General features: G+C 68.0%; 44 protein-coding genes and 1 tRNA gene (1 of these 45 only partly in view). 6 read left to right on the top strand and 39 right to left on the bottom strand.

The window, feature by feature from the left end:
* Positions 1-725: 725 nt before the first annotated feature.
* Positions 726-1,556 carry a mycofactocin oligosaccharide methyltransferase MftM gene (gene mftM / locus QSJ19_RS10810; protein ID WP_286320298.1) on the top strand — a complete coding sequence of 277 codons (831 nt, stop codon included), beginning with the start codon at positions 726-728 and terminating at the stop codon, positions 1,554-1,556.
* Between the two features lie 18 nt (positions 1,557-1,574).
* On the opposite strand, the gene QSJ19_RS10805 is transcribed toward mftM, so the two are convergent.
* The 29 genes from QSJ19_RS10805 to rpmE all read right to left on the bottom strand — a co-directional run bounded on the left by QSJ19_RS10805 (position 1,575) and on the right by rpmE (position 28,765).
* Complete coding sequence (locus tag QSJ19_RS10805) at positions 1,575-2,228, bottom strand: MadR family response regulator transcription factor (RefSeq protein ID WP_286320296.1); 654 nt, start codon at positions 2,226-2,228, stop codon at positions 1,575-1,577.
* Positions 2,225-3,682 (bottom strand): MadS family sensor histidine kinase, encoded by a 1,458-nt coding sequence (locus tag QSJ19_RS10800; RefSeq protein WP_286320295.1) that lies wholly within the window; start codon positions 3,680-3,682, stop codon positions 2,225-2,227. The genes QSJ19_RS10805 and QSJ19_RS10800 overlap by 4 nt, the downstream gene beginning before the upstream one ends.
* Positions 3,682-4,842 (bottom strand): iron-containing alcohol dehydrogenase, encoded by a 1,161-nt coding sequence (locus QSJ19_RS10795; RefSeq protein WP_286320316.1) that lies wholly within the window; start codon positions 4,840-4,842, stop codon positions 3,682-3,684. The genes QSJ19_RS10800 and QSJ19_RS10795 overlap by 1 nt, the downstream gene beginning before the upstream one ends.
* Before the next feature lie 82 nt (positions 4,843-4,924).
* A complete protein-coding gene (locus QSJ19_RS10790) occupies positions 4,925-6,448 on the bottom strand; it encodes a VWA domain-containing protein (protein WP_286320293.1) in 1,524 nt (507 codons plus the stop codon).
* A 10-nt stretch (positions 6,449-6,458) separates the two neighbouring features.
* Entirely contained in the window at positions 6,459-7,703 is a 1,245-nt protein-coding gene (locus tag QSJ19_RS10785) for an AAA family ATPase (protein WP_286320292.1), read from the bottom strand.
* A 170-nt stretch (positions 7,704-7,873) separates the two neighbouring features.
* Complete coding sequence (gene mdo, locus QSJ19_RS10780; RefSeq protein ID WP_286320315.1) at positions 7,874-9,166, bottom strand: NDMA-dependent methanol dehydrogenase; 1,293 nt, start codon at positions 9,164-9,166, stop codon at positions 7,874-7,876.
* A 125-nt stretch (positions 9,167-9,291) separates the two neighbouring features.
* Positions 9,292-10,143, bottom strand: a complete 852-nt coding sequence (locus tag QSJ19_RS10775) for an energy-coupling factor ABC transporter ATP-binding protein (RefSeq protein ID WP_286320291.1) — start codon at positions 10,141-10,143, stop codon at positions 9,292-9,294.
* On the bottom strand, positions 10,140-10,916 hold the full coding sequence (gene cbiQ / locus QSJ19_RS10770; protein WP_286320290.1) for a cobalt ECF transporter T component CbiQ: 777 nt from the start codon (positions 10,914-10,916) through the stop codon (positions 10,140-10,142). The genes QSJ19_RS10775 and cbiQ overlap by 4 nt, the downstream gene beginning before the upstream one ends.
* Before the next feature lie 5 nt (positions 10,917-10,921).
* A complete protein-coding gene (locus QSJ19_RS10765; protein WP_286320288.1) occupies positions 10,922-11,314 on the bottom strand; it encodes a PDGLE domain-containing protein in 393 nt (130 codons plus the stop codon).
* On the bottom strand, positions 11,311-12,039 hold the full coding sequence (locus QSJ19_RS10760) for an energy-coupling factor ABC transporter permease (RefSeq protein WP_286320286.1): 729 nt from the start codon (positions 12,037-12,039) through the stop codon (positions 11,311-11,313). The genes QSJ19_RS10765 and QSJ19_RS10760 overlap by 4 nt, the downstream gene beginning before the upstream one ends.
* 73 nt (positions 12,040-12,112) lie before the next feature.
* Positions 12,113-12,463: an ArsR/SmtB family transcription factor gene (locus QSJ19_RS10755; protein WP_286320284.1), complete on the bottom strand. Its 351-nt coding sequence runs from the start codon at positions 12,461-12,463 to the stop codon at positions 12,113-12,115.
* A 3-nt stretch (positions 12,464-12,466) separates the two neighbouring features.
* The gene (murA, locus tag QSJ19_RS10750) at positions 12,467-13,723 is read right to left on the bottom strand and encodes a UDP-N-acetylglucosamine 1-carboxyvinyltransferase (protein WP_286320283.1); all 1,257 of its coding nucleotides are present in this window, start codon (positions 13,721-13,723) and stop codon (positions 12,467-12,469) included.
* Between the two features lie 9 nt (positions 13,724-13,732).
* Positions 13,733-14,380, bottom strand: coding sequence for a cob(I)yrinic acid a,c-diamide adenosyltransferase (locus QSJ19_RS10745; RefSeq protein ID WP_286320282.1), 648 nt, complete (start codon positions 14,378-14,380; stop codon positions 13,733-13,735).
* A gap of 50 nt (positions 14,381-14,430) precedes the next feature.
* On the bottom strand, positions 14,431-14,874 hold the full coding sequence (locus QSJ19_RS10740; RefSeq protein ID WP_286320279.1) for a DUF2550 domain-containing protein: 444 nt from the start codon (positions 14,872-14,874) through the stop codon (positions 14,431-14,433).
* A 128-nt stretch (positions 14,875-15,002) separates the two neighbouring features.
* Entirely contained in the window at positions 15,003-15,383 is a 381-nt protein-coding gene (locus QSJ19_RS10735; RefSeq protein WP_286320277.1) for a F0F1 ATP synthase subunit epsilon, read from the bottom strand.
* A gap of 9 nt (positions 15,384-15,392) precedes the next feature.
* Positions 15,393-16,841 carry a F0F1 ATP synthase subunit beta gene (atpD, locus tag QSJ19_RS10730; RefSeq protein ID WP_286320276.1) on the bottom strand — a complete coding sequence of 483 codons (1,449 nt, stop codon included), beginning with the start codon at positions 16,839-16,841 and terminating at the stop codon, positions 15,393-15,395.
* A 34-nt stretch (positions 16,842-16,875) separates the two neighbouring features.
* Positions 16,876-17,808: a F0F1 ATP synthase subunit gamma gene (locus tag QSJ19_RS10725; RefSeq protein ID WP_286320275.1), complete on the bottom strand. Its 933-nt coding sequence runs from the start codon at positions 17,806-17,808 to the stop codon at positions 16,876-16,878.
* Between the two features lie 42 nt (positions 17,809-17,850).
* Entirely contained in the window at positions 17,851-19,482 is a 1,632-nt protein-coding gene (gene atpA, locus QSJ19_RS10720; protein ID WP_187589205.1) for a F0F1 ATP synthase subunit alpha, read from the bottom strand.
* 67 nt (positions 19,483-19,549) lie between these two features.
* Positions 19,550-20,902, bottom strand: coding sequence for a F0F1 ATP synthase subunit B/delta (locus QSJ19_RS10715; RefSeq protein WP_286320273.1), 1,353 nt, complete (start codon positions 20,900-20,902; stop codon positions 19,550-19,552).
* A complete protein-coding gene (locus QSJ19_RS10710; RefSeq protein ID WP_187589203.1) occupies positions 20,903-21,394 on the bottom strand; it encodes a F0F1 ATP synthase subunit B in 492 nt (163 codons plus the stop codon). It lies immediately after the preceding gene.
* A gap of 46 nt (positions 21,395-21,440) precedes the next feature.
* Positions 21,441-21,701 (bottom strand): F0F1 ATP synthase subunit C, encoded by a 261-nt coding sequence (locus QSJ19_RS10705; RefSeq protein WP_187589202.1) that lies wholly within the window; start codon positions 21,699-21,701, stop codon positions 21,441-21,443.
* 81 nt (positions 21,702-21,782) lie between these two features.
* A complete protein-coding gene (gene atpB / locus QSJ19_RS10700) occupies positions 21,783-22,544 on the bottom strand; it encodes a F0F1 ATP synthase subunit A (protein WP_187589201.1) in 762 nt (253 codons plus the stop codon).
* Positions 22,541-22,954: a hypothetical protein gene (locus QSJ19_RS10695; RefSeq protein ID WP_286320271.1), complete on the bottom strand. Its 414-nt coding sequence runs from the start codon at positions 22,952-22,954 to the stop codon at positions 22,541-22,543. Before QSJ19_RS10695 ends, atpB begins: the two co-directional genes overlap by 4 nt.
* Before the next feature lie 263 nt (positions 22,955-23,217).
* Entirely contained in the window at positions 23,218-24,411 is a 1,194-nt protein-coding gene (locus tag QSJ19_RS10690) for a glycosyltransferase family 4 protein (RefSeq protein WP_286320314.1), read from the bottom strand.
* A gap of 88 nt (positions 24,412-24,499) precedes the next feature.
* The gene (gene glyA, locus QSJ19_RS10685; protein WP_286320269.1) at positions 24,500-25,732 is read right to left on the bottom strand and encodes a serine hydroxymethyltransferase; all 1,233 of its coding nucleotides are present in this window, start codon (positions 25,730-25,732) and stop codon (positions 24,500-24,502) included.
* 3 nt (positions 25,733-25,735) lie between these two features.
* The gene (locus tag QSJ19_RS10680; protein ID WP_286320267.1) at positions 25,736-26,392 is read right to left on the bottom strand and encodes an L-threonylcarbamoyladenylate synthase; all 657 of its coding nucleotides are present in this window, start codon (positions 26,390-26,392) and stop codon (positions 25,736-25,738) included.
* Between the two features lie 47 nt (positions 26,393-26,439).
* Positions 26,440-27,324: a peptide chain release factor N(5)-glutamine methyltransferase gene (gene prmC / locus QSJ19_RS10675; RefSeq protein WP_286320264.1), complete on the bottom strand. Its 885-nt coding sequence runs from the start codon at positions 27,322-27,324 to the stop codon at positions 26,440-26,442.
* 4 nt (positions 27,325-27,328) lie between these two features.
* Entirely contained in the window at positions 27,329-28,420 is a 1,092-nt protein-coding gene (prfA, locus tag QSJ19_RS10670) for a peptide chain release factor 1 (RefSeq protein ID WP_286320261.1), read from the bottom strand.
* 114 nt (positions 28,421-28,534) lie between these two features.
* On the bottom strand, positions 28,535-28,765 hold the full coding sequence (gene rpmE / locus QSJ19_RS10665; protein WP_187589196.1) for a 50S ribosomal protein L31: 231 nt from the start codon (positions 28,763-28,765) through the stop codon (positions 28,535-28,537).
* 336 nt (positions 28,766-29,101) lie between these two features.
* Here rpmE and QSJ19_RS10660 point away from each other — a divergent pair, with 336 nt between their 5' ends.
* From QSJ19_RS10660 to QSJ19_RS10650, 3 genes are all read left to right on the top strand, one after another.
* Positions 29,102-34,750, top strand: a complete 5,649-nt coding sequence (locus QSJ19_RS10660; protein WP_286320259.1) for a glutamate synthase-related protein — start codon at positions 29,102-29,104, stop codon at positions 34,748-34,750.
* Between the two features lies 1 nt (position 34,751).
* Positions 34,752-36,602 (top strand): sulfite reductase subunit alpha, encoded by a 1,851-nt coding sequence (locus tag QSJ19_RS10655; protein WP_286320257.1) that lies wholly within the window; start codon positions 34,752-34,754, stop codon positions 36,600-36,602.
* Positions 36,603-36,670: 68 nt separating this feature from the next.
* Positions 36,671-37,690, top strand: a complete 1,020-nt coding sequence (locus tag QSJ19_RS10650) for a ChuX/HutX family heme-like substrate-binding protein (RefSeq protein WP_286320255.1) — start codon at positions 36,671-36,673, stop codon at positions 37,688-37,690.
* Between the two features lie 94 nt (positions 37,691-37,784).
* Here QSJ19_RS10650 and rho read toward each other — a convergent pair whose 3' ends face one another.
* From rho to argS, 6 genes are all read right to left on the bottom strand, one after another.
* Entirely contained in the window at positions 37,785-39,857 is a 2,073-nt protein-coding gene (gene rho / locus QSJ19_RS10645) for a transcription termination factor Rho (protein WP_286320254.1), read from the bottom strand.
* A gap of 335 nt (positions 39,858-40,192) precedes the next feature.
* Complete coding sequence (gene thrB, locus QSJ19_RS10640) at positions 40,193-41,194, bottom strand: homoserine kinase (RefSeq protein WP_502876132.1); 1,002 nt, start codon at positions 41,192-41,194, stop codon at positions 40,193-40,195.
* Entirely contained in the window at positions 41,175-42,257 is a 1,083-nt protein-coding gene (gene thrC, locus QSJ19_RS10635) for a threonine synthase (protein WP_286320251.1), read from the bottom strand. Before thrC ends, thrB begins: the two co-directional genes overlap by 20 nt.
* Positions 42,250-43,560: a homoserine dehydrogenase gene (locus tag QSJ19_RS10630; RefSeq protein ID WP_286320250.1), complete on the bottom strand. Its 1,311-nt coding sequence runs from the start codon at positions 43,558-43,560 to the stop codon at positions 42,250-42,252. The genes thrC and QSJ19_RS10630 overlap by 8 nt, the downstream gene beginning before the upstream one ends.
* A complete protein-coding gene (lysA, locus tag QSJ19_RS10625) occupies positions 43,557-44,975 on the bottom strand; it encodes a diaminopimelate decarboxylase (RefSeq protein ID WP_286320249.1) in 1,419 nt (472 codons plus the stop codon). Before lysA ends, QSJ19_RS10630 begins: the two co-directional genes overlap by 4 nt.
* On the bottom strand, positions 44,972-46,624 hold the full coding sequence (gene argS, locus QSJ19_RS10620) for an arginine--tRNA ligase (protein WP_286320248.1): 1,653 nt from the start codon (positions 46,622-46,624) through the stop codon (positions 44,972-44,974). The genes lysA and argS overlap by 4 nt, the downstream gene beginning before the upstream one ends.
* A 161-nt stretch (positions 46,625-46,785) precedes the next feature.
* Here argS and QSJ19_RS10615 point away from each other — a divergent pair, with 161 nt between their 5' ends.
* The gene (locus QSJ19_RS10615; RefSeq protein ID WP_286320247.1) at positions 46,786-47,649 is read left to right on the top strand and encodes a thioredoxin-like domain-containing protein; all 864 of its coding nucleotides are present in this window, start codon (positions 46,786-46,788) and stop codon (positions 47,647-47,649) included.
* An 11-nt stretch (positions 47,650-47,660) separates the two neighbouring features.
* The gene (locus tag QSJ19_RS10610) at positions 47,661-48,539 is read left to right on the top strand and encodes a DUF305 domain-containing protein (RefSeq protein ID WP_286320246.1); all 879 of its coding nucleotides are present in this window, start codon (positions 47,661-47,663) and stop codon (positions 48,537-48,539) included.
* 10 nt (positions 48,540-48,549) lie between these two features.
* On the opposite strand, the gene QSJ19_RS10605 is transcribed toward QSJ19_RS10610, so the two are convergent.
* From QSJ19_RS10605 to QSJ19_RS10590, 4 genes are all read right to left on the bottom strand, one after another.
* Positions 48,550-49,236 carry a hypothetical protein gene (locus tag QSJ19_RS10605; RefSeq protein ID WP_286320243.1) on the bottom strand — a complete coding sequence of 229 codons (687 nt, stop codon included), beginning with the start codon at positions 49,234-49,236 and terminating at the stop codon, positions 48,550-48,552.
* 81 nt (positions 49,237-49,317) lie between these two features.
* Complete coding sequence (locus QSJ19_RS10600; RefSeq protein WP_286320242.1) at positions 49,318-50,193, bottom strand: class II glutamine amidotransferase; 876 nt, start codon at positions 50,191-50,193, stop codon at positions 49,318-49,320.
* An 83-nt stretch (positions 50,194-50,276) separates the two neighbouring features.
* Positions 50,277-50,349, bottom strand: a tRNA-Arg gene (locus QSJ19_RS10595).
* Positions 50,350-50,404: 55 nt separating this feature from the next.
* A protein-coding gene (locus QSJ19_RS10590; protein WP_286320241.1) for an ATP-binding protein crosses the window boundary here: on the bottom strand, positions 50,405-51,861 show its 3' portion. 1,219 nt of this gene lie beyond the right edge of the window; 1,457 of the gene's 2,676 nt are visible here — the last part of the coding sequence; the start codon falls outside the window, past its right edge; the stop codon is at positions 50,405-50,407.

The raw sequence follows: 51,861 nt of genomic DNA, 5'->3' as shown, positions 1-51,861 counted from the left end.
TCTAGCGAAAACCGCCGGCCGAGCCGACACCTTTCAACACAATCTCAGTCAGAGAGATAAAGACCTGACCAAACAAAAACTAGCAACACCCGCTCAAGGAGCGAGTGCCACAAAAATAATTCATCTCATATCCAAAGTACTTGGACACACGATGCCAATCATGGCATCAGACAATTCATCAACACACTATCGAGTTCTCAAAGAACACACACCCACCGGCACTACCCCTGTAACAGGGCGCTCACCTGCGAGCTTTCGTTCTGTTTGGATGTGTTGGCCGTCTCCGGCGCAACTCTTCCAGCCTACCAGACGCTCGTCGCGGCCCGCAACTCTCGGTCGTGGTCCGATCGGGAGTGTCTGGCAGTCCGAGATTTCCTACCTGGCGCATGAAGCGTCCCGGTCGACTTCTCGGGGGCGGTCAGTGCAGAACCCGGTTTCCCTTCCCCGTTTTCCCCTCTCGGGGCTGTCCGGGGCGGCGCCGTGGCGCGCTGACTTGAAGAAAGTTACGCAGGTTCGTTCGCAGGGTCAAATCGCCTGGTCAACGCTTACGTGGTGTCGCGTCTACGCAGGTCAGCACGTCACGCCACCCGCACGAGTCGTCGAAAATGCTCGTTTGGGACGTTCGTACCCAAGTGTGATCTGCGCCATGACGCCCGTCCTTTTGGACAGGGCAGGCGCCCAACTGGACAGTTACCGCAGGCCACAGCCACTTCTACGGTGAAGGGATGACGCTTCTCGATGACGCACCCGCGCGCGGACCCCGAGTGGCGGTGCGTCGGACGATGACCGTGCCCACGGGTTTCGACGTCTGTGGCGACTTCGCGTGGCGTCGCACTCCCGACCGCATCGAGATCGTCCACGGGCTCGACGAGTCCACCATCTGCGACTCGGCGATGATCGCCGGCCTGCTGCCCCTGATCGAGCAGGGCGTCGTCGTCGGACAGGCGGGATTCGAAGAGGCCGCGACGGCCGTCATCCGCACCTCCGCGGGTACCGAGGCGAGATCATGGGCCGCGTTCTACGACAACTCGCTCGACGAACTCCGGAGCGGCCGGTCTCCGTTCAGCCCCATCCATCGTCGGGCGCGATCACTGGTCGCCGGCGATTCCGTCCTGGAGGTGGGATCGTGCTTCGGCTTCTTCGCACTGCAGTGCGCCGACGACGGCCGACGTGTCGCCGCCTGCGACATCTCCCCCGGCGCGGTCGCACTGCTGTCGGCGAACGCGCGACGACTGTGCACTCCGGTGGAGGCGGTCCTCGGCGATGCCACCGCCCTGCCGTTCCCGACGTCGTCGGTTGACACCGTGACCCTGATCCACCTGCTCGAACATCTCGACGAGACGGCGGCCACGAGCGCAGTCTCCGAAGCGCTGCGCGTCGCCCGCCTGCGTGTGGTCATCGCGGTCCCGTACGAGGAGGACCCCAGCGAGCACTTCGGTCACCGGGTCCGGCTCACCGAGTCCCACCTGCGCCGATGGGCCGATGCGGTCGACCATGCCGGCGCGCAGTACCTCGAGGACCACGGTGGCTGGCTCGTGTTGCGGCCGGTTCCCTGATGTCGCCGGTCAGCTCGGTCAGATCAGCCCTCGCTTGCTGGCGATGTAGACGGCATCCGTGCGCTTGGACACGCCGAGCTTGCGGATGATGTTGCGGATGTGGAACTTGACGGTCGACTCGGAGATGTAGAGCGTCTGTCCGATCCTCTTGTTGGACAAGCCATCTGCAAGCAGACGCAGGACCTCGCGCTCGCGTTCGGTCAGCGCCTCGGGTGCGTCGCCCTCGCCGGACACCGTGCGCAGGACGATCGCCGCGCTGCGCGGATCGAACGCACTCCCCCCACCCGAGACCGCCTGGATTGCACGGACCAGTTCCGTCGTGTCCACGTCTTTGACCACGTACCCACGTGCACCGGCCTTCACCGCGCGAACCACCAGGTCGTCGTCGAGGAAGGTGGTCAGGACCAGCGCCGCGACGCCGACGTGGCGCGACGTGATCTCGCGGATGAGCCGAAGGCCCTCGTACTCGGTGCCGGCGGTCAACTTCAGGTCGACCACCACGACGTCCGGTGTGCAGCGGGCGACCTCGGCGAGCGCCGCGTCGTAGGAATCGGCCTCGCCGACGACGGAGATGGAGGTCTCGCGGTCGAGCAGGGAGCGGATGCCCTCGCGGAGCAGTGCGTGGTCGTCGACCAGCATGGTCCGCACGGCCGTCGTCTCGGGTGCGGTCATCTCACATCTCCTGTGTTTCGGGCCGTCGACACCCGGTCGAGCACCGGAATCTCGACGGCGATACGCACTCCGCTCAACCGCGACCGTCGGATTCGCAACGTCCCGCCGAGCTCCTCGGTTCGTGTGGCCATGTTCACCAGCCCACGGTGGCGGCCGGCGAGGTCACCGAGCATCGCGGCCCGCATCACCCTGCGCATGTGGCCCGGATCCCCCCGCCCGTCGTCGTCGACGCTCAGCGCGATGGAGTCCTCCCCGTAGGCGAGCGCGACGCGGGCCGTCGAGGCGTCGGCATGGACGGCGGTGTTGAACAGCGCCTCCCCCGCGATACGGAGGATCGCGTGCTGGACGTCGTCGGGGAGGTCACGCGCCCGGCCGGTCACCCGCACCTCGGTCTCCAGATCGGCCGGCATGTGCATCGAACACAATCCGTCGAGCACCTCGCCCAGACTCAGCTCACTGACCGACGGCGACTGGTTGAGCGCGTAGATCACCGAACGCAGCTGATCGACCGCATCACGGGTCAACCGGCCGGCCACCGCCAACCTCTCGGCCGTACCGGGATCGGATTCCATCCGGCAGACCTCGATCTGCATCCCGGCCGACAGCACGGACTGCGTGACCGAGTCATGGAGTTCACGAGCGATCCGCTCTCGCTCCTCGGTGACCAGCCGCTGGCGCATGGCGGCCGACAGTTCGCGCTGGGTCCGTTCGAGTTCGGCATTGCGGGCGGCGAGATCGGCCGCCTGCTCGGTGGCCTGGGCGTAGGCGGCCTCGGCTCGCTCGAGCTGATGGCGGCTCTCCTGGAGCAGCGCGGCGTTGAGCAGTGCGACCGCGGCCTGACGGGCGAGGATCCGCATCACGACGAGGTCGGCGGAGTCGACGACCTTGTGCGCCGGTGTCCAGGCCGACAGGCCGCCGACCACCTCGCCGTCGAGATGGACCGGCACGTGCAGGTGGTGGTCGTCGACGACCGGGCGGATGAGCTGCCCCATCTGGTTGCGCAGGATGTCGTTGAGACGATTCAGCACCTCGTCAGGCAGGTGGCTGGGTGTGCGCGCCATCTGCACACCCTCGAAGGCGAGAATGGTGCCGTCACGCGTCATCATCAGGTGGCGCGGGCCCGTCCGTTCGAGTTCCCCGTCACACAGCGCGAAGACGACCCACTCGGCGTCGAGGTGCTCGTGCACCGCGCGCACGACGGACAGCACCAGGGTCTCGGGTCCCTCGGCCGTCTGCACCAGGGCCCTCGAGATGCGGTCCAGGGCGCCGACCACGCGCGTCAGCCGCTGTTCGACACCCCGATACTGGGCGTAGTGGGTGCCCTTGACCGAGTGCAGGCCGAGCAGTGAGTCCAGGTGATCGGCACCCGCGATCACATCGCCCGGAGAACGGCCGATTCCCCACTCCGCGGCGTCGTCGTCGACGTCGTCCGCACCGGTTGTCCGACTGGCCATCACAGGGCCTCGCCATAGATCCGCTCGACGTCGGCGGCGGCCGGCCGACGCGGATTCGTGGTCATGCACGCATCGTTCATGGCATTGACCGTCAGGACGCCCACGTGCTCGGAACGGACGCCCAGCGGTGTCAGTGAACCCGGGAGCCCGACTCGGCGGGCGAGGCCGGCGACCTCGTCCGCGAATCGGTCGGCGGTCGCGTACGCCGAGCCGGCGCCGGTCATCCCGACCGCATGCGCGAGTGCGACATAGGGTTCCGGATCGGCCTCGGCATTGAACCGGATCACGTGCGGCAACAGGACCGCGTTGATCGCACCATGCGGGGCGTCGCACAGCCCTCCGACGGGATGGCTCATCGCGTGCGTGGCGCCCAGGATCGCGTTGGTGAAGGCCATCCCCGCCTCGAGCGCGGCGTAGGCCATGTCCAGTCCGGCATCCGGATCCGCGGGATCATCGACGAGACGCTCCACGCTGCGCCACGCGGTCCCGATGGCGGAGAGCGCCGCGGTGTCGGTCAGTCGGCTGTGGGCCACCGACGTGAACGCCTCGATGCAGTGGGTGATGGCGTCCAGTCCCGACTGCGCCACCACCTCGGGCGGCAGCGTGCCCAGCACACGGGGATCGATCACCGACACGTCGGGAACGAGTCCACGACCGATGATCGTCACCTTGGTTCGCCGATCAACATCGTTGACGATGCAGAACTGCGACACATCCGAGCCGCTCCCGGCCGTGGTCGGCGCGGCGACCAGCGGTGGCAACGGCCGCCGCGCCCGGTCGATCCCCTCGTATTGCAGGATGTGGCCGCCGTTGGCCGCGAGGATCGCGACACCCTTCGCCGCGTCGATCACCGATCCGCCACCGAGTGCCACGATCCCCTCACACCGCGCACCCTGATAGTGCTCGAGCGCAGCCGCGATCTCCGGGGCCCGCGGGTTCGGCGAGATCCCCGTGAACGAGTACACCTGCAGGCCGGCGGATCTCAACCGATCGGCGAGTTCCGGATACCACGGAGTGGCCATCAGCTGACGATCCGAGACGATCATGAGCCGACGGACGCCGAGCCCGGACGCCGCACGTGGGACCTCGGCCAGAGACCCGGACCCGATGATGATCTCGGGCGTGTGGAACTTCGCCAGGCGCACGCCGCCACGGGTCATCGTCTCGCCAGTTCCGGTCTGCACGTCACCTCACCTGCCCCACAACCTGCGTCTGCCGCGATCCTACGCGGAGTGACGCCTCTCACGCGCCATACGCGGCGACCGATACCTGCTCCAGCGCGGACAGGTCGTGGACCACGTGCACGCGGTCACACAGGGCCGCATAGCCGGGCAGATCGCACGAACCCAGACCCCACGAATAGCTGGGTTCCGGCGTGATCCAGATGGTCTCGCGTGCGCGGCGGCTGATCTCCTCGAACGCCTCGAGATTCGGATCCCGTCCGTTCGTACGGCCGTCACCGAGGACGATGACCGTCGTCCGCCGGTTGATCGCGCCGCCGAACTCCTCCAGGAACGTCCCCATCGCGGTGCCGTAGTCCGAGTCGGCGTCGACGTCGAGCACCCCGCCGGCGGGAAGTCCCGACACCACCAGTGAGAGGGCGTCTTCCGGCGGGTGCTCGGCGAACAGGTCGGTGATCTCGACCAGGTCCGAGACGAAGGCGAACGACCGGACGTGCGACACCATGCTCTGCAGACCGTGGACCAGCTGCAGGGTGAAGCGAGCGGCCGTCCGGACCGACAACGACACGTCGGCCAGCAGCAGCAGGCTCGGCCGGTCGGTGACCTTCGCAACGGTGATCGGACGGAACGGCACACCGTCGTAGCGGAGGTTGGCCCGCATGGTGCGTGCGGCATCCACCGTGCCGCGCGCGGCCAGCTTCCTCCGGGCGCGGGGCGCGCCGTGCAGACTGCGGATGAGCCGTCGGATCGAGTCCTCGAGGCTCGCCCTCTCCTGCTCGTGGATGACGTCGCGGACGGATGCCTTGATCTCGCGGCTCTCGAGTTCGTGGTCGGTCGCCATCAGCTGTTCGAGGTGATCACGCAGCTTCTCGGGCAGTCCGTCGAGCAGCCCCGCGAGCGCGGCACGCAACGCGGCGAGTTCCTCGGCGTCCGGCTGGGGCCCGCTCGGGTCGTCGGACTCCAGCCAGTCGAGCAATGCCATCTCCTGCGCCACCGACAACTCGGCGTCGAGCTGAGTCGGAGTGCCCGACACCAGTTCACCCGGCCGACCCGGGTTGTGCAGTCGGGACACGGTCAGCTGGACACGTGCCGCCGCCTCCGAGTTGGGTACCTCGTCGGACGACAACACGATCTCGTCGGTGAGCGAGGCCATGTCCAGCTTGTTCGCCTCCTGATGGAGGTTGTACTGCTCGGCCAGATCCTCCGGGTCGAAGTACTGGCGGATGTTCGACGGCGGACCGTGGCTGTGTCCCTGCTGCGGGGTCTGCCCGACCTCGTCGGAGAGCATGTACTCCTCGAGCTCGCCGCCGTCGCTCAGATCGTCGTGGGTGTGCGAATGCCCATGTCCGTCATCGGAATCCACCACCGCCCGCAAGCCGAAGAAGCGGTCGAAGACCTCGTTGAACGTCGTCTCGTCCCGGCGGTCCTTGATCAGACACACCTCGAGGGCCGATCGGAGCAGTTCCCGGTCACCGAGGATCTCCGATGTCCCGGCGGCCCGCATGGCGTCCATCGCCTCGGACACCCCGATGCGGATTCCGTGCAGTCGGAGCAACCGGACGAACCGGTGCACAGCGCCTTCCATGGCCGCCGCCCTAGAACGGACGCTTGCGCGAGCTGCTGCGGGGCGCGAACGACCGACTGCCCTGACCGGGGCTCACCCCGCCCCTGGTGCCCGCGTCGGTATGGCTGCCCGGGGACCCGTAGTAGTCCTCGGTGTGCCTGCCCGGTTGATCCTTGGATGCGCGCCTGGCGGGTCCCGAGCGCTCGTCGTGATCGTGGTCGTGCGCATGGCCATGGTCGTGCGCATGGTCATGGCCATGCGAGTGCCCGTGCGCGTGGAGATGTTCGGGCACTTCGGCATTCGGGTCGACGAGGCGAGGTATCGCGTCGATCGCCCGGGTGAGGTCACGGTCGTACTTGACCACGACGTTCGCGGTGTCGGCGAGGATCTCCGCAGTGAGGTCGTCGGCACCCAGGACGGCGAGCGTGCGGGCCCAGTCGATGGCCTCGGAGATGCTCGGCGCCTTGCGCAGATCCAGCTCCCGCAGACCGCGGACGATCTGAACCAGCTCGGCCGCCAGTTTCTCCGACAATCCGGTGTCCTTGGATTTGATGATCTCGAGTTCCCGAACAGCATCCGGGTAGTCCAGGGACAGGTGCAGGCAGCGACGTTTGAGGGCCGCCGACAGATCGCGGGTGTTGTTGGACGTCAGGACGATCATCGGCGGATGAATGGCCACGAACGTGCCGATCTCGGGCACCGACACCTGATACTCGGCGAGCAACTCCAGCAGCACGGCCTCGAGAGCCTCGTCGGCGCGGTCGACCTCATCGACGAGCAGGACGACGGGTCGCTCGGAGCGCACCGCCTCAAGCAGCGGACGCGGGGCGAGGAAGCGCTCGGAGAAGAACACGCTCTCCTCTGCGCCTATCCGGTCGACCGCCTCCGACAGGGTCGACGCGTCGGCCACCACCTGACTGATCTTCTCCCGCAGCACCTGCGTATACAGCAGCTGTTTGCCGTAGTCCCACTCGTACAGCGCGGTGGTCTCGTCCTGCCCCTCGTAGCACTGCAACCGCAGCAGGTCTCGGCCGGTGACTTCGGCCAGCGTCTTGGCCAGCTGCGTCTTGCCGACGCCGGCCGGTCCCTCCAAGAGGATCGGCTTGCCCAGCCGACTCTGCAGGAAGACCGTCGTGGCCAGGCGTCGGTCGGCCAGATAGCCTGCGGCGGAGAACTTCTCGATCACGTTGGCGACGTCGGCGAACTCCTCCGCCGAATCCGTCGTGGCGCTCGTGGGCTCGCTCAGGTCGGTGTCGTCGGCGAAATGCACGGACATCGGTCTCTCCGGTTCTCTGCGGTGCGGTGTCATTCGGCTGGGGCTCATTCGGCTGGGCGCCCCCGGCAGGTGATCGGCGGGGTCGGTCGGTTTCGGTCGGATGTGCGAGCGGATGGCGGACCCGGGTCGGGGGCGGCGGGTCCGCCATCCGCCGGCGTCGCAGGGTGCCCCTACGAGATCAGGTCGTCGAGGTCACCGTTGAAGCAGTGATCGACCACGGGCCGGACGGTCTCGAACGTGCACTCCTTGGGGTTACCCGGAGTGCAGGCGTCGCCGAGGACGTGGTTGGTGATCGCATCGATCGACTCCGGCGCGCCCGAGATCTCCTTGCGGTTCTCGTAGAACCGGGTGGGACCGGTACCGAGACGGTTCTTGATGTGCGAGTCCTGGGTGACATCGGTGAACTTCTCCGGGATGCCGACGTCCCGCAGGAGCCGGATCGCGGCGTTGAGCGCCTGATCGGCCGCCTGCACCTTGGTCATCCCGTGCGTGTCGACGCCCATGGCCTCGGCCAGATCGGCGAAGCGGTCGTAGAGCACCGGCATGTTGAACGCCCACACACGCGGCAGGGCGATCGCGTTGTTGAGGCCGTGGTGGGTGTCGTAGAACGCCGAGACCGCATGGCTGATCGAGTGGATGATACCCAGTCCGCCCGAGTTGAAGGCCTGTGCCGCAATGTATTGCGCGTACATCATGCCCTCGCGGCCGGCGAGCTCGGTCGGATTCCACGTCGCCTCGCGCAGGTGGCGGGCGGTCAGCCGGACCGCGTGCAGGGCGTTGCCCATCGACGGCGGGAAGTTCAGACGTGAGACGTAGGGTTCCGATGCGTGTGCCAGCACGTCGAAGCCGCACTGCGCGGTGAACGCGACGGGGCAGTCGTAGTACAGAACCGGGTCGTCGATGGCGAGGGTGGTCACCGACGCGTCGTCGAACGCGACGTACTTGTGCGGCTTGTCGGGATCCGTTGTGGTGTCGGTGATGACGTAGGCCCACGAGGTCTCCGACCCGGTGCCCGCGGTGGTGGACACCGCGATGTGCGGCGGGTTCTTCGGGTTCTCGCTCTTGTTGAAGCCCTCGAACTCGTTGATGTTGCGGCCGTCGTGGGCGACCGAGATCCGCGCACCCTTGCACGCGTCATGGGCCGAACCGCCACCGATGGAGATGAACGAGTCACACTGTTCCGTGTTGTACAGCGACACGGCGTCCATGACGTTGTAGTCCTTGGGATTCGACTCCACCTGGTCGAACAGCACGACCTCGAGGCCGTGGTACTTGCAGGACTCGACGATCTTGTGGACGGTGTCGCTGCCACGCAGACCGGTGGTCATCACGAGGGTCCGTGTGAAACCCAGCTTCAGCGCCTCGGGCCCGATCATCTCGTGGGCCCCGGGCCCCATCATCGCCCGCGGGAACGGATGGAATTCCTTGATGGGGAACGGTTTCAGTAGTTCGTCGACCTGCATGATGACCTGACCTCCTGCGCGATGCGCATCTTTCAACGTCGGTAGTGGAGCACCGGCGACGTTACGCGCGTCACACTGGCGGCCAACAGATCTCGGCAGCCAAACCATCCGTTCCGAGCGGAGTGCTACCCGGTCGGTAACCCGCGACCTGACCGATCGGACAGGTCGCGCATCGCCGCGATGTCGAATCCCCACGGAAGTTCCAAGCGGTGTGCGGCGAGGGTCGTCGAATCCTCCAGGATGTCGAGGATCGGACCGTCGGCGACCACCCGTCCGGCGTCGACGATGACGGCGCGCTCACACAACTGGGCCGCGTAGGGCAGATCGTGGGTGACGACGATCATGGTGGTGTCGATGCCCAGCAGGGTGTCGGCGAGCTCGCGCCGTGCGACCGGATCAAGGTTCGCCGACGGTTCGTCGAGGACGAGAACGTCTGGACGACAGGACAACACCGACGCGAGGGCACCGCGACGCCGCTGTCCGCCGGACAGGTGGTGAGGGCTGCGCGTCGCGTGTTCGGTCATGCCGACAGCAGCCAGTGCCTCGTCCACGCTGGCCACCAGCGCCGAGCCCTCGACGCCGAAGTTGGCCGGGCCGAAGGCCACGTCCTCGGCGAGCGTCGGCATGAACAATTGATCGTCGGGGTCCTGGAACACCAGGCCCACACGGCGACGCACCTCGCGCAGGGAACGCTTCTCGACCCGGGTGCCATCGATCGCGACATGCCCGCGAGTGGGCATCAGCACGCCGTTCAGGTGCAGCATGAGCGTTGTCTTCCCGGCGCCGTTGGGGCCGAGCAACGCCAGACGCTCGCCCGGGCGGATGGCCAGGTCGACGCCGTCGAGCGCAACGTGGCCGTCGGGATAGGAGTACCCGACATCGCGGACCTCGACGGCCCACGACGACGACCCGTCGGGGCCGTCCCCGCCGGGGCCGTCCTGCGCGGCCGGCTCCCGAGCCTCTAGACGTCGAATCATCTTGTCCCCCAGGCGATCACCGATGTGAACACCGCCACCACCGCCGGGGACACCACGATCGCCCACTGCGTCGGCGTGGCTCGTGCTGCACCACTGACGCCCGGCATCTCCGGCACCGTTCCGGTGAACCCCCGCGACGCCATGGCCAGGTGCACACGCTCGCCACGCTCGTAGGAACGCAGGAACAACGCCCCGACGCCCTTGGCGATGGCCCCCACCTGGTGGATCATGCGCGGCGAATCCCCGCGGGCCGACCGCGCGATCTGCATCCGGCGGATCTCGGAGGACAGCAGATCGGTGTAGCGCAGCATCATCACGATCACCGGGGTGAGTGTGGCCGGCATGCCCAGCCGCGCCAGCGCCAGAGGCAGGGCGCTCGGACGCGTGGTCGCGGCGAACGTCAGCGAGGCGGCGACGCCGAGCGTCCCCTTCACCACGATTCCCCAAGCGGCGTACAGCCCGGGCACCGACAACGACATGCCGACGGCCTCGATCCGGGCACCCCCCTCCGAGAACGGCAACAGGACGGCCAGGACGACGAAGGGGACCTCGATGAGCATCCGCGGCAGCATCCACCGCAACCCGATGTCGGCGAGCCGCCACACCCCGAGAAGGACGACGGCATAGACCGCGTACGGCCAGAACATGTCCCGCGGCGTCGCGACCACGGCGAAGACGAAGACGACCAGGCAGACCAGCTTCACCTCGGTCGGTGCGCGGTGAACCCGCGACGCCCCGGTCCGGTACAGCGGATGCGCATGGCCGGCACCCACGGTGCTCAGTGATCCCGATCGGAGGCCGACGCCGCGCGCGCCGATCGGCGCGACGCGATCAACCAGAAGACGCCGACGGCGACCGCGAGAGTCACCAGCACGCCGATGACACCGGCGATGCCGTTGGTGGAGCCGATCCCACGTACCGAGTAGTCCGCCAGCGGCGAGGACGCCAGGGCGTGATCGGTGGCGTGCTGGGCGATGCAGGATCCCGTGAGCTGCTCGGCGCCGTCGACGACGACGGTCTCGCACCCGCGCAAGGTGGTCGAGTCGAGTCCGTCCGGGGACGAGCTGACCGCATACGACACGATGCCCGCGATGAGCAGTGCGGCCGCGGCGAACACCGCGAGGAATGTCCGGCGGCCGACGTGGCGGGCGGGCGTCTGGGTGGTGGTCATGCCGGAACTCCGATCGGCTGCACGTCGGTGCGGGTCTGGGCGCGGAGCAGGTACACGAGATCGGGCCGCGCCCGGGCAACGGCCATGACCGTCACTGCCGTGATGATGCCCTCTCCGATCCCGATGAGTGCGTGGGTGCCCGACATGTAGCCGGCCACCGTCGTCAAGGACTGGGTCGCGGCACCTCCGAGCGCATACTCAATCACGAATCCGGTTGCGGCAGCGACAGTTCCGCACAGTGCAGCGAGGAAGGCCACCACCCCGAGACGGCCGACCGACTGCGAGCGCCGCCCGATCAGGCGATATGCGGCGACGGCCACCAGATAGCCGCCGCCGGTCGAGATCAGCGCCATGTTGGTGATGTTGGCGCCCAGTGCGGTGACCCCCCCGTCGGCGAACAGGAGAGCCTGCACGACGAGGACGATCGCGATGCACAGTGCGCCGGTGTACGGGCCGACGAGGATGGCGGCGAGGGCGCCCCCGAGGAGATGGCCGCTGACGCCCGGCAGGATCGGAAAGTTGATCATCTGCACGGCGAAGATGAACGCGGCGACGAGACCGGCCATCGGCACCGTCTTCTCGTCCAGGTCGGTGCGGGCCCGCCAGACACAGAACGCCAACCCGGCCAACGCGACCACGCCGAACAGAGCGGAGAACGGGGCATTGATGATGCCGTCACTCATGTGCATCGCGACAGCGGTCGTACCGGGTGTCATCGTGACCATGGAGTGACGGTAAGACCGCCGACGTCATCTGTCCACTTATTCAGATGTTCGGGTGGACAGACTGTCCGACGGGTCAGGTGGGATCCTGATCGGCCGAGTGCCCGGCACCCATCCAGTGCAGCAGTTGATGCACGGTGTCGTCGTCGAGCCGGTAGCTGACCGACCTGCCGAGGCGCGTCGAACTCACCCATCCCTGATGACGGAGGACGCGGAGTGCCTGGGAGACAGCGGTTTCGGTACGGCCGACGGCCGCGGCGAGGTCGCCGACGATGATTCCCGGCCTGCGGTGCAGCACCACCAGGATCTCGAGTCGATGCGGATCGGACAGCAGATCGAATCGCGTCGCCCACTCCCCGATGTCCACCGTGGCGTCGGGACCGGCGTCACCGACGGCGGGATGATGATGCTCCTGCTGGCCGGTCATGATTCAGTCGCCGACCCGCTCGATCTCGCCGCCGAGGGCCCGCAGGTTTTCCACGAACCTCGGGTAGCCGCGGTCGATGTGCTCGACATCGTGGACCTCGGTCACCCCGTCGGCGACCAGACCGGCGAGCACCAGGCCCGCACCCGCCCGGATGTCGGAGCACCAGACCGGTGCGCTCGACAGTCGGTCGATGCCGCGCAGGACGGCATGATGTCCGTCCGTGCGGGCGTCGGCGCCGAGGCGGACCATCTCCTCGACGAAGCGGAAGCGTGCCTCGAACACGTTCTCGGTGATCACCGACATCCCATCGGCGATGGCAGCCATGCCGATCGCCATCGGCTGCAGGTCCGTCGGGAAACCGGGGAAAGGGAGCGTCGACACATTGATCGCAGTCGGCCGACGATCCTGGCGGACCCGGAAGCCGTCGTCGAACCTGTCCACGCGGGCGCCGGCATCACCCAGCTTGTTCAGCACCAACTGCAGGTGATCAGGCAGCACGCCGCGGACGGTGACATCTCCCCGGGTCATCACCGCCGCGATCCCCCACGTCGCGCCGACGATCCGATCACCCACCACACGATGCGTGGTCGGGTGGAGCCGGTCGACTCCGATCACGGTCAGCGTGGAGGTACCGGCACCCTCGATGCGGGCGCCCATCTGCTGCAGCATGACGCAGAGGTCGACGATCTCGGGTTCGCGGGCGGCGTTGTCGATGGTCGTGACGCCCTCGGCCAGGACCGCGGCCATCAGGATGTTCTCGGTGGCCCCTACCGACGGGAACTCGAGGGCGACCGGCGCACCGATCAGCGCGTCCGCCTCGGCCACGACACAACCGTGCTCGATGGAGCTGTGCGCTCCGAGCGCACGCAGCCCCGCCTGGTGCATGTCCAGCGGCCGTGACCCGATCGCATCGCCACCGGGCAGCGCCACGACCGCGCGCCGGCAGCGCGCCATCAGCGGACCCAGTACGCACACCGATGCACGGAACTGCTTCACCGCATCGAAATCGGCGTGGTACTTCGGCTCGGCCGGGGCCTCGATCTCGACCGTGTCGCCGTCGATCGAGACCACCGCGCCGAGGCCGCGCAACACATCGGCCATCAACGGGACGTCGGCGATCTCGGGTGAGTTCGTCAACGTGGTGGTGCCCTCGGCCAGCAGTGCCGCCGCCATCAGCTTCAGCACGCTGTTCTTGGCGCCACCCACGGACACCTCGCCGGACAGGCGGGCTCCCCCGGAGACCAGAAAGCGATCACTCACGCTGTCACCTTAGCCGTCCGCCGCAGCACCCCGGCGTGCGCCGGGGCCACGCTCGGGAGTTGCCGGGCGGGACCGGTCTCCACCGGGGATCCACGTCACGTCCCCGCCGCCGTGCGGTGGACGGTTGGCCACCCGGGAGAGGATGAACAGCAGGTCCGACAAGCGATTCAGATATCGAGCGGGGAGCACGCTCGTGTGATCCGGGTCCGCGTCGACCGCCGACCATGCGGACCGTTCGGCGCGGCGGGTGACCGTCCGCGCCAGGTGCAGCAAGGCGCTCAGTCGGCTCCCGCCGGGGAGGATGAACGAGTCGAGCGCCGCAAGATCCTCACCGAAACGATCGCACCATGCCTCGAGAGCATCGATGTAGTCCTGTTCGATCCGCAGCGGCGGGTACTCGGGGTTCTCCACGACGGGCGTCGCGAGGTCTGCACCGGCGTCGAACAGGTCGTTCTGCACCCTCGTCAGCACGTCGGCGATCTCGTCGGGGACGTCGTCACCCAAGGCGAGCGCCATGCCGATCACCGCGTTCGCCTCGTCACAGTCCGCATAGGCGCCGACCCGGACATCGGTCTTCGGCACGCGGGAGAAGTCGCTGAGGCCTGTGGTGCCGTCGTCGCCGGTGCGCGTGTAGATCCGCGTCAGATGTACCGCCATGACCCGAATCTACTGCCCGCGGGATCCGCCGGGCCGGTCGGTGATGGCCCTCAGGCGCTGCGGCGTCGTTGCGATCGGTTGGACTGGCGCGACTCGAGCCAGGATTGGAACGCGGTGACCGCGCCCGGTGCCATCGCCACCTCGAAGGCTCGTCCCTCGGCGTCGGCGCCGGGCGCGAGTTCGATGATGATCATCCCCTCGAGGATGTCGGCCTCTGTGCCGAAGGGTCGCCGGCGGCCGGTGATCTCGATGGACTGGCGCGCGAGCGTCCGGGTCGGACCGGGTCGCAGAGCCGTCAGGCGGAAGTAGCGCAGGGCGTCGTCGCTGTAGTGCACGGTCCCGTGCCGCCAGCCCTCGTCCTCGGCTGCGGGCAACTCGCGCAACAGGACCGGCGTTCCCATCCGCCGCAGCTGACCCAGCCGATAGGCCAGGAGCGCGCAGACGATGATCGCCACGATCAGCAGGATGGCGAGCAAGACCGCAACAGTCGACACCAGGTGTACCTCCCCGGATCGGCCGCGCATATGGGCTGTTGGCGACCGTCCTGGGTCCAGCATGCCAGACACACGACAGCGGCCGGTCACCGCACCGTGGTGCGATGACCGGCCGCTGCCGATCAGGATTACTTGGCGGCGTGCTCAGCCGCTGCCAGCCGCGAGTGGGCGCGGTTGTAGTCGTCACTACCGGGCTCGGCGGCCTCGAGGGCCGACCGTTCCGCGGCGGCGTCGATGTCGTCGGCCCACTGCGCCGACTCGGCGAGGATCGTCACCGATTCACCGGTGACGGACAGGAATCCACCCTGCACCGCGGCGGACAGACGCTTGCCGCCCTCCTCGTCGATCACCACGAACCCGCCCGGGACGAGCTGTCCCAACAGTGGCTCGTGGTTGGCCAGCACGCCGAGTTCACCGGAGGTGGTCTGAGCGATGACGAAGGTGGCCTCACCCGAGTACAACTTCTCATCCGCCGCGACGACCTCGACGTGAAAGGACTTGTCAGCCATGGTGATCCGCTACTTTCCGGCGATCTTGGCGGCGGCGGCCTCCACGTCGTCGAGTCCACCGCAGCTGTTGAACGCCTGTTCGGGCAGGTGATCGAACTCGCCCTTGCAGACACGGTCGAAGGCCTCGATGGTGTCGGCGAGCGGCACGACCGAACCCTTCTGTCCGGTGAACTTCTCGGCGACGAGGAAGTTCTGGCCCAGGAACTTCTGGATGCGGCGGGCGCGCTGCACCGTCACCTTGTCCTCTTCGGACAGCTCGTCCATACCGAGGATGGCGATGATGTCCTGGAGTTCCTTGTACTTCTGCAGGATTCGCTTGACCTCGTTGGCGACGCGGAAGTGCTCGTCACCGACGATCGAGGCCTCCAGGATGCGCGAGGTCGACGTCAACGGGTCCACGGCCGGGTAGATACCCAGCTGAGAGATCGGACGCGAGAGCTCGGTGGTCGCATCCAGGTGCGCGAAGGTCGTGGCCGGCGCCGGGTCGGTGTAGTCGTCGGCGGGCACGTAGATGGCCTGCAGCGAGGTGATCGAACGACCCTTGGTCGAGGTGATCCGCTCCTGCAGCTCACCCATCTCGTCGGCCAGCGTCGGCTGGTACCCCACCGCGGACGGCATACGGCCGAGCAGAGTGGACACCTCGGAACCGGCCTGGGTGAACCGGAAGATGTTGTCGATGAAGAGCAGCACGTCCTGGTGCTTCACATCGCGGAAGTACTCCGCCATGGTCAGCGCCGACAGGGCGACGCGCATACGCGTGCCCGGCGGCTCGTCCATCTGGCCGAACACCAACGCGGTGTCCTGGAGGACGCCCATCTCCTCCATCTCGAGGTGGAGGTCGGTGCCCTCACGGGTGCGCTCACCGACGCCGGCGAACACCGACGTGCCGGAGAACTCGCGGGCGATACGTGTGATCATCTCCTGGATGAGCACCGTCTTGCCCACGCCGGCGCCGCCGAACAGGCCGATCTTGCCGCCCTTGACGTACGGGGTGAGGAGGTCGATGACCTTGATGCCGGTCTCGAGGATCTCGGTCTTGCCCTCGAGCTCGTCGAAGGCCGGCGGCTTGCGGTGGATGCTCCACTGCTCACCGTCGCGGCCGAGGCCCGGGCTGTCGAGGCAGTCGCCGAGGGCGTTGAACACGTGACCCTTGACCACGTCACCGACGGGCACGACGATCGACTTCCCGGTGTCGCTCACGGCCGCACCACGCACCAGACCGTCGGTCGGCTGCATCGAGATGGTGCGGACCAGGTTGTCGCCGAGGTGCTGCGCGACCTCGAGCGTCAGGGTCTTGGCGACTGCCTCGAGGGAGACCTCGGCGTGCAGCGCGTTGAACAGTTCTGGGATCGATCCCCGCGGGAACTCGACGTCGACGACGGGGCCGATGATGCGGACGACCCGGCCGTCGGCCGAGCCCGTCGATGCATCCGCGGGTGAGGTTACTGCTGCGGTCATTGTGGTGGGGTCACTTCCTCTTTGGGTCGATAGGTCAGGTGGCCAGGGCGCTCGAGCCGCCGACGATCTCGCTGATCTCCTGGGTGATCTGCGCCTGGCGGAGCTGATTGGCCTCGCGGGACAGCGACGTCGCCAATTCCTCGGCGTTGTCGGTGGCCGCCTTCATCGCGGTGCGGCGTGCCGCCGACTCCGATGCCGCGGAATCCAGCAGCGCCGCGTAGACGCGCGTGGCCACGTACTTCGGCAGCAACGCTTCGAGCAGGGTCTCGGGACCGGGCTCGAACGAGTAGTTGCGCGAGGACTTGTGGATCTCCGCGTCCTGGTCGACGTCCTCCTCGGACACGACCAGCGGGGCGACGCGACGGACCTCGGGCGCCTGGGTCAGCATGCTGACGAACCGGGTGTAGACCAGGTGCAGCTCGTCGAGACCCTCGAGCGAACCCTCACCGTCCGGCCGTTCCACCTGCTCCCCGGAACCCGCCTCGAACAGCTGCACGAGGAAGTCGGTGGCCTGGCTGGCGTCGCTGTACACCGGGGCCTGGGAGAACCCGGTCCAGGAGTCGGCGATCTCGGACCCGCGGAACGTGAAGTAGCCCACGCCCTTCTGGCCCATGACGAAGAGCACCGGCTCCTTGCCCTCGTCACGCAGCAACGAGATCAGTTCGCGGGTGGCCCTCAGGACGTTCGAGTTGTAACCACCGCACATACCGCGGTCGCTGGTGACGACGAGGACACCTGCGCGCTTCGGGTTCTCCCTCTCGACGAGCAGCGGGTGATCCAGCGATCCCGCGTTGCTCGCCAGCTCGGAGAGCACCTCGGTCATCTCGTGTGCGTACGGCTTCGCCGCGGCGACACGCGCCTGCGCCTTGGTGATCCGCGAGGTCGCGATCAGCTCCTGGGCCTTGGTGATCTTCTTCGTCGAGTTCACCGACCGGATGCGTGAGCGCAGCTCACGAATGCTGGCCATGAGCCCTCACCCCTTCCTCTCCGAGACTGCCGGACGGTCCGATCACGACTTGCGAACCGTGATCTGCTCGTGCTCGACGTCCTCGGAGTCCATGGCCTTCGCCTCGGCCTCGTTGACCACGCGCTTGCCGTCGTGCGTCAAGTAGCTGTTCTTGAACTTGTTGGTCTCGGCGACGAGCGCCTCGGCCTGGTCGTCGGCGAGGGCCTTGCCCCCGGCGATGGAGTCGTAGACACCCTTCGCCTCGTGGTGCAGGTGGCTCAGCAGCTGCGTCTCGAAGTTGCGGACGTCGTCGACCGGGACCGAGTCGTAGTGGCCCTCACCGCAGAGGTAGATCGAGACGATCTCGTCCTCCACCGAGAAGGGGCTGTACTGGTCCTGCTTGAGCATCTCCACCCAGCGCGCACCGCGCTCGAGCTGTGCCTTCGAGGCGTCGTCGAGGTCGGAGGCGAAGGCGGAGAACGCCTCCAGCTCGCGGAACTGCGCCAGTTCCAGACGCAGCGAACCGGACACCTTCTTGAGGCCCTTGGTCTGGGCCGCGCCGCCGACGCGCGAGACCGAGGTACCGACGTTGATGGCCGGACGAACACCCTTGTTGAACAGGTCCGACTCCAGGAACACCTGGCCGTCGGTGATCGAGATGACGTTGGTCGGGATGAACGCCGAGACGTCGTTGGCCTTGGTCTCGATGATCGGCAGGCCGGTCATCGAGCCGCCGCCCATCTCGTCGGAGAGCTTCGCGCAACGCTCCAGCAGACGCGAATGCAGGTAGAAGACGTCGCCCGGGTACGCTTCGCGGCCCGGCGGACGACGCAGCAGCAGCGAGATCGCGCGGTAGGCCTCGGCCTGCTTGGTCAGGTCGTCGAACACGATGAGGACGTGCTTGCCCTGGTACATCCAGTGCTGGCCGATGGCCGAGCCGGTGTAGGGGGCGAGCCATTTGAAGCCGGCGGAGTCCGACGCGGGGGCCGCGACGATGGTGGTGTACTCCATCGCTCCGGCCTCTTCGAGGGCGGTCTTGACGCCCGCGATGGTCGAACCCTTCTGACCGATGGCGACGTAGATGCAGCGCACCTGCTTCGCCGGGTCGCCCGAGTCCCAGTTGGCCTTCTGGTTGAGGATCGCGTCGATGCAGACGGCGGTCTTGCCCGTCTTGCGGTCGCCGATGACCAGCTGGCGCTGGCCGCGGCCGATGGCGGTCATGGCGTCGATCGCCTTGATGCCGGTGGCCAGCGACTCCTCGACGGGCTGACGCTCGAGCACCGAGGCGGCCTGCAGTTCGAGGACGCGCTGCTCGTCGGCCTCGATGTCGCCGAGACCGTCGATGGGAGCACCGAGCGGATCCACGACGCGACCGAGGAACTTGTCGCCGACGGGCACCGACAGCACCTCACCGGTACGGCTGACCTGCTGCCCCTCCTCCAGCGACTCGAAGTCACCGAGGATAACCGCACCGATCTCGTCCTCGTCGAGGTTCAGGGCCACGCCGAGCACGCCGCCCTCGAACTGCAGCAGCTCGTTGGCCATCGCGCCGGGCAGTCCGCTGACGTGGGCGATACCGTCCGATGTGTCGGTGACGATGCCCACCTCGTCACGGGAGGCATCGGCTTCGAACGACGAGACATACTGCTCGATCGCTCCCTTAATCTCGTCTGGTGAGATCGTCAACTCCGCCATGGGTACTCGTCTTCCTTGCTCAGTCCGGCTGGTGGTTTGGTTGGTTCGCTGGATGTGTTGGTCAGGGTCAGCGCGGCAGGCTCTCGGCTGCCTTCGCCAAGCGGGTGGCGACGTCGGCCTCGATCACCTCGTCGCCGACCGAGATGCGGAGACCACCGAGCAGTTCGGTGTCGATCTCGGTCTGCACGGAGATGGTGCGGCCGTAGATGTTCCCGAGTACCGAGGACAGACGCGCCGACTGCGCATCGCTGATCGGTGCCGCGGAGATCACGTGCGCGACGGACTCGCCGCGGCGCGCGGCCGCGAGTTCGGCGAGGTGGTCGAAGGCCACATCGGCCGGCTGGCCCTGCAGCAGCACGAGGGTGTGCGACAGCAGGTACCAGGCGTGTTCGCCGACCTTGTCCCCCACCAGCGATTTCAGCAGCTCGACGCGCTTGCCGCTGTCGTGTGAGTAGTCCGAGAGCAGCGAGGACAGCTGCGGGTTCTGCTCGAGCAGGCGTGCCACGCCGAAGAGCTCGTTCTCGACCTGCTCGATGGTCCCGTCGCGCTCGGCCGCGGTCAGTACCACCAGCGCGTTCTGGCGACGCAGGGCCGCGGTGAAGTCGGCGGTGGCCGACCAGCGCTGCTTGACGGCCGCGACCAGGGTGTCGACGACGATCTGCGACACCTTGCCCCCGAAGAGGTTCGTGACGAGTTGCACCTGGCCGTCGGTGTTGTCCTCATCCTCGGTGAGGCGCTTGCGCAGCACCGGGTTACCGTCGATGAGAGAGATGACCTCGGTCAGCTCGACCGATGCGTTTGTGAGCGATTCACCGTCGAGATCTTTTGCCGCGGAATCGAACTCCGCGGCGACGGAACGCGCGGCGTCACGGCTGGTCGCACGCATGGAGTGCAGGCCGATCAGGTCCGCACTGTGGGCGACCCGGTCGGCCGACGGTCCACCGGCGGCCATCGACTCGAGTTCGTCGATGACACGGTCGACGCTGTCCGATTGTGCCTTCGGGTCCTCGAGGTGCTGCCGGACGATCTTGCCCGCGCCGTCGACCGCGGTGAGCCCGAGGTCGTTGCGCAGCGAGCGCACCAGTGTCGCGCGGTTCAGTTCCGCCTGCGACTTGCCGTGCTCGCTGATGCGCTTGACCTCGGAGTCGGCCTGGGCCTTGAGATCGGACGCGATGCCCTCGGCATCCTTCAGCGCCCCCTTGTGCAGTTCCTCCGCCTCGGCCTTGGCCTCGGCGAGTGCACGTTCGTGGGCCGCCTGCGCATCGCTGACGCGAGCCTTGGCGGCCTCGCTCTCGGCGACGTGCTGCGCGATGGTCTCCTTCTGCGCCGTGGTCGCCTTCGACAGCACGGGCCGCACATACTTCCAGAACAGGAAGATGATGAGTGCGAACCCGATGAGGTTCCCAATGACGATGTCCACTTACTTCACCGTTCCTGTCGACTCGTATGCGGCAGCCTGACCCGACGACACATCGGTTCCCAGCACACGGCTCGCGAGCACGGACGACAGGTGATCCACATCCTGTCGTGCGGTCGCCGCCGCCTGTTCACCCTCGGCCTTCAACTGCTCGGAGGTCTTGGCGATCGCGGCGTCCGCCTCATCTGTCGCACGCTTCTTGGCGTCGGACAACTGCTCGTTGCCCTCCGCACGTGCCTGGTCCCGAATACCGGTGGCGTCGGCCCGGGCATCCTTGAGCGCGGCCCGGTATTCGGTGTCGGCATCCTCGTAGCTCGCCGCAGCGGCCCGGTTGTCCTCGGCCGTCTTCGCGACCATGGCATCACGGTCGTCGAGCACCTTGAGGATCGGCGGCACGACCATCGTCCGGATCACGAGGAAGACGATGACGAAGATGACCAGGCACACGAAGAACGTGCCATTGGGGATGAGGAAGTTTTCTGCGGCGAGGTTCATGTTGCGGATGTTCCCTTGATCCTTGGGACCCGGTCAGCGACCGAGATCAGGAAGTCTGGCCGGAGATCGGAGTGGCGAAGACGAAGAGCGCCATGAACGCCAGGTTGATGAAGTACGCAGCCTCGACCAGACCGACGGTGATGAAGAACGGGGTGAAGAGGCGACCCTGGGCCTCCGGCTGCCGTGCGATACCCGCGATCAACTGAGCGCCGGCCAGACCGTCACCGATACCGGCACCGATCGCGCCGCCACCCATGATGAGGCCGCCACCGATCAACGCACCCAGACCAATCAGATTGGGATCCATTGAGAACTTTCCTTTCGGGTGAAACTGACACTGCGGTGCCAGGTCTTTGTTCCGGCGCGGCAGGTGCCGGCCGGGGTCGTACTAGTGGTGGTCTTCGTCCAGTTCCATCGCTTGGCTGAAGTACAAGATCGTCAACAGCGCGAAGATGAAGGCCTGGATCAAACCGACGAAGAGGTCGAAGGACTTCCACAGAGCGTTCGGCGCCCACATGACGTAGACGGGCATCAGCGCGATGAGCGCGACCATGATGCCGCCAGCGAACATGTTGCCGAAAAGACGGAGGGAGAGCGAGACGGGCTTGGCGATCTCCTCGATGATGTTCACCGGGGCGATGGCGACCGAGTGGCCCTTGACCAGCTTCACCGGGTGCCCGATGATGCCCCGGCGCTTGACGCCGGCCGCGTGGTACCAGACGAAGACGAACAGCGCGAGGGCGTAGACGAAGTTCACGTCGCTGGCCGGTGGCTTGATCCACTCGTGCGCGCCACCCTCGGCGGTCCCGTATTGGGCCGGGATGATCGACAGCCAGTTGGCGATGAGGATGTAGGTGAAGAGCGTCACCGCCAGCGGGAGGACGAAGCCGGCGATCCTCATGCCGATCGCGCCCTCGATCTGACTACGCATCTGGACCGTCAGGACCTCGAAGTACAGCTGGACGTTGTTCGGCTTGTTCGACGTCATCTTGAAGCGCACGAAGAATGCGAGGCCGATGACGATGACCGCCGCCACGGAACTGCCGATGACCGTGTCGATGTTGACGGTCATGCCGAACCACTCGACCTCGGTGTGGTGGCCGACCTCGATCGCCGACTCCGACTCGGCCAGGTAAGACGTTGCGGTCATAGCTGCTTACGAAGTCCTTTCATCACCGGAATCACCGTGTTGAGCACCAGGATCACCTGGCCCACGGCGAGTCCGAACATCGCGCCCAGCCCGTCGGGCCGGACCAGGAAGGCCGCCACCAGTGCGAGGACAGTGATGGCCCCGAGGCGGTATGCCGAATTGAGAGCGAGCAGTTTCTTACGAGGGTTCTCCGCGGTGGCGACATTGTCGACGGCGCGGATGACCAGCTTCGTGTTGATGAACACCAACACCACGCCGGCGAGGAAGAACGCGGCGAACCAGATGTGTCCGACCAGGATCGCGACGACGAACACCACGATCGTCGCCACCCCGGCGAAGATCGCCGGGCGCCGGAGCCCGGTGGGTGCCGCGGGATAGTACGACGTCGAGTCAGGGGCAGATGTGGTCATTCGCCTCTCCTCGAGTTCGGCCCTGTTGCCACAGGGCACAGGCCATCGAGCGTGCGATCGGCGACAGGCATCACCGGACGTAAGCTCGCATTTTCTGTGACACTACCAACACCCGTCGGCGCACTCACCAGGGGGTGACTCGCGCTGCGGGGCAGGCTGATCGTCGTTGCGGTGCGAGACACGCCGCCGAAAGTGCCGGACGGTTCGCGTTCGCGCCGACGTCGACCTACTACAGCGAATAGTACACGGCTTTTACCATTGCCTTACCTTGGGGTCCCCGCAGCGGACGTGTCCGCGCGGTCGGCCAGACCCCGGGTACGGAACTCGGCCAGACGTCGCTTGAGCCGGGGTGCCATCGTCACGAGCAGCGCGACGACGAGACCCGCGCCGAACATCGGTGCGACGACGGAGATCGGGAACAGGGTGCTGGCGGCGGCCGAGAAGGCGAGCACACCGACCCAGAGATAGATGATGAGCGCCACCCGGCGCTGCGAATGCCCGAGTTCGACGAGCCGGTGATGCAGATGCATCTTGTCGGGCGTGTAGAAGCCGACGCCGGCCCGGGTCCGCCGCACGACGGCCATCAGCATGTCCAGCATCGGCACGAACACGACCGCGGCCACCAGGATGAGCGGTGAGAGCAGGGTGAAGACGTCGGCGGGTCCGTAGGCGTTCATCGCGATGCGTCCCGATGCGCTGGTCGAGGCCGCCGACAGCATCAGACCGATGAGCATCGCTCCCGAGTCGCCCATGAAGATGCGGGCCGGCGAGAAGTTGTGTGGCAGGAAGCCCAGGCAGGCACCGGCCAGCACGGTGGAGATGAGCGCGGGCGGGTAATAGCTGACGTCGCCGCCCTGATCGCGCAGCAGGCCGAGCGAGAAGATGCAGATGGCGAGTGCGGCGATCAGACCCAGACCCGCGGCGAGGCCGTCGAGCCCGTCGATGAAGTTGACCGCGTTGATCGTCGCCACCGTGACCGCGACCGTGAGCAGACCGGCCTGGAGCGGGTCGAGCACCACCGTGCCGATGTCGGCGAACGGGACATAGAGCAGATACCAGCTGACGCCCATGATCACCAGGACGCCGGCCGCGGTCAGCTGCCCGACGAATTTGGTGAGGGCGTCGAGGCCCCAGCGGTCGTCGATGACGCCGACGAGCACGATCACCGTGCCGGACACGATCACCGCACTCATGTCGTTGGTGTAGGCGAAGCCACGGGTCAGCGCGGGCAGATTGGCCGCCAGGGCGATCGCGGCGACCATTCCGGCGAACATGCCGAGGCCGCCGAGACGCGGGGTGGGGATGACATGGACGTCGCGGACGCGGGGCACCGCGACGGCACCGACACGGATGGCGAACACGCGGACGAGCGACGTCAGCAGGTACGTGACCGCTGCCGCGGTCAGCCCGACCAGCGCCAGCTCGCGCAACGGGACACCGGCTCCTCCACCGGCCACCGACTGCGCGGCGTGATGCGTCGCCGGGTCCCCGGCACCGAGGGCGGTGACGGAGAGCAGACCGGCGGGATCGAACACCCGCACCAGGCTACCCGCCCGTTCTGGCCAGGATTTCGCCCCGGATCCCGGCGTGTTGAGGTGCGCCGACGGGGTCGGTCAGGCCCCGCACGATCCAGTCGGCGACCGTCGACATGTCCTCGGCGCCGAGTCCGGCCACGACCGCCGACGGCGTTCCGATCCGGATCGCGGATCCCTCGGCGACCGGCTTCGGGTCGAACGGGATCACCGCCCGGTCGACGACGATCCCCGCGGAGGCGAGCCGCCGCTGTGCCTCGCGGCCGCCCAGGTCGAGGGCGGAGACGTCGACGACCGCGAGGTGCGTGTCGGTACCGCCGCTCACGATGCGGAGCCCGCGGGCACCGAGTTCGTCGCAGAGTCGCCGCGCGACGGCGACCGTGGCGCGCGCGTAGTCGGCGAACGCGCCAGCGCCGGACTCCCTCATGCAGACCGCCTTCGCGGCCACCGAGTTCATCGACGGCCCACCCTGGATGAACGGGTGGACGGCCTTCTGCAGGACCGCCCGGTGCGGCTCCCGGGCGAGGATCATGCCGCCCCGGGGACCGCGCAGCACCTTGTGCGTGGAGAAGGTGACCACGTCGGCGTGCGGGACGGGCGACGGTGCGACGCCGCCGGCCACGAGCCCGGCCAGGTGTGCGGCGTCGACCCAGAGGATCGCCTCGGCCTCGTCGGCGATGTCACGCAGCGCGGGAAAGTCGATCTGCCGGGAGTACGAGGCCGCGCCGGCGACGATGATCCGCGGGCGGTGCAGCAGTGCGGTGTCCCGTAGTTCGTCGTAGTCGATCAGCTCGTCGGCGTTGCGGACCCCGTAGTGGATCGCGCCGAACCATCGTCCGGAGAAGTTCGCGCGCGAGCCGTGGGTCTGATGGCCGCCATGGTCGAGGCGCAGTGCCAGGACGGGGTCGCCGGGCTGGGCGAAGGCCGCGTACACCGCGAGATTGGCCGCGCTGCCGGACAGCGGCTGCACATTGACGTAGTCGGCACCGAAGAGGTGGGCGGCGCGGTCGATGGCGAGCTGTTCGACCTCGTCGGCGACCTCGCAGCCACCATGGTAGCGGGTCCCCGGGTATCCCTCGGCGTACTTCGTGCCGAGGTCGGACGTCAGCGCGGCGAGAACCGCCGGGGTGGGCGGCGTCTCCCCCGCGATGAGTTGGAGGGTGCTCGCGCGGCGACGCGTCTCGCGGCCGAGGAGCTCCTCGAGCTCGGGATCGGAGTGCAGTGCGTTCCCTCGGGAGTCTCCCATCGATCAGTGCGACGTGAGCGTGTCGACATCGACGTCGAGCACCTCGGCGATGGCCTCGGTCGAGACCGCGCCCGCACGGAGGATCCGTGGGGTGACACCGCTGAGATCGACGATCGTGGAGGCCTGTGCGGCTGCGGCCGGTCCTCCGTCCAGGTACACCGACACCGACTCGCCGAGCTGGTCCCTCGCCTCGTCGACGGTGGTGGCGGGCGGGCGGGCGGACACGTTGGCGCTCGACACCGCCATCGGACCGACCTCGCGCAGCAACTCGATCGCGACGGGGTGCAGTGGCATCCGCAACATCACCGTCCCGTCGGTGTCGCCCAGATCCCAGGCCAGCGAGGGCGCCTGCGCGACGACCAGGCTCAACCCGCCGGGCCAGAAGGCCTCGACGAGATCCCGGGCCGCCGTCGACACCGACAGCACCAGGCCGTCGATCGTGTGCCAGGAGCCGACCAGAACGGGCACCGGCATGTCACGCCCACGTCCTTTGGCGGCCAGCAACGCCGCGACGGCATCGGAATCGAACGCGTCGCAGCCGATTCCGTACAGGGTGTCGGTCGGGAGGACGACCAGCCGACCGGCCTTGGCCGCACCGACGGCCGCACGAATACCAGCCGCCCGGGTGTCTGTCTCACCGCAGTCGAATACCGTGCTCACCCGGCCATCCTGCCACGACCCGGATGACGCGGGCCGCGGGAGGGGCGTCACCCGATCCGGCGCGCCGTGACGAACCGTGGCCGGCCCGTCAGGTCGTCACGCGCTCGGATGTCGGCGAAATGGCCGGTCGCGGCGAGGGCGGTCGTCACCGCCGGCGACGTCGACTCGTCGTGCTCGATGCCCACCACCCCACCCGCGCGCAGCATGTCGGCGACGACCGTGAGCATCGGGACGATGACCGACATCCCGTCGGCACCGGCGAACACCGCTTCCGGTGGATCGTGGGCGACCTCCGGTGCGACATCGGCGCCCTCGGGCACATACGGCGGGTTCGCGACGACGATGTCGACCGTGCCGCCGGGGAATGCGTCCGCCATCCGGCCGGCGTCGGTGACGTCGGCGGGCAGCACCGTCACCGCGACCCCGTGTTCCTCGGCGGCGGCGACATTGCGCGACAACCATTCCAGCGCCGACGGGGACCGCTCGACGGCGGTCACATCGGCGCCCGGGACGATCGACGCGATCGCGATGGCCAACGCACCGCTCCCGCTGCACAGGTCGACGATGACCGGGGCCGACGACCCGTGGGCCGCGTCGGCGGCCCACTCGGCGAGGAACTCGGTCTCCGGGCGGGGGGTGAAAACCCCTGGGCCGACGGCGAGCTCGGCGGGACCGAATGCGGCCGTTCCGACGATGTGTTGCAACGGGATCCGCGCGCACCGCGAGTCGACGGCGGTGCGGAAGCGACTCCGGGCCGTCGGATCGAGGTCGTCGAGGATCACCAGGCGCCCCCGCTCCACTCCGAGAACGTCGGCGAGCAGCCATTCGGCGTCGGATCGGGCGGAGTCGATCCCCGCCGCGTGCAGGCGATCCCGTGCCCACGCCAGTTCGTCGTCGACGCGGATCGGCGACGGCTGCCCGGCGGAGGTCATCGGATCACTCGGCTTCGAGCCGCGCCGCGCGGTCGGCGGCCACGAGCGCATCCAGCATGGCGTCCATGTCGCCACCGAGGACGGCGTCGAGATTGTTCGCCTTGTAGCCGATACGGTGATCGGTGATGCGGTTCTCCGGGAAGTTGTACGTACGAATCCGTTCCGAACGGTCGACCGTCCGGATCTGCGCGGCGCGGCCCTGGGCGGCGGCCGCCTCGGCCTCCTCCTCGGCCGCAGACTGCAGGCGCGCCGCGAGGACCTGCATCGCCCTTGCCTTGTTCTGCAGCTGCGAGCGCTCGTTCTGGCAGGTCACCACGATCCCGGTGGGCAGATGGGTGATCCGCACCGCGGAGTCGGTCGTGTTGACGCCCTGACCCCCCTTGCCCGACGACCGGTACACGTCGATACGCAGATCGGACTCGTCGATCTCCACCTGCTCGATCTCTTCGGGCTCCGGGTAGATCAGCACGCCCGCAGCCGACGTGTGGATACGGCCCTGGGATTCGGTCACCGGCACGCGCTGCACCCGGTGGACCCCGCCCTCGAACTTCAGTCGCGACCAGACACCATCGCGCAGTTGCTCTTTCGACTTGATCGAGATCGTGGCCTCTTTGTAGCCGCCGAGATCGGACTCGGTGACTCCGAGTGTCTGTGCCTTGAACCCATGACGCTCGCAGTACTTCAGGTACATCCGGGCGAGGTCGGCCGCGAACAGCGCCGACTCCTCGCCGCCCGCACCGGATTTGATCTCCAGCACGACGTCATCGCCATCGTGCGGGTCGCGCGGGGCGAGCAGGTCGATCAGCGCGGCATCGAGCTCGGCGACGGTGGCATCGAGCGCCGGGATCTCCTCGGCGAACGCCGCGTCGTCGGCGGCGAGTTCGCGGGCCGCGGCGAGATCGTCACGCGCCGCGACGAGACGGCGGTACGTGGACATGATGGGCGCGAGTTCGGCGAACCGCTTGCCGACACGGCGGGCCGCGGTCGGGTCATCGTGCAGCGAGGGATCGGCGAGCTGGGCCTCGAGGCCGGCGTGTTCGGCGAGGATGTCGTCGATCGCCGACTGTCCCCGACCCGGGGACTCCTGTGTGGTCATGGTGCTCACCTCTGTCGCGGGTTCGCCGCGTCGGCTGGATGGAGAAGGACCGAAACGAAAACGACGCCCGTCCGGGCGCACTCAGTGCGCGCCGGAGGGGCGTCGTCGATCGAGCTAGTTGGCGTCGGCCTTCTTGGGGGTCCGCTTGCCGTAGCGCTTCTCGAACCGGGCCACGCGGCCGCCGGTGTCGAGGATCTTCTGCTTACCGGTGTAGAACGGGTGGCACTGCGAGCAGACCTCGACGTTGATACGTCCGTTGTCCGCGGTGCTGCGGGTCTCGAAGGTGTTGCCGCAGCCGCAGACGACCGTGGTCGTCGCGTACTCGGGGTGGATGCCCTGCTTCATCTGGTTGTCCCTTTCTGTGGTCGCCGGGTCACCATCGTGGATCGATGGTGTGAACCGGAACCGGACTCGACCGCTCAGTATGCCACTTGGGAGGTTCGGCCTGGAAATCGTCGAACGTGCCCGACCGCGGCCGTCTTTCTGTGCGATCCACAGACCAGAACGTGACGTCAGCGCGTTTCATTCCCTAGTTAGGCATGCCTTAGGATAGTAAGGCTTAGCTAAGTTGTAGGCTGATGGCTTCGTCGGCGTCACTTCATCGTCGCAGTGACGCCGACTCCCCGGACGATCCGACCAGTGCCGTCCCGCGCGGGGCGGACCGAGAACTCAGAGGACCGAATGCGGCCAGAACTTGACCCCGGAGCGCTGCTCTGGGATCCGAGCGACGAGAAGAGCAGTTGTGGGGTGGGCTTCATCACCCGCAAGGACGGGGTGCAGAAACACTCCGTGATCTCCAAGGCCCGCGAGGCCCTGTGCTCGGTCCCCCACCGCGGCGGCATGTCGGCGCTCGGCGTCGGCGACGGCGGCGGCGTCTCGATGGACCTCTCGCTGCGGTTCTTCCGCAAGATCACGGGCCGACCCGATCTCCGACTGGGCCGGTTCTGTGTCGGCAACTTCTTCCTCCCGACCGAGCCCGAGGCGGCGGCCCACGCCGCCCGGCTCATCGAACGCACGATGACCGGCCGGGGTTTCGGGATTCTCACCGTGCGCGACGTCCCGGTGGACAACGACACGCTGCGTCGGGCGGCCGTGTCGTTCCAGCTGCCGATCCGTCAGTGGGTGTTCTCGGCGCCGGAGCCGTGCCCGGAGCCCGCTGCACTCGACCACGCCGTTCAGCAGGCCCTGTTGCACATCGAGGCGATCGCCTTCACCAAACCCGAGCTGGCCGGGCTCTATCCGCTGTCGCTGTCGGCACGGACGCAGGTCCTCAAGGGCCGGTTGTCCTCGCCTGAGGTCATCGACTACTTCACCGACCTCGGCGACCCGGACCACGCGGTGCACACGCTGTACTTCCACACACGGTTCTCCACGAACACCGATCCACATCCGACGATGGCGCAACCCTTCCGGTTCCTGGCGCACAACGGAGAGCTGAACACCGACAAGAAGAACCGCATCGCGCAGGTGACCGCGGCGACCGCGCAGCACAAGAGCATCGTGCGGCCACCCGGGCAGTCCGACAGTTGCCGCCTGGACCAGACGGTGGCGGCGAGGGTCATCGAGGACCGGGTCGACCTGGTGACCGCGATCGTGTCGATGATGCCGCCGGCATGGGAGAACGACTCCTCGCTCTCGGAGCCGGTGCGCGCCATGTTCGAGTACTTCTCGCTCGTCGAGGAGAAGAACGACGGCCCGGCGGCGGTCGTGTTCGGCGACGGTACGGTCATCGGCGCCCGACTCGACCGTCTCGGTCTGCGTCCGCTGCGGACGGTCGAGACCACTGACTACCTGTGCGTGTTCTCCGAGGCCGGCCAGATCGCGTTCCCACCCGAGACCGTGATCGCGCGGGGGCGGGTGTCCGCCGGCGGGATGATCTACTACGACCATCGGGAGCACCGCACCTACACGACGCGCGACGCCTACGAGAAGCTCGCCGCCGCCAGGGATTACGGCGCCCTGCTGGCCGCGGCCAGGATCGACCTCGCCGACGTCGAGGCGGCGACCGGTGCGCCGGGCGACCGGGAACCGTCCACCGACGACGCCTGCGATGGCACCGAACTGACCGACCATCAGCGGTACCGGGCCTATCACCTCGACCAGGAGAGCTTCCGGTACTTCGTCGACCCGATGCTCTCCGATGGCGCCGAACGCGTGTCGGCCATGGGATTCGGCAACGCCATCAACGCGCTGACCGACATCGAACCCAATGTGGCGCGGTTCTTCTCACAACGCTTCGCGCAGGTGACCAATCCCCCGCTCGACAGCATCCGCGAGGCGGACGGCATGACTCTCCGGGTCGCGTTGGGGGCACGCCCGGGTACCGGCCCGGAGTCGACCGCCGCGAACCGCCAGATCGTCCTGCCCACGCCGATCCTCGGTACCGGCGACCTCGACCTGCTCCGCCGACAGGACGTGACCCCGGTCCGACGATTCGACGCATGCTTCCCGATCGTCGCCGCCGACGACGAGGACGGCGGGGACGGCGACCGCCGCGCGATGGTGTCGGCGGTGGATCGTCTCGGCGACGAGGTCGTCGCCTTCGCCGAGTCACACGGCGGGATCGCCGTCCTGAGTGACCGCGGCATCGCCGCCGACCGCGCCGCGATCCCGATCGTGTTCGCGGTGTCGGCGCTCAACCAGAGACTCATCGCAGCTGGCCTGCGTCTGCGGGTGTCACTCGTTGCCGACACCGGGCAGGTGGAGTCCTCCCATCACCTCGCGGCCACCCTGGGATTCGGTGCTGCCGCAGTCCATCCCCATTCGATCGCACGCCGCGCGGCCTCGGTGTCGACCGACGGGACCGAACGGCAGGCGGCGTTTGGTCGGTGGGCGCGGGCGGCCGAGAAGTCGTTGATGAAGACGATGGGACGGGTCGGACTCTGTACCGTCGAGAGCTACATCGGCGGCGAGTTCTTCGAGCCCAACTTCCTCGACACCGCCGATACGGACCTGCGCCGGTGGTTTCCGGATCTGCGTGCCCCGGTCGGAGGTGTCGGACTCGGCCCGATCGCGGCGTCCGTGGGCCGTGCTCACCGTGCGGCGGTGAGCACCCCGCTCGCCTCGGACAAGGACCTTCCGTTGCTCGGCCTGTTCAAGGAACGCGCCGACGGCGCGGGCCACTCGTTCGGCGCGACCGCGGTCCGCAAGTACGCCGACCTGACCGGTGAGAAGATCACCTTGACCACCGCCGGCCGCGAATCCCCCTCGGCCGCCGAGGCCGACCGCGCCGGCGGGCTCCGCCTGCTGACCCTCGGCACGTTGTCGGATGCGTTCGGACTGGACGCGGGCGCGTACGCGGACAGTTCCTACGACCGCCTCTCCGCCGACGACATCGATGCGTTCGTGGTCACCGACGCCTACCGTTCGTTCGCCGAGGAGATCGCCGCACAGCGTGCCGTCCGTCCGAGCGCGCTGCGCGACATCCTGGCCCTCCCACTCGACGTGACCTCGGCGGGAATCGTCGACGACTTCGTCGGCGTGCTGCACCGGACCCAGACCGATCCGGCCGAGACGGTCGCCGTGCGCGGTCTACGGGTGACCTCGCTCGAGGACGACGCCGGCACACCGGGCAGCTTCCATCTGACCCTCGACGGAGATCCCACCGGCTCCGACGGACTCGCGCGGGTCCAGGCCCTGGCACAGGCGCTCGCCGACCTGCTCGGGACGTCGGCGGAGATCCTCGACTGCGGGGACTCCGGGATCATCGTCGTCGCGAGCGGCACGGCCATCGATCTGCTGCGCCGCCTGCGTACCGCTCAGCCGGCCATCGCCCTCGCCGATGTGCAACCCGCACACGAGATCACCGCAACCTTCGCCTCCGGCGCGATGAGTCACGGCGCCCTGGTCGCGCCCGCCCACGAAGCGGTCGCCCACGGCACCAACATGGTCGGCGGACTGTCCAACAGCGGCGAGGGCGGCGAACACATGTCCCGCTACGGGACCATCCGCGCGTCGGCGATCAAGCAGTTCGCGTCCGGACGCTTCGGCATCTGGGCGGGCTACCTCGCCGACCCGATGCTCCGCGAACTGGAGATCAAGATCGGGCAGGGAGCGAAACCCGGTGAGGGCGGACAGCTCCCGGCCCCGAAGGTGACGGTGGAGATCGCGGCCGCGCGCGGTGGTACACCCGGCGTGGAACTCGTGTCACCACCGCCGCATCACGACACCTACTCCATCGAGGATCTCGCCCAACTCATCCACGACTGCAAGGCCGCGCGCGTCCGGGTCATCGTCAAACTGGTGTCCTCGGAGGGCATCGGGACGATCGCGGTCGGCGTGGCCAAGGCCGGTGCCGACGTGATCAACGTCGCGGGCAACACCGGAGGCACCGGCGCGGCGTCGGTGACGAGCCTGCGCTACGCCGGACGCGCCGCGGAGATCGGCCTCGCCGAGGTGCATCAGGCACTGTGCGCCAACGGCTTACGACAGAAGGTGGTGCTGCGTACGTCGGGTGCCCACCAGACCGGTCGCGACGTCGTGACGTCGGCGCTGCTGGGTGCCGACAGTTTCGAGTTCGGCACATCGGCGCTGATGATGATCGGCTGCGTGATGGCCAAGAACTGCAACATCAAGTGTCCGGCCGGTCTGACGACCAACCCCGAGGTCTTCGACGGGGATCCGCGATCGATGGCCCAGTACCTGTGCAACGTCGCCCACGACGTCCGCGAGATCCTCGCCGGCCTGGGTCTGCGCAGCCTGGCGGCCGCCCGTGGCCGCACCGATCTGCTGCGGCTGATCGACCATCCCGCGGCGGTGACCGCCCTGCGACCGCAGGCCCTGCTGGCCCGGATCGCTCCGGTGGCGATCACCGACCCGGTCTATCTGGAGCGCGATTACGCGATCGACGATGCCCTCGGCCACGAGGTCCGCACGGCCCTGATGGAGTCGCGCGAGCTCGATGTCACGATCGACACCCCGGTTCTCGGCAACCGGAACAAGAGTGTCGGCGCCCAGCTCGCGGTCGACATCGAACGGATACTGAACCACGAGTTGACCGCCGCCGACGCCGCCGCCCTGCCGAGTGTGCTCGTCGACGACCGTGGACGCCGGTTCCTGGGGCCGGAGTCGGTGCGGATCACCACCTCCGGCTCGGCCGGACTCTCGTACGCGGCGTTCTGCAACGACGGGATGCGCCTGGAACACAGCGGTACCTGCAACGACGGCGTCGGGAAGTCGATGTCGGGCGGCAGTGTGATCGTGCGGTCGCCGGGCGGCGGGTCCCCGTCGATCGGCGGCAACGTCCTGATCGGCAACTTCGCCCTGTTCGGCGCCACGGGTGGCCGACTGTTCGTCGAGGGTGAGGCGGGCGACCGGTTCGCGGTCCGCAACTCCGGTGCGACCGCGGTCGTCGAGGGGGTGGGCGAGTTCGCCTGCGAGTACATGACCAATGGTGCTGTGCTCAACCTCGGCGGGTACGGCAAGGGCCTCGGGAACGGGATGAGCGGCGGGTTCCTGTATCAGTACGACCCGGCGTGCGTCCTCGAGTCGCGGATCAGCAGCGACTCGGTGATCGTCGGGGCCATCACCGGCGTCGACGATCCCCTCGCCCCCGTCCACCATCATGCGGTCCGGCAGATGCTGGAGATGCACGTGGCGGCAACCGGTTCGGCGCTCGGCACACGGCTGCTGGAGAACTGGGAGACCGAACGTCACTACATCTCCTATGCGATGCCCCGAGCCCTGGGCGCCTATCAGGACAGCGACGCGCTCGTGGCATCGATCTCGCGCCGCGACCTCCTCGACGAACTGTCGACCGCACTCGCGGCCCATCAGGTGCGGGCATTGAAGGTCAGCATCCGCAGTGGCACGCCGGTGGCCGACGGCGTCGTACCCCGCTACGGTGAGACCGACAACGCGGAGATGTACCGTCTCCTGAACGCGTTCACCGTGTTCGAGCTCGCGCGCCAGGTCGCCTCCGCACGCCTGGCGCGGGCAGCAGGCGCCCGGTCCCGGGAGCAGGTCTCCGCCTGGACCGATCAGGCGATCGCCACCGGAGCGCGCAATCTCGTCCTCACCGAGGACTTCGACCTGCTGTCGAAGGTCGCGCGCTACGCGCGTGACATCCTCGGGGCATACGACGCCGATCAGCTCGCTGCGCTGATCGCGGCCAAACGCGTGGACGACTACAAATCGGCACTGGCACAACGCAATGTCTGGTCGATGGATGCGCCCGGGACCTATGGATGGATCCTCCTGCAGGACCGCAAGAACCGCGAGAAGCTGGGCGGACTCCCCGGTTTCGACGAGCTCTTCGCCGCCGCGGCAGTTCCCGACGTCGCGGGCGGCCCGGGCTCCTCCGTCGACCCAGCAACGACAAAGGTGGGATGACATGCAACTCCCCTACATTCCAGCGGACATCCCGTTCACCGGCGACCAGAAGGCCTGGCTTGCAGGCTTTCTCGCCGGAATCAACACGCGGATCGCGATGCCGGCGGGAGCGCCGCCGGCAGGCGTGCCCGTCGGCGGGACCGCGACCGTCGACGCGGCGGCCCCGGGCGGCATTCCGTTACAGATCGTCTACGGCAGCCAGACCGGGACCGCGGAATGGTTGTCCGAGCAGGCCGAGGCCCTGGCCCGCGAGCACGGTTTCGAGCCCGTCCGCTGCGATCTCGACGCGCTCGACATCACCGCGCTGTCGGCGGTGCGCCGTCTTCTGGTGATCACCTCGACCTACGGCGAGGGCGACATGCCCGACAACGCGGAACTGTTCTGGCAGGCCCTCGCCGCCCCGGACGCACCCCGGCTCGACGGTCTCTACTTCGGGGTGCTCGCCCTCGGCGACTCCATCTACGACGGTTTCTGCCAGGCCGGCAAGAACATCGACGCCCGCCTGGCCGAACTCGGCGGCACCCGCGTCGTCGATCGCGTCGACTGCGACGTCGACTTCGAGGATCCGGCGACCGACTGGATCGGACGCGCAGTACCCGCCCTCGCCGCAGTGGACGTGGGCGCAATCGAGGTGGGCGCAGACGAGGTGGGCCCGGCCCCCCTCTCAGTAGCCGGTCCGGCCGCGGCGGCGGCGACCACCGCGCCCACGGGACCGGCCCCGCGCACGAAGTCCCCGTGGACCCGTAAGAATCCGTACTCCGCGACCGTCGTCGCCAACACGCTGCTGTCTGCACCGACCTCGGACAAGGAGGTCCGCCACCTGGAGATCTCGTTGGGCGACAGCGGGATCGATTATCAGCCCGGCGACGGCATCAGCATCTCGCCGGTGAACGACGACGAACTCGTCGACCGGATCATCACCCGTCTCGGCGTCTCGCCGGACACCGTGATCACCGATCGCAAGGTGGAACGGTCTCTGCGCGAGGCCCTCACCGAGCACTACGAGATCTCCACGCCGTCGAAGTATCTGCTCGACTACATCGCGCAGCGCAGCCAGGACGCCGAACTCATCCATCTGACGTCGAACGGCGATCGGGAGGCGCTCGACGCCTGGATGTGGGGCAAGGACGTCCTCGACCTGCTCGATGTCGACCCGACACTGACGATCAGTCCCGAGGAGCTCATCGCCGAGTTGCGGCCGCTACAGCATCGCGTGTACTCGATCTCGTCGAGCCCGTTGGCTCATGCGGGCACAGTGCACATCACGATGGCGACCGTGCGCTATCGCTCGGGTGATCGTCAGCGCGGCGGGGTGTGCTCGACCTTTCTCGCCGACCGACGGCCCGAGGGCACACAGGTCGGCGTGTTCATCTCACCGAACAACTCGTTCCGCCTACCGCCGGACGACACGAAGACCATCATGATCGGGCCCGGGACCGGCATCGCACCGTTCCGTTCGTTCCTGCACGAGCGGGCCGCCCGAGGCGCCCGTGGTGGGAACTGGCTGTTCTTCGGTGACCGACGTCGCGCGCACGATCACATCTACGCCGACGAGATCGACGGCTTCGTCACCGACGGCATCCTGGACCGGCTCGACCTGGCGTTCTCCCGCGATCAGGAGCACAAGATCTATGTCCAGGACCGCATACGGGAGCAGGGGGCCGACCTGTTCGGATGGCTTTCGGACGGTGCTCACGTCTACGTGTGCGGTGACGCCACCCGGATGGCCCGCGACGTCGACACCGCGCTGCGCGACGTCGTGGCGGAGCACGGCGGGTTGTCCGACGACGCCGCTCAGGACTATCTCGATGACCTCAAACGCGCGAAACGCTATCTGCGCGACGTCTACTGACCGAGCCCGGCTCCCCACTCCCGACACCAACCGTTGAACTGCACATCGCACGGGAAAGAAAGGCAACGATGCCCGAATCACCCCGCCCATCGGACTCCGGACACACAGGAGGATCGCCGCGCCCACGATGCGGCGAGCAGTGCAGTTGTCCGCGGGCGAACGGGGCGACCAACGACCTCGACACACTGCTGGCCACGCCCGGATTCTCCGGCTCGCTACTGGGCTCCGATGTGGCCGCGGTCGCCCAGCACCTGCCGCTGCTCGACCAGGTGGTCGGTGTGACGGTGGCCGGCCCGGTCCTGATGAACGACGTCGGGACGCACGAGAGTCCCGTCGGCATCGGCGGGCCGATCCGATGCCGGCCGTCGCGGATCGCGTTGCGTATCAACCCGGCCCGACTCGGAGCTGCGCTCGTCACCGACCCGGCCGCGCATGTCCCGCCGACGTTGCGTCTGTTCGATGCGGACGGCAACACCGCGCACGCCACCTATCTCACGGAGTCGTCGGATCGCCTGGCATTCGAAGCGCTGTCGCTGAACGCCGGCGGCTTCGGTGCCGACGACCATGACTCGGATGAACAGGTGACTGTCGTCGGCGGGGCGCCCGAGATGACAACCGTCGCAGAGTCGATGCCGGCGACCGATCAGATCGGCCAGTTCGACTCGATCCTGGAAGACGGAGGACGGCAACGTCTCTCGTCACTCCCAGAGATGATCGGTGAGGGGTTCGGGCGAGTCGAGGCACGGCGGGTGATCGCGGCCGTCGAGCATGCCGCGCTCCTGGGTCTGCCGATGACGATGACCACCGCCGCGCCCGGATGTCTGCAGATGCGTCATGACCGGCTCGACGGCGCCCGCGAGCACCGTGGGTCGATGGTGGTCGCATCCGGTAGCTGCCGCGCGATGATCAACTTCAATCTGGTGACCGAATGCTGGGTGACCTGGTCGGACGGGGTGTGGGGACGGACCGGATCGATCGAGTTGTACGACCGCCACGGCCAGTGCAGTCTCGTCGCCACCCAGACCGGCTCGGTGTCGCCCGAGACCTTCGAGGCCTGGAATCAGCTGATGTCCGACGTCGCCGGGTAGCGCGCCGGTATTCCGGACTTTCTGCACACGCTCGGCGCGACAGAGGACACGGCCGGCGCGCACTGCTGCGACGCCACCGCGCCCATCTGTCGTGTCAGTCGTCGTTCATCGCTCCCGGTGCGGTCTTCTGCACCTGCATCAGGAACTCGATGTTGGTCTTCGACTTCTTCAGCTGGCTGATCAGCAGGTCGATGGCCTGCTGGGAGTCGAGGCCCGACAGCACTCGCCGCAGCTTGTGCACGATGGAGAACTCCTCCGGCGACAGCAGCAGTTCGTCCTTGCGCGTGCTCGACAGGTTCACGTCGACGGCCGGGAACACGCGACGTTCGGAGATCTTGCGGTCCAGCTTGAGCTCGGCGTTGCCGGTGCCCTTGAATTCCTCGAAGATCACGGTGTCGCCGGTGGAGCCGGTCTCGACCAGCGCCGAGGCGATGATCGTCAGCGAGCCGCCGTTCTCGATGTTGCGGGCGGCGCCGAGGAACCGCTTCGGCGGGTACAGCGCGGTGGAATCCACACCGCCGGACAGGATTCGGCCCGAGGCAGGGGACGCGTTGTTGTACGCGCGACCCAGGCGGGTGATCGAGTCCAACAGCACGACGACGTCTTTGCCGTTCTCCACCAGACGCTTTGCACGTTCGATGGCCAGCTCGGAGACCGAGGTGTGGTCTGACGGCGGGCGGTCGAAGGTCGAGGCGATGACCTCACCCTTCACCGAGCGCTGCATGTCGGTCACCTCTTCCGGACGCTCGTCGACGAGGACGACCATGAGGTGGCATTCCGGGTTGTTGGTGGCGATCGCATTCGCGATGTCCTGCAGGATCGTGGTCTTGCCGGCCTTGGGCGGCGACACGATCAGCGCACGCTGTCCCTTGCCGATCGGCATGATCAGGTCGATGACCCGCGTGTCGAGCCGCTCGGGAGTGGTCTCGAGGCGCAGTCGCTGGTTCGGGTACAGCGGGGTCAGCTTGTTGAAATCGGGCCGCTTCTTCGCGGTCTCGATATCCGTGCCGTTGACGGTGTCCAACCGGACGAGCGGATTGAACTTCTGTCGCTGGTTGGGCTGCTCGCCTTCGCGCGGGACCTTCACGGCACCGGTGATCGCGTCACCGCGGCGCAGGCCGTTCTTACGGACCATGTTCATCGACACGTACACGTCGTTCGGCCCGGCGAGATATCCCGACGTCCGCACGAACGCGTAGTTGTCGAGGACGTCGAGGATGCCGGCGACCGGCTGCAACACGTCGTCGTCGGAAACCTGCGGTTCGCTCGGACCACCCGATGAGTCGCGGTCACGCCCGCGGCGACGCTCGCGGAAACGCCGACCTCGCCGGCCGCGGCCGCTGCCGTCGCCGTCGTCGTCGCGGTTCTGGTTGTCACGGTTCTGGTTGTCGCGACCCTGACCACCGTCGCGGTTGGAGCCGCCACCCTGGTTCTGGTTGTCGCGATTCTGGTTGTCCCCGCGGTTCTGGCCACCGTCGCGGTTCTGGTTGTCCCCGCGGTTCTGGCCACCGTCGCGATTCTGATTGTCGCCGCGGTTCTGGTTGTCGCGCCCCTGACCGCCGTCACGGTTCTGGTTGCGTCCGCGACCGCGTCCTCGCTGGTCGCCGGCGTCCGACTGACGATCGTCGGTGGAGGTCTGGCCCTCGGCCGGGGCTTCGGCCTTGCCACCGTCGGCCTTGCCACCGTCGGCCTTGCCACCGTCGGCCTTGCTACCGGCCTTCGCGTCGGTTGCAGGCGCTGCGTTCTCCGCGGGCTTGTTCTCGGCGGGCTTGTTCTCGGCCGGGGTGTCGGTTCCGGCGTCGGTCGAGTCCGCTGCGGCGGTCCGCGTGCGACGACGACCACGGGTCGGCGCCTCCGACGAGGAGGCGTCACTGCCGGCGTCGATGGTGAGCTGCGCATCCGCACCCGACTTCTTCGGAGCCGGCGACGAGCCCTCCTGACGCTCCTTGATGGCGGCGATCAGGTCGCCCTTGCGCATCCCTGAGGTGCCCTTGATGCCCAGCTCGCCCGCAAGGGCGCGAAGTTCGGTGAGCACCATGCCGGAGAGTCCGCTGCGAGCGCGCGTGGAGGAGCCACGTGTGGTCGAACTCACCGCGGACGACGTGCCGTCGGCAGAGGGGGACGTCGACGTGGAGGCTGGTGCGGTGATGAGGTCCGTATCCGTCACGGATATCCTTTCATTCCCCCGCAGACCGGAGCTGCGTCGGGATTCATTGCCACCCCGCCTCATTCAGGCGGGACTTCGTCTCCGTCGGAGATGTCCCTGGGAGTCTCCTCAGAAGACGGTAGAAGAAATGTGGTCCGCTGCGGTGTGTCCGCTGGTAGTGCTGGGCAACCCCTGATGGCAGATCGTGCGTTCGGCATCGGGCCAGCCAGACGGCACGATCAGTAATCGAAGAGGAGCACGGCAAGACATGCCTGCGCGGCTAGACCAGTATATGGTAACTCGTTCGCATGATAGGGGCAACACGCCCGTGACGCCATCTGCGTGCGCGTGACGGCTCAGACGCGGCCGTGCGTGACCTCTACCCCACCGGCGATGGCCACGGACGCCGCGGCGAAACCCAGTGACGCGGCGATCTCACGGGACTCGGCCGGCACCGGCCCGACGCCCAGGACCAGCACAGTGGGGCCGGCACCGGAGACCGTCGCGGCATGGCCACGGCGACGCAATGCGGTGACCAGCTCGGCGGTCGGACCCATCGCCTCGGCCCGGTATCCCTGGTGCAGCCGGTCGGCGGTGGCGGCGAACAGCACGCTCGGATCGGTGGTCAGCGCGACCACCGCGAGCGAGGCGCGGCTGACATTGAAGATCGCATCCCTCCGCGGAACCAGATCCGGCAGCAGACCCCGCGTGTACGACGTGGACGACTCGGTGTCGGGGACGAACACCGTGGCGGTGACGTCCGGGTGCACCACGAGGCGTCGTGCGCGGTAGCGCGGCTCGTCACCGTCCTCGATCCAGGTGACCACGGCGGCACCGAGGACGCTGGCCGCGGCGTTGTCCGGGTGTCCTTCGAACTCGGAGGACAGCTGCACCAGTTCGTCGTCGTCGAACGCGGGGCGGACACCGGCCTCGACCAGCAGGCCGGAGGCCGCGGCGAGTCCGGAGACGGCGGCGGCCGCCGACGACCCGAGCCCGCGTGAATGCGGGATCGCGTTCACGCAGCGCAATCTCAGGCCCGGCGCGGCACAGCCGGCGGCGTCGAGTCCGCGCCGGATGGCACGGGCCACCAGATGGTTCTCGTCACGCGGGACGTCACGTGCTCCCTCGCCGCTGACCTCGACGTGCACGCCGCCGTCGGTCGTCTCGACGATGAGTTCGTCGTACACCCCCAGGGCGATGCCCAGGCAGTCGAAGCCCGGGCCGAGGTTCGCGCTCGACGCGGGAACCCGGACGCGAGTCGAGATGCCCACGGGCAGAGTCATCTTGGTCTCCGTGAGTGCCACACGCTCAGTCATCGCGATGGGGTCACCCGTCAGGTCAGCGGACGCCGAGCGCATCGGCAACCGCGATCGGGTCGACGGGGATCGCCTCCACCTCGGGCATACCGCGCAGTGCGGTGTCCGAATCCTTCAGTCCGTTGCCGGTCACCGTACACACCACCGTCGAGCCCGGTGCAATCCAGTTGTCCGCACGCGCCGCGAGCAGCCCGGCGACACTGGCTGCCGACGCCGGCTCGACGAAGACACCCTCGCGGCCGGCGACGAGCCGGTACGCCTCGAGCAGTTTCTCGTCGGTGGCGGCCCGGAACTGTCCGGCGGACTCGTCCTTGGCCGCGACGGCCTGGTTCCAGCTCGCCGGCGACCCGATGCGGATCGCGGTCGCGATGGTCTCGGGGTCCTTCACCGGTGCACCGTTGACCAGCGGGGCCGCGCCCGCGGCCTGCACACCCAGCATCCGGGGCAGCGACGAGCTGACGCCGTCGGCGTGATACTCGGTGTAGCCCTTCCAGTACGCGGTGATGTTGCCCGCGTTGCCGACCGGCAGCGCGTGCACGTCGGGTGCGCGCCCGAGGACGTCGACGATCTCGAACGCCGCGGTCTTCTGGCCCTCGATCCGCGACGGATTGACCGAGTTCACCAACTCGATCTCGGTGAACTCCGAGGTGGCCTTGCGGGCGAGCTCGAGGCAGTCGTCGAAGTTGCCCTGCACCTGGATGATCTTGGCGCCGTGCATGACCGCCTGGGCGAGCTTGCCCATGGCGATCTTGCCCTCCGGAATGAGCACCGCACAGGTGATACCGGCGCGGGTCGCATAGGCGGCGGCCGACGCCGAGGTGTTACCGGTGGAGGCACACAGAACAGCGGTCTTGCCGTTGTTGACCGCCGTGCTGACGGCCATCGTCATCCCACGGTCCTTGAAGGAACCGGTCGGGTTGAGCCCCTCGACCTTGAGGTAGACCTCGCAGTCGGTCAGCTCGGACAGGTGCGGGGCCGCGATCAACGGCGTGCCGCCTTCGAGGAGGGTGACGACCTTCCAGTCGTCGGCGACCGGCAACCGGTCGCGGTAGGCCTCGATCAGGCCGGGCCAGCGCTGATGGACCGGCATGGTGGAGTCAGTCATCGGTTCCTTCCAATCGCAGCACACTCGACACCTTGATGACGGCGTCCATATCCTCCAGCGCCGCAACCGTTTCCGACTGCGCGCGATCAGGGGCACGGTGGGTCACGACGATCAGGCGGGCGTCGTCGCCCGCACCTTCCTGACGGACCGCGGCGATCGACACCGACCGCTTGGAGAACTCGCCGGCGACCTGGGACAGCACCCCGGGCCGGTCGGCGACCTTCATCGACACGTAGTAGCGGGTGGGTACGTCGTCGACGGGGGCGATCGGCAGCTTCGCGTAGGTCGACTCGAGCGGCCCGCGACCGCCGTGGACCTTGTTGCGCGCGGCCATCACCATGTCTCCCAACACCGCGGACGCCGTGGGCGATCCGCCCGCGCCCTGCCCGTAGAACATCAATCGGCCGGCGTTCTCCGCCTCGACGACCACCGCGTTGAACGCGCCGTTGACCGTCGCGAGCGGATGGCTGAGCGGGATCAGCGCCGGATAGACACGGGCGGAGATCCGCTGGCGTCCATCGGCGTCGTGCACGCGCTCGCAGATGGACAACAACTTTACCGTGCAGTCGAACTTCTTGGCCGCCACCAGATCCGCCGACGTCACCGACGAGATCCCCTCGCGGTGCACGTCCGCGGCGGTGACCCGGGTGTGGAAGGCGATCGACGCGAGGATGGCCGCCTTGGCCGCCGCGTCGTAACCCTCGACGTCGGCGGTCGGGTCCGCCTCGGCGTAACCGAGCCGTCCCGCCTCCGCCAGAGTGGCGGCGTAATCGGCGCCGGTCTCGTCCATCTCGGAGAGGATGTAGTTCGTGGTGCCGTTGACGATGCCCGCGACGCGTTCGACGGTGTCGCCGGCCAGCGACTGCATCAGCGGTCGGACCACCGGGATCGCCCCGGCGACGGCGGCCTCGAAGTACAGATCGACCTTGGCATCCGCGGCGGCGGTGGCCAATTCACCCGTGTACTCGGCCAGCAGCGCCTTGTTCGCGGTGATCACCGACTTCCCGCTCTCGAGCGCCGCCCGGATGAGGGCGCGGGCCGGATCGATCCCGCCCATCAGCTCGACGACGATGTCCACGTCGTCGCGGTCCACGAGCGACGCCGGGTCGTCGGTGAGCAATTCCTGGGCGACCTTGCGCGGCCTGCCGAGATCGCGGACGGCGACACCGCGCAGTTCCACCGGCGCCCCGACACGAGCGCGCAGGTCGTCGGCGTTCTCCTCGATGATCCGCACGACCTCGGAGCCGACATTGCCCATGCCGAGCACGGCCACACCGATGGCGCGGTTGGGTGTCTGGTTCATTCGGTCACCTCCAGGGTGAGGATGTCGTCGATCGTCTCTCGACGCAGGAGCAGGCGGGCAGCCGCATCGCGGACGGCCACCACCGGCGGCCGCATCGCCAGGTTGTAGCGGCTCGACATCGAGTAGCAGTACGCGCCGGTGGCGGCGACGGCGACGAGGTCACCCGGTGCGAGATCCTCGGGCAGCCAGCAGTCCTTGATGATGATGTCGCCGCTCTCGCAATGCTTTCCGACGACACGGCTGACCACCGCAGGCGCGTCGGACACCCGGGAGACCAACCGGATGTCGTACTCGGCCTGATACAGCACGGTGCGGATGTTGTCGCTCATCCCACCGTCGACCGACACGTAGCGTCGGGTGAGGTTCTTGCCGACCGTCACGTCCTTGATCGTGCCGACGCGATACACCGTGACCGTGCCCGGTCCGGCGATCGCGCGTCCCGGCTCGACCGCGATCGACGGCATCGGCAGCCCCACCGCGGCACTCTCGCGCCGCACGATCTCGGCGAGACGTTCCGCGACATCGCCGACGGGCAGCGGATCATCGTCGGGAAGATATGAGATACCCAGTCCCCCACCGAGATCCACGATGGACAGCTGCGCCGTCTTGTCGACACCGAATTCGGCGACGATCTCCTTGAGGAGGCCGACGACGCGGTGGGCGGCCAGATCGAAACCGTCCATGTCGAAGATCTGCGAGCCGATGTGGCTGTGCAACCCGACCAGACGCAGGTTGTCGGTCGCGAACACGCGCCGGACCGCATCCATCGCGACGCCGCCGGCGAGCGCGAAGCCGAACTTCTGGTCCTCGTGAGCGGTGGCGATGAACTCGTGGGTGTGCGCCTCCACGCCGACCGTCACGCGGACGAGCACGTCGGCGACCACACCGCGCTCGGCTGCCAGCGCATCGAGACGGTCGATCTCGATCATCGAGTCGAGAACGATGTGCCCGACACCTGCGTCGAGCGCCATGGCCAGCTCGTCCACACTCTTGTTGTTGCCGTGCAACGCGATCCGGGCAGGCGGAAAGCCGGCACGCAACGCGATGGCCAACTCGCCACCGGTGCAGACGTCGAGCGACAGCCCCTCCTGGTCGACCCATCGGGCGATCTCGGTACTCAGGAACGCCTTGGACGCGTAGTGCACCCGCCCGTACGGCCCGAAGGCGGCGAGCATGTCGGCGCACCGCGAACGGAAATCGTCCTCGTCCACGACGAACAGCGGTGTGCCGTACCGCTCGGCGAGTTCGGCGACCCCGACACCGGCGAGGCGGACCTCACCGTCGTCGCGGGCCGCGTTGCGCGGCCACACGTTCTCGGGGATGCGAGCGAGCAGCTCCGGATCGTTCGGCCGTTCGGCGAGGTGCGGGGCGGCGAGGAGTTCGGCGTGCCGCGGCCCGGCCGGGTGCGCGTTCACATCCGCTCCGGTGCGCCGACGCCGACGAGATCGAGCCCGTTGGCGAGGACCTGACGGGTGGCCGCGCAGAGCGCCAACCGGGCGGCATGGATGTCCGCGGCGGGCTCGTCACCCTGCGGCAGGATCCGACATCGCGCATAGAAGCGGTGATAGGCACCCGCGAGGCTTTCCAGATACCGGCAGACACGGTGTGGCTCACGCAGTTCCGCAGCGATGGCCACCACCTCGTCGAAGTCCCCGATGGTACGGATGAGCTCCCCCTCGGCCGGATCCTCGAGGAGGTCGAGGTGTTCGAGCGACGCGGTCAGACCGAGATCGGCGGCGTTGCGCGACAGCGCAGACAGCCGTGCATGCGCGTACTGCACGTAGTAGACCGGGTTGTCGTTGGACCGCTTACGCAGCAGGTCGAGGTCGATGTCGATGTTGACGTCGACCGACGAGCGGATGAGGGCGTAGCGGGCGGCGTCCACGCCCACGGCGTCCACCAGGTCGTCGAGCGTGATCACGGTCCCCGCGCGCTTGCTCATCCGGACCGGCTTCCCGTCCCGGACGAGGTTCACCATCTGCCCGATGAGGACCTCGACGGTCGCCGGGTCGTCACCGAGCGATGCCGCGGCCGCCTTCAGTCGTGTGACGTAGCCGTGGTGATCTGCCCCGAGCATGTAGATGCACAGGTCGAATCCGCGGTTGCGCTTGTCCTTGTAGTAGGCGATGTCGCCGGCGATGTAGGCCGCGTTGCCGTCACTCTTGATGACGACGCGGTCCTTGTCGTCGCCGAAGGTCGTCGACCGCAGCCACCACGCGCCGTCGTTCTCGTACAGGTTGCCGTTCGCCTTGAGTGCGGCGATGCACTCGTCGACGAGTCCGGACGTGAACATCGTGTTCTCATGGGTGAACACGTCGAAGTCGGTGCCGAACTCGTGCAGGCTCGTCTTGATGTGGTCGAACATGAGGTCCACGCCGACCGCGCGGAACGTCTCGAGCCGCTGGGCCTCGGGCTGATCGAGCACGTCGGGGACCTGCGCGACGACTTTCTCGGCGATCTCACCGATGTAGGCGCCGGCATACCCGTCCTCCGGGGTCGGCTCGCCCTTCGCGGCGGCCTCCAGCGAGCGCGCGAACCGGTCGATCTGGGTGCCGTGGTCGTTGAAGTAGTACTCGCGGGTGACCGCGCCACCGCGCGCCGCCAGCACGCGGCCCAGCGCATCGCCCACCGCGGCCCAGCGCGTCCCGCCGAGGTGGATGGGTCCGGTCGGGTTCGCCGAGACGAACTCCAGATTGATCCGACGACCTGCGAACTCGTTGCCCCGACCGTACTCGGCGGCCGAGTCGAGGACTCCGGCGACGATGGAGTTCTGGGCAGCGGCAGCAAGCCACACGTTCACGAAACCGGGTCCGGCGACCTCGGCCTTCGCGATGCCGTCGGTGGCCGCGAACGCATCGGCCAACCATCCGGCGAGATCCCGCGGGGAGACCCCGAGATTCTTGCCGATCCGCAGCGCGATGTTGGTGGCGTAGTCGCCGTGATCCGCATGCCTCGGGCGCTCCACGACGACGGTCTCGGGCACCAGGGCATCATCGAGTCCGCGGTCTCGGACAACGGTCAGCGTCACGGCCCGGAGCAGCTCGGCGAGGTCGGCAGGAGTCACAGGAGACCATCCTATTGGCCCATGTCCGCGTGGGGACAATCGCCTCCGCGTCCGGCGACGGCGTCCACCGCCGGTTCATGTCCGATCGGCGCGGCGCGGCGCATCAGTAAACTGTCGATCGCTGTGCCGATTCGTGGCCGGCAGGTGGCAGAAAGAGAGCAATGGCACGCAAAGCCGGGGCCAACGTACCCAAGTCCAGCAAGCGCCCCGCCCGATCCGGTTCCGTTCCGGCGGCCTCCGGGCGGCACATCGACTGGACGGTCATCGGTGCCGTCGTCGTCGTCCTCGCCCTCATCGCCGGGCTCGCCTGGTATCTGGTGCCGAAGTTCATGGACGAACAGGAGGCCGAGGCGCTCAAGCCGCAGACCGTCGAGGGTTACGTTCCCTCAGCGCAGGATCCCGATCCCTCCACCCGCATCTCCGGCGTGACCAAGGTCTACTACAAGGCGGCACAGCACGTGCGGGCCGATCAGCGGGTCGCCTACGACCAGTCGCCACCGTTCGGCGGACCGCACGACGAGGTGTGGGCCACGTGTACGGGGATCGTCTACCCGAATCCGCTGCGGACGGAGAACGCCGTGCACGCCCTCGAACACGGGGCCGTCTGGATCACCTACAACCCCGACACCATCGGTGCCGACGACCTCGACTCGCTGAAGAAGAAGGTGTCCGGCGAGCAATTCCTGTTCCTGTCGCCCTATCCCGGGCTCGATCACCCGCTTTCCCTGCAGAGCTGGGGCCATCAGCTCAAGCTGGACTCGGCGGGCGATCCGCGCGTCGACCAGTTCATCACCGCACTGCGTCGCAACACGACGCCCGGTGTGTACAAGGAGAACCCGTCGGAGGCCGCCTATCCCGAGACACAGGCCGCGTGTGCGGCCGTCCCGGGAGCCTTCGACCCGAGCAATCCCCCGCCGGCCGACGAAGGGCAGCCGGGACCGGACGCCGTGACGATGGACGGCACCGGCGGCATCGCGGCCACCGACGAGAACACCGGCGCCGGCGCGCCGATGCCGGCGGGCTGAGGAGCGATCCGATGACCGAATCCACCGGCGACGCGCCGTTGTCCGCCTCCACGGATGCCGAGCGCGCACAGGATCCCGACACCGCCCGGGACATCGAGGCAGACGGTCCTCGACCCGACACGTCACGTCGCACCCTCCTGGCGACGCTCGGCGTCGTCGCGACCCTCTTGGTCGGTCTGGGGCTCGGCCTGCTGATCTCCGCGATGTTGCACAGCGACGATCCCGCGGCCGACGAGGTGCCCGCATCCGACTCGGTGGCGGTCGGATTCGCGCAGGACATGATCCGTCATCACGAGCAGGGCGTGGAGATGGCGACCATCGAGCTGGAGAACGGCTCCGATCCCCAGGTCCGCAGCATGGCCTTCGACATCCTCACCGCGCAGAGCAACGAGATCGGACAGATGCAGTCCTGGCTGACCCGATGGGGTCACCCGGTGATCAATCCGAATCCGCCGATGGCATGGATGGCACATGCGGATCATGCGGGGGCTGGTCACGGTGGCTCCGGGTCGGATGCGGAGCACGGGACCGGTGAGCACGCGGGACACGACATGAGCTCCATGCCCGGGATGCCTGCGGAATCGGCGTCGCCGACGGCAGCACCGGATGACGCCGAGGCCCCGCCGATGCCGGGCATGGCCACGACCGCCGAGATGAACCGGCTGCGGACCCTGCGCGGTACAGAGGCCGACGTCTACTTCCTCCAACTGATGCTGCGCCACCACGAGGGTGGGATGCCGATGATGGCGTACGCGGCCGACCCGGCGGACGTCTCGCAGGACTACGTACGTGCCCTGGCGACCGCGATGGAGCAGACACAGGCCAAGGAGATCACCGTGATCGAACAGATGCTCGCCGAGCGCAACGCCGCTCCCCTTCCGATGAACTGATCCGGGCCGCTCAGGGGGACGTCGTCGCGGGTGCGTGTCCGGCATCGCGCCGGCGCGGCAACGTGAGAGCCGCCGACAGCAGGAAGCAGATGGCGCCGACAAACGTACCGGCGCTCGCCACCGCGTCGCTGACCGCGTCGCCCGCGGACGTGACGTAGGCGCCGGTCGCCGACACCCCGAAGGCAAGGCATCCGAGCATGTTGATCTGGGTGGCCCACCATTCGCGATCGCGCGGGGCCCACCACCACCGGACGGCGTGTCCGACGACGATGACGGCGAGAATCCCACTCACCAGGAAGGCAACCGACCCGGCGGCGTCCGGCGTCCACACGCGGCGACGCTCCTCGGTCACCGTGTCCGCGTGCAGGGCTGCGGCGGTACTGGCGTTGAAGAGGAGGGTTCCGGCGAATTGCGTTGCCGCGGAGAGCCACTCTCCACGGAACTGCTTCGGTCCGTCGGCCGCGACGATCGTCGCGTTCCCGCTGAGCACGAGCTGGACGAAGGCGGCGCCGGTGAAGAACCAGGCACCGATGAAAAAACTGAGATTCGCGCCCGACGACCCCGCCCACGCCGCGAAACCGGGCGCAGAACCCACAGCGAAGAGCGTCGAGCCGATCATGAAACCCCAACACTGCTTCTCCACGGTCGCCGACAGGATTCCGAACCGGCCCGCTGATGCTGCGACATCTCCGTTCACCCGACCATCCTCGTACGCCGGGCGACGATCCGCGCAGAAGCGCGCCCGCACGCTCCTCGGTGGGTCGTCAGGCGCGGGCGTTCAGGCGGCCAGCGGCGTGAAGTCCGCGATCTCGGGCTCCTGACCGGCGTGCAGTGTCACGCTCGAGGACTCGGGCACCTCCACCCAGTGCGAGCGCCGGTACTCGAGCTCCAGGGGTTCGGACACCAGGATGCGTCCGTCGTCGGGGAGCTCGACGTGCCCGCCGCCCGCCGCTCGGATCCGCATGCCTGCGACCGAGTGATACAGGGTGCGGGACGAGTGATCACTCGAATACCGCACCGCGAAGGCGGTCTGGCCGTTGGCGGCGCAGATCGTCGCGGTGAACGGGTCGTCGACGCCACGCTCGGCACGTGCCCGTTCGATCCGTCCGGCAGTTCGGGCGAGGGCGCCGAGCGGATCACTGTCCAGACCGTAGGTGAGGGCGAGGAAGAAGCAGAGCTCGGTGTCGGCGTTGCCCTCGATGTGCGGATACAGCTCCGGATCGACGTCGAGTGTGAGATCCCGCTTGACCGCCGGAAATCCACCGATCTCGCCGTTGTACTGAAACAGCCACCGGCCGTGGGTGAACGGGTGACAGTTGACGCGGTCGATCGTGCCGCCGATCGCGGCGGCGCGCACGTGGGCGAGGAACATCGGCGATCGGATCTGCTCGGCGAGGCGCTGCAGATTGTGGTCACTCCACGCGGGGCGGTCATCCCGGTACTGTCCGGGGAAGTCGCGCTCGCCGTACCAGCCGACTCCGAAACCGTAACCGTTCGTCGGCCAGGCATGATGGCGGAACATCGTCGTCATGGGTGATCCGGGAAGATACAGCTGCCGCGCCTCGAAGCTCTGGTCGACGAGCGAATGCGACGGCCGGGTGAGCAGATCCTCCAGCAGGATCGGAGTTCCCGCGTAGGCGAGCCAGCGGCACATGGCCTCACGCTAGCCCGTCGTCGAGCAGGGCGGCCGGAAATGAGGTGATCCAACAGATGTGACAGCGCAACATGGTGTGACGGTGCCCCCGGCAGGATTCGAACCTGCGGCCTTCTGCTCCGGAGGCAGACGCTCTATCCCCTGAGCTACGGGGGCTCAACGGGCGAGGATCAGCGTAGCGTACGCGCGCCGCCGGACTCAAAACCGGGGCTCAGACCGCGACCACGGTCGCGCCGTCGACGCCACGGTAGCGATCGGGGCTGCAGGTCAGCACGATGACCTGTGCGTCGCGACCGGCGGCGGCCAGGACGTCCCCCATGGCCGCGAGACGCCGCGGATCGCTGTAGCCGAGGGCATCGTCGACGAGGACCGGGACCCCCTCGGCCTGGTCCACGAGGGTGGCACACGCCAATCGTGTCAGGACGCCGATCTGTTCGCGCGCACCGCCCGAGAGTGCGTCGTGGCGGACCGTCACACCGTCGACCGTGCGGGACACCACGTCCAGGTTCTCGTCCACATCGAACCGGACGCCGTCACCGAACACGTGAGAACCGAGCTCGGCGAGTCGTCGCGCGAACGGATCGGCGTAGCGCACCCGTGTCTGCTGCCGTTTGTCGGTGAGGGTCTGCCACAACATCGTCGCGGCGTCGGCCCGACGCTGCACACGGGCCAACGTCTCACGTGCAGCCCGGAGTTCGGCAGTCGACTCCTGCAGATCGTCGAGGCGGGACTCGTCGCGGTACAGCTCGATTCGTGTCCGGAGCTCGGTGGCGACGCGGTCGGTGTCGGCGTGCTCGCGCTGCAGGCGCCCGAGCTCGGTGGCGACCCGTGCCCGACGCATCTCGATGTCCGCGACGTCGAGGGCGTCGAGGTCGGCGGCGACCCGGGCGCGGTGCTCCCGCGCCTGCTCGAGCCGCCGCTCGGCGAGGTCCACGTTCTGCTGTGCCCGGGCGTCGTCGAGTTCGCCGACGAGCTCGTCGCGCCGGCGGGCGAGGCCCTCGAGCGATGCGAGGACGCGCGCACGCTCCTCACCCATCGCCGAGGCCTGTGCCATCGACTCGCGCTCGGCCGAGAGTCGTTGGGTCACTGCCCGTTCGGCGCGCATCACGAGCTCACCGAGATCACGCTCGGCGGTGGTCAGCTCGTCGATGGTGGCGCTGATGTCGACCCCGTCGTCGCCCTCTGTCCCGTCGCCATCTGCCCCGTCGACCGCGGCCGCGTGCTCGTCGCCCTCGGCGAGCCGTGCACGGAGTTCGTCTCGACGCGCGATGAGCGTCGACCGGTCGCGACCACCGCACTTCTCGGCCATACGTTCGCGCACCGCCGCCAGGGCATGAGTGGCCTCCACCCGCCGCTGCGCGCGGTCGTGATGATCCGCCAAGGCGCGCAGACCATGTCGGGCGCAGTAGTCGGCGATCTCTGCGTCGACGGCGGCGAGTTGCTCCACGGGCCGTTCGGTACCGGCGGTGCGGTGCACCTGCACGCGGACGATGCCGTCGGCCTCGATCACCGAATCTGCCAGGGCGACATGCTCGGACTCGCCGCCGACCACGACGCCGTCGACCCGCACGGGCGTGGCACCGGTCGGGGTCACCGTGAATCGTGCGGCCGCCGCGTCGACCCTGGCCTGTGCATCCGCACGACGACGGCCGAGCTCGGCGGCGGCGT

The organism is Gordonia sp. ABSL11-1, assembly GCF_030315685.1.
Classification (GTDB): Bacteria; Actinomycetota; Actinomycetes; order Mycobacteriales; family Mycobacteriaceae; genus Gordonia.
Note: the sequence above shows the minus strand (reverse complement) of the source record. Positions and strands in the feature narration are given on the sequence as shown.

Bases quoted from the DNA above. Each gene is read 5' to 3' on its own strand.
- mftM (WP_286320298.1), top strand. From the start codon at position 726: ATGACGCTTCTCGATGACGCACCCGCGCGCGGACCCCGAGTGGCGGTG.
- QSJ19_RS10805 (WP_286320296.1), bottom strand. From the start codon at position 2,228: ATGACCGCACCCGAGACGACGGCCGTGCGGACCATGCTGGTCGACGAC.
- QSJ19_RS10800 (WP_286320295.1), bottom strand. From the start codon at position 3,682: ATGGCCAGTCGGACAACCGGTGCGGACGACGTCGACGACGACGCCGCG.
- QSJ19_RS10795 (WP_286320316.1), bottom strand. From the start codon at position 4,842: ATGACCCGTGGCGGCGTGCGCCTGGCGAAGTTCCACACGCCCGAGATC.
- QSJ19_RS10790 (WP_286320293.1), bottom strand. From the start codon at position 6,448: ATGGAAGGCGCTGTGCACCGGTTCGTCCGGTTGCTCCGACTGCACGGA.
- QSJ19_RS10785 (WP_286320292.1), bottom strand. From the start codon at position 7,703: ATGTCCGTGCATTTCGCCGACGACACCGACCTGAGCGAGCCCACGAGC.
- mdo (WP_286320315.1), bottom strand. From the start codon at position 9,166: ATGCAGGTCGACGAACTACTGAAACCGTTCCCCATCAAGGAATTCCAT.
- QSJ19_RS10775 (WP_286320291.1), bottom strand. From the start codon at position 10,143: ATGATTCGACGTCTAGAGGCTCGGGAGCCGGCCGCGCAGGACGGCCCC.
- QSJ19_RS10765 (WP_286320288.1), bottom strand. From the start codon at position 11,314: ATGACCACCACCCAGACGCCCGCCCGCCACGTCGGCCGCCGGACATTC.
- QSJ19_RS10760 (WP_286320286.1), bottom strand. From the start codon at position 12,039: ATGGTCACGATGACACCCGGTACGACCGCTGTCGCGATGCACATGAGT.
- QSJ19_RS10755 (WP_286320284.1), bottom strand. From the start codon at position 12,463: ATGACCGGCCAGCAGGAGCATCATCATCCCGCCGTCGGTGACGCCGGT.
- QSJ19_RS10745 (WP_286320282.1), bottom strand. From the start codon at position 14,380: ATGGCGGTACATCTGACGCGGATCTACACGCGCACCGGCGACGACGGC.
- QSJ19_RS10735 (WP_286320277.1), bottom strand. From the start codon at position 15,383: ATGGCTGACAAGTCCTTTCACGTCGAGGTCGTCGCGGCGGATGAGAAG.
- atpD (WP_286320276.1), bottom strand. From the start codon at position 16,841: ATGACCGCAGCAGTAACCTCACCCGCGGATGCATCGACGGGCTCGGCC.
- QSJ19_RS10725 (WP_286320275.1), bottom strand. From the start codon at position 17,808: ATGGCCAGCATTCGTGAGCTGCGCTCACGCATCCGGTCGGTGAACTCG.
- atpA (WP_187589205.1), bottom strand. From the start codon at position 19,482: ATGGCGGAGTTGACGATCTCACCAGACGAGATTAAGGGAGCGATCGAG.
- QSJ19_RS10710 (WP_187589203.1), bottom strand. From the start codon at position 21,394: ATGAACCTCGCCGCAGAAAACTTCCTCATCCCCAATGGCACGTTCTTC.
- QSJ19_RS10705 (WP_187589202.1), bottom strand. From the start codon at position 21,701: ATGGATCCCAATCTGATTGGTCTGGGTGCGTTGATCGGTGGCGGCCTC.
- atpB (WP_187589201.1), bottom strand. From the start codon at position 22,544: ATGACCGCAACGTCTTACCTGGCCGAGTCGGAGTCGGCGATCGAGGTC.
- QSJ19_RS10695 (WP_286320271.1), bottom strand. From the start codon at position 22,954: ATGACCACATCTGCCCCTGACTCGACGTCGTACTATCCCGCGGCACCC.
- glyA (WP_286320269.1), bottom strand. From the start codon at position 25,732: ATGGGAGACTCCCGAGGGAACGCACTGCACTCCGATCCCGAGCTCGAG.
- prmC (WP_286320264.1), bottom strand. From the start codon at position 27,324: ATGACCTCCGCCGGGCAGCCGTCGCCGATCCGCGTCGACGACGAACTG.
- prfA (WP_286320261.1), bottom strand. From the start codon at position 28,420: ATGACCACACAGGAGTCCCCGGGTCGGGGACAGTCGGCGATCGACGAC.
- rpmE (WP_187589196.1), bottom strand. From the start codon at position 28,765: ATGAAGCAGGGCATCCACCCCGAGTACGCGACGACCACGGTCGTCTGC.
- QSJ19_RS10660 (WP_286320259.1), top strand. From the start codon at position 29,102: ATGCGGCCAGAACTTGACCCCGGAGCGCTGCTCTGGGATCCGAGCGAC.
- QSJ19_RS10655 (WP_286320257.1), top strand. From the start codon at position 34,752: ATGCAACTCCCCTACATTCCAGCGGACATCCCGTTCACCGGCGACCAG.
- QSJ19_RS10650 (WP_286320255.1), top strand. From the start codon at position 36,671: ATGCCCGAATCACCCCGCCCATCGGACTCCGGACACACAGGAGGATCG.
- thrB (WP_502876132.1), bottom strand. From the start codon at position 41,194: ATGCGCTCGGCGTCCGCTGACCTGACGGGTGACCCCATCGCGATGACT.
- thrC (WP_286320251.1), bottom strand. From the start codon at position 42,257: ATGACTGACTCCACCATGCCGGTCCATCAGCGCTGGCCCGGCCTGATC.
- QSJ19_RS10630 (WP_286320250.1), bottom strand. From the start codon at position 43,560: ATGAACCAGACACCCAACCGCGCCATCGGTGTGGCCGTGCTCGGCATG.
- QSJ19_RS10615 (WP_286320247.1), top strand. From the start codon at position 46,786: ATGGCACGCAAAGCCGGGGCCAACGTACCCAAGTCCAGCAAGCGCCCC.
- QSJ19_RS10610 (WP_286320246.1), top strand. From the start codon at position 47,661: ATGACCGAATCCACCGGCGACGCGCCGTTGTCCGCCTCCACGGATGCC.
- QSJ19_RS10600 (WP_286320242.1), bottom strand. From the start codon at position 50,193: ATGTGCCGCTGGCTCGCCTACGCGGGAACTCCGATCCTGCTGGAGGAT.